Source organism: Pseudomonas sp. MOIL14HWK12:I2 (genome assembly GCF_000510745.1).
GTDB lineage: Bacteria > Pseudomonadota > Gammaproteobacteria > Pseudomonadales > Pseudomonadaceae > Chryseomonas > Chryseomonas oryzihabitans.
Genome location: NZ_KI783313.1, coordinates 990,257 through 1,047,274, shown reverse-complemented (window position 1 = coordinate 1,047,274; position 57,018 = coordinate 990,257). Strand labels below are relative to the sequence as shown.

Here is a 57,018-nt window from a genome sequence, read left to right as displayed (position 1 = left end):
GACCCGTAAGGTGTTTCCCCGGGAACCAGTGATTCAGACCCGTAAGGTGTTTCCCTGGGAACCAGTGAATCGGACCCGCAGGGTGTTTCCCCGGGAACTAGTGAATCGGACCCGTACAGTGTTTCCCCGGGAACCAGTGATTCGGACCCGTAGGGTGTTTCCCCGGGAACCAGTGATTCGGACCCGTAAGGTGTTTCCCCGGGAACCAGTGATTCGAGCCCGTAAGGTGTTTCCCCGGGAACCGCTATTTGGGTCGGTCGGGTGATTGACTCCCGGCAGTCACCGTTAGCCTTAATGGCTGAGATTGGGCAGATGCTGACGGGGTGCGCGGAGATCATTCGCTACCTCCTCGGCCCATCATCTTCCGAAGACTTTTTAATACGTCATTCCCGGTTTGAGCGTCACTGACTGCCTTTGGCTGGACAGTGGCCGGCTCAAATCTCGGAATTGTCGGCACCGAAGGGGCCTGGGTTGGCATGGCTTGAACTGCAGATTGAACTGCGGTTGGCTGCCAATCGGCGTTGAAGTCACCGGTCTGGGCCTTCTGGATAAGTTTCATCAGGTAGCCAAAGGGCTTTGCTACCCTGCCCGAAGCGCAGCGGACACCCCATTGCTTCACCAGGGGTGCCCGAATGTCTGAGGGAACAGCCAGGATCACGAGCTGGGCTCGCTGCTGCTGCTCCGACGTCATCAGCTGATAGGCGCTCGGCCAAACGAGGTCCACGTCTGCCCGCTCGCGCAGTACAGAGCTTTTAGATACATCAGTATTTGTATTCGTATACGTACTAGATGAGTTCGGATTCCGAACTAAGGGTGAAACCCCCAGATTTGCACTGAGTTCGGATTCCGAACTGAGGTTTGGAACCTGATCATCCGGGCTTTCTTGACCGAGTTCGGAATCCGAACTCAGGTGATTCATAGGTGCCAAGGCCGGAGTTCGGAATCCGAACTCAGCGGGTGGCGCCGCCGCACGCGCCGGATCTTCGAGCCCCTGGGCGCGGAAGCGCTCTCTGAACACCTCCACTCGAGTGGGCAGGTCCTGGGTCTCGCTAACCAGCATCTCGTCAAAAGTAAGGCCAGCAATCTCGCGGATTGAGCTGTTCGAGTGCTCGAGGCCATTAGCTACGAGGGGGAGAAAATCTTGATCGAGCTGTATGGCCTCGGAGTAGGCCACAGGCTCGTCGTGCAGAATGTAGATGTTGCCTTGGACCTGGCCCGTAATCGCGTCGCGAACACGGCGGCCGAGGCTCAGCCAGCGTGTCAGCCGCAGTACGGTCAGGGCCTTGGCGACGGTCTCACGCGAAGCAGGACGGCCTGGGTTATTGCCCAGGTAGGGGCGCAGCTGATCGTAGGTCGGGAACGCAGTCACCCCATCACCGTTCATGAGCAGGCGAAACACCTGCCAGGCATTGCGCTCAAGGGGTGAGAGGCGATCATCGAGCAGCAGTCGGCGAGGAACGGTCTCATGAGGGTTACCGCTGAAAACGATTCCGGCGAATTCCTTGGGTAGGTCTTCGCCGGTTTTTTGCTTGTAGTCGCGCTGGGCTTGGACATGGACGTTCAGGTGTGACGCTGCAACGTCCAGGGCGCGACCGAGTAGATGGGAGCCGCGTGGAGCAGTGGTTTTCACCTATTGTCGCCTTCTGCCGAATCCAGCTCGATCAAGCTCATTTGCCCAAGGGCAGCGGACTGATCCTCTTCTTTTACCTGGGGCAGGGCATCGCCAGCGGCTTGCTCATCACCAAGCTGCCGATCACGCCGCTTCCGAGCATCTGAAATCAGCAAGAGCGGTGCCCGGGCAATCTTGGGCGGGTAGAGGCCTTCGTTGAGCCAGGTCTGTACGAGATTCCAAATGAGGCCGAGGGTGATCTGATCGTGCTTTTCCTTGATGGACTCGAACGGGCCGTTGAGCTCCTCGGTGATCATCATGCAGATGTCGAGCAGAGCAATGGCGTCCTTGTGATCCACCTCATGAGCGCTCATCAGGTCCAGAAAGCGATACCAGACCTGATCGGTATCGTTGAGCCCTGCCACCCGGCCGGAGCGACCGGGGACGTTCAGAAGCTGGCGCACTACGCTGATCTCGCTGGGGGCCATGCCGAAGAATTCGCGGATCATGCCGTTGGTGGCACCCAGTTGGATGGCACGATGGACGAGGCGGGTCTCGCGCTCATCGCGTTCGCAGTTCTCCAGGAGCTTCTTGACCATGTCGAGATCGATCTGGATCTTGCACCAGCGCGCTGGGGCATTTTTCAGGATGCTGTGAGCCTGGGGCTGACGCAGCAGGTTCAAAACTTCAACGTCCAGGCCAATATCCAGACAGCGCTGGACCTGGCCGTTGCGCAAGTGATGGAGGATCAGATCCATCAGCGCCTGGTTCATAGGGTTGTACTTCGTGGACATATGCGACTTCCTAATGCAGGTCCAGAAGGTGACCGGGCTACTGCCCGGCCTCGAGTTCGATCAGCCGGCGGGCGAGACGGATCACCCGGAACAGCTTCACGACGGCGGTATCAGTCATGCGGCCTTCGGTGCTGGCTGGCTTGCTGTCGAAAAGAGGATCGCCAAGGAGCAGCTGGCCCAGATTCAGGGCAAAGGTCGCGTTTTCTTCCGCGATGCTTGCCTTGAGCTCCTCGGCAGTCTCTGGGTCGCGAGACACGACGTAGCTGTACATGCCGGTCAACGACTGCAGGAACTGCCAGGAGGTTGTTCCGCGTGCGGTCAGCTCTGACTGAGGGGTAGAAAGCGTGAAGCCGAGTGCGAAGTCGGTGGGCTTGAGCAGCTCACCAGGAACGTCGCACAGCTGGGCAATTTCGAAGACCAGCGCTCGCAGACCCTTACGCAACTCCTCAGGGGTATCGGTGTTGCGCTCGATGTACCAGACGTCCGAGATGGCATGCAGGCCGCCGGCCTGAACAGGGATCGCCCGCAGGGCATCACTGTTGAAGTCAGGCAGGGTCTCACCGTGCTCCGCCGCGATGCGGCGCTGGACGTCCCTCACCTTCTGGCCAATGCCATCGGGCGTGACGATGTGACCGTTCAGTCGAGCAGCACGCTCTTCTTCGGATAGCTGCTCGGGATCCGGCGGGGTGTGTTGCGGCAGAGTGGTGTCGACTGCACCGGAGCCACCGCTACGCTCAGGGAGTGGCGGTGGTGTGGAAGGAGAGGCAACTCCCTGCTTCTGCTTGCTGGGCGTTCCTGGTGGCTGTTCCAGTGTGCCGCCAGGGGCAGGAGGTATGGCACCGACAGCAGAAACCTGCGGAGCTTGGCCATCGGGAACCTGCACCCCCACGAGCTGCGAGCGGCGGCTACTGTCTTGGTGATCAAGGATAGCCTTGAGTACTTCTTCGTAGCTGACGTTCAGCGCTCTGCGTATCTGGCCGATCAGCTCGTCCTGGATGGTCTCGAATACGAAATTGTCGGTCGAGCCATCGAATCCATTGAGCACATCTTGGTACAGCAGCTCAAAATCGCTTTCCTGACCATTGAAGCTCACCCATGCTTTCAAGCTACAGCTGCGCAATGTCAGTAGCTTTTCGACCTGATGTTTGCCCAGTCCTGAGTAGAGCAGACTGGGAATAGCCGGTAACAGCAGTCGCACTGCATCTTGCATCTTCGATAGATGCGAGTGGGAGATCGAATAACCATCCTCTTTGAGCTTCCTTGAGAACTCTCTCAGTGATAGCGATTCGGGGGATTCGTCCAGGTACCGCTGCTTAATGGCATCAAGATGCACCGCTCGCTCGATGAACATAAGGTTGCCGCGTAGATCATTCTCAGCCAGATGGCCTGTCATCGAGATGATCTCGCCGCGGTCACCCCAGGGCCGGAACAGGCAGCTGATGCGGAAAAATCTCTCGTCTTTGGTTTCTTGCCAAAGCTCATTCAAAGCCGCCAAACGAGTATTACCCCCACTTCGAATTATGAACTTCTCCTCTCCTGGGCGGCGAGTAACTGGGGGCGGTTGGTCGAGACCTCTCGCAAAGATGGAGGCCTTGATGTCATCGAACATCGGGTTACGTGTTCTGCGAGGGTTATGGTCGTAGGGCGCTAGTTGGTCCAGCGTCAGGACCATTGGCGTTTCCTTGATCGGATCCGCCAGGCGTGCGACAGGAGGGCTCGATCCGGCAAAGCCGCCGGCAAGCAGACGCTGAGTGATTGCTTCGTTGCTGGGCTTGCTCATGCGTGGATCTCCTGAGCAGCACGAGCTGCGGGCCGGCTGGGCTCATCATTCGCCGCCAGCAGCTGGTCGATGACGCGCTGCAGACGAAACACCTCATCCTCGAGCTCGAGCGTGCGGCCCATGCGGCTGATGATCTCGGCGTTCATCGACCGATGGGCCTGCTTGGCGGCCTCAGCGATTTGAGGGCGGAGGCCCTTGGGAAAGCGGACGACGAATTTCTCATCCTCTGTTGCAGATTTCCGTACGGATGGCTTGCGCTTGGTTGCGGTAGTCATAGGGTCTGGTCCAATTCGTTCATAGGCTGGGCACGGCGCAGCTGGGCGCGGGCATTGAGGCCGGCGCGGCGATCGCTGGGCGTGAAAGACGTGAAAATGGGGCAGTAGCCAACTTTCAAGAACTTGACGTGGCCGCCCTTGGTACGGGCGACGATCCAGCCCTCGTCCAGGGCGAACGCCACCAGGTCCTGCAGGTTCTTGTTGGCACCACGTAGCGCATGAGCGGGCGTCGTCATGTGCGGCTACCCCCTTTCACGTACCCCACTTTGAAAGGCAGGCGATGCGTTCGGGCGAGGGCATGACAGCGATCCAGGGGCTGCTGCAAGCGCTTGGATGCAGTGCGAAGGGTATCCCCGAGCAAGGCGCGGGCTCGAAGGAGCCGCACCAGGTCCTCATCTGAAACTTCGGTTGCCGGCTTGGCCTCGGCGAGCTGGCGCAGCTCCTCGCGCTGCGCGCTGATGACGAAGCTAGGGCCGCCGACAGCGCGCTCGGTCGGCTCCACTTCGACGACTTGGCCACCTTTGGCCAAAAAGTCGTTCAGCGCTGCATCCAGCCTCTGGCGGTCACGTTCGCGATCGGTATGGGAAGGGAGATCCTGTTCAGGGGTGTGATGGGAGAGCATGTCATTGGCCTCCCGCCCGTTGCTGGAGCTGGTTGCCCGATTCGATGGCGACGATCTCGGCCAGACCATCGTCCTTGAACAGCAGGTCCAGGGTCTTGATCAGCCCTGCCGCGTCATTGCGGGAGCCGGCTACGCGGAATACCACTGTGGTTTCGTGGTAAGGGCCAGGCTCGGGATGCTCTACAGGCTCCAGGGGTTCTACATCGAACGAATGGCATACGCTGCAGACGAGGAACTCATCTGGGGTGAGGGAGCGACGGCAGAAGTGATGGCCGCAGTGGCGGCACTGGTGAGTAACCCCAGACAACATAGCTTGCGGGCTCATCGAGCGGCTCCTTGCCGGCTCCCGCCGGCGAACGATCGAGGGGAAGGGCAGGGAAGAGGGGTGTGCCTCATCGGTAGCGGGCACGAGGGCATCGGTCAGGAGATTCATGCATTCATCTCCTGCCAGGCCTGAGCGCTCAGGTTCTCGAAGCGCGTCTGCTTGGCGATGAAGGCGGCGCGAACCGTGCCGACCTCGCCGTTGCGGTGTTTGCCAACGATCAGCTCAGCAATGCCCTTGAACTCGGTTTCCGGGTGGTAGTACTCGTCGCGGTACAGGAACATGATCACGTCCGCGTCTTGCTCGATGGCGCCGGACTCACGCAGATCGGCAAGGCCAGGCCGCTTATTCGGTCGAGACTCCAGTCCCCGGTTGAGCTGGGAGAGCGCGATGACTGGGCACTTCATCTCTTTGGCGAGCGCCTTGAGCGAGCGAGAGATCTCGGCGATCTCGTTGGCACGGTTCTCCTGGCCTTCGCAGCGCATCATCTGCAGGTAGTCGACCAGGATCAGGGCAGGCGGACCGAAACGACGTGCGGCGCGACGGGCTCTGGCGCGCAGCATCGTAGGGGACAGGCCAGCCTCATCGTCGATGACCAGGCGATCGCCAAAGCTGTTGATGGTGTTGACGGCCATGGTCAGCTTCGGCCAGTCCTCATCCTCCAACTGGCCGCTTTTGAGCTTGGTGGCATCGATACGGCCGATGATCGCCACTAGCCTAAGCATCAGCTGCTCCGCCGGCATCTCCAGGCTGTAGACCTGTACCGATTTGTTCTGCGTATGCTGGAGCGCTCTGGTAATGCAGTTGAGCAAGAAGGCGGTCTTGCCCATGGCTGGGCGGGCACCGACGATGATCAGGTCCGTGTCCTGCCATCCCGAGGTGAGGACATCCAGATCGTTCAGACCTGAGGGAACGCCCGTCACCGGCATAGGGTTGTTGAAGCGCTCGTCGATGGTGTCGATCAGCTTGCTCAACGTTGCAGTGACGTTGCAGAACTCGGCACCCTTGCGGTCTTGGCCAAGCGCGAACAGACGCTGCTCTGTCTGCTCCTGCACTTCGGCGGCATTGGCACCTGGTGCTGACGCCTCGCGGCTGCTGGCAAAGCCCAGCAGGATGAGGCGGCGCAGGTGCGCTCGCTGGGCGACGATCTCCGCGTACGCGACGATGTTGGCCACCGAGGGGGTGTCCTTGGCCAAGGTTCCCAGATAGGCCAGGCCGCCCACCTCGTCGACGTCGGGCATCACCTCGGCGAGGGTCACGACATCGAAGGGCCGCGACTGCGAGGCGAGCAGGGCGATTCGCCGGAATATGAGCTGGTGGTGCCGGAAGAAGAAGTCTTCCTCCAGCAACACGTCAGCGATCAGGTCCCAAGTGCTGTTGTCGAGCATCAGTCCGCCCAGGACGGACTGCTCGGCCTCTTGAGAGTGAGGCGGGACCAAGCTGGCTGCTACGCGCTCAGCGTCTGAGACATGCACGGTGTGATCGTGGGCAGGGACTTCTAGGAGCTGAGCGACGCTCATGGCCGACCTCCCAGCGCCAGCTGGTCGCGGCGCTGGCCAACGCCGCGGTGGAGCTGAGCTTGAGTCCCCAACTCGTAGCCTTGGTAGCGCGCCCGCACGTCGTGGCCTTTGGCCTCGAGATGCTCGAGCTCCACGGTGGTCAGGTCAGGATGGTGAACGGCCAGGTAGGCATCGATGACGCGCTGGGTCTCATCTGGTTTGCCCTTGGCGAACTGGTGGACCTTGACGCTGACTGCTTCGATCCAGCCTTCGGCGAAGACCTGGCCACGACGGCGTTTGGTGGCCAGCTTGCAACGAGTCTGACTGCGGACGAACACCTTGCGAGCGGCCAGGAGCTGTTGGTGGAGGGCGGAATAGGCGTAGCTGGCCATCTCAGGCCCAACACCGATACCGACGAACTTGAAGGCCCAGCCCAGGTGCTGATCGCGAAAGGCTAGGGGATCGCAATCGAATGCCTGGGCGCACACCAGTGCGAGCTGGTGAAGCCAATGGGCGGGCGCTTTGCGGGTGCCGGTGGCAACGACTGCTTCGCTGGCCAGCACTGCCTGGACGTCAGCGTCCATGAGGTTGTGCTGCTGCATGAGCTTACGTGCTTGACGCAGCGCGATCTCAGCTTCGTTCGGCGCGGCGCCGGCGTCCTTGGCCAGAGCGAAGCACTTGGCGACGCGCTCCAGGATCTTCTGCTTATTGGCGTCCATCTCACTTGCCCTCTTTCACCAGGGCATGCACGGCCGATTCGTTCATGGCCATGAAGCGGTCAGTCCACTCTGGGAAGAGTTCGATGGCGAGGTCACGTATGACCTGCAGGGCCGCCGGGGCCTTGCGGTCAGAAGGCTGGCGGTACTCAAGCCGATGAGCTGGGATGCCACAGGTCGCGGACTCTCGGTAGACGACCGCCTTAGGAATGATGGTTCTTGTGACCTGAATGTCGGGGTGATCTCTGAAGGTCTGGCGGATCGTCGCATCCAGCTGACGAGCGTCTGAGGTGAGATCAAGGCCGTTCACTACGGCCTTGATGGGCGGTATCGGCAGCCCAAGGCGAGCGTAGGGCCGAAGCCCCTCCAGCATCTGCAATGTGCCGCGGTTAAATTCGCGGGCGGACAGCATTTCAGGGGGAAGGGGGGAGACGGCGAGATCCGAAGCGAGCATCACCATCTCGAGGAGCACGGTACGGGCGCCCTGCGTATCGATCAGCACCAGGTCGAAGTCATCCTGGAAGATGTCCTTGAGATGAGCCAGACGAAGCCGACCATCAGGCGCCTGCAGGAGGAGGTTGATCAGGTGGTTGTGCGGATCGTTGGAATAGATCAGCGACAGGTTCTGGATATTCGTCTTGGAGACAATGCGGTCGAGGCGGGTCTCGTTGCTGGCGATCAGCTCGAAGACGCCGCAGGGGGCGGGCTCGACGAGGTCGTAGTAGGACGAGAGGGAAGGCTGGACGGGGTCCAGATCGATCAGTAGGGTACGGAGCCCGGCATCGGCGCAGAAGGCGCCTAGGTTGGCTACCGACGTGGTTTTTCCGGTGCCGCCCTTGCCCGAAATCTTGGATGTAGTTTTCAAATTTGCAGCCTCTAATGGGTTCATTAGAGGCCGCTTGTTTTCACTGAGAGGCGCGTCGCGCCTGGGTGCAGTGATGGGTCAAAAGCAATTGGCTTTTAACCAATTGGTCGTAGGTTCGAATCCCACACGACCCACCATCTTCACCAGAAACCCTCCGCAAGGAGGGTTTTTGCGTTTCAGGCCTATGGTCAGGAAAATCAAAACGTTCTCCCGGCTGCGAGGAGTCCTTGTCCTGAGGTGTAATCGCCCAGTCAGGCGTGCCGCCGGCCTTGGGTTGTACGCTAGAAGGCCAGGCCTGCTGCCAACGCTGAAACGTATCCCGCACTAGACCCTCAGAGGGTGCCCCCCTCGCCTGGGGTGGAACGGCTACCGGTACGGTAGTCGCCGAAAAGGTGCCCGGCGCCTGAGGGACGGTTGGAGATTGCCGGACAGGCAGCGTCACCTCGGGCGTCTGAACCGGCGCGGATGTCAGCGCCACGCCGGTGGGCACGGATTCGACTGCCACAGGGGAGAGGTGTTCGGTAGGGGAGGCGTCATGCGCCGCGGCGTGGCGAACGGTTGGCTTCATATCGGCAAAAAAAAGCCCCCGCGCAGGGCGGGGGCAGATTCAGTGTGAAGCCTTCAGATAAGCCAACCTGAAAGATGAGCTGGAGCACTCTCTCTAGCTGACTGCACCGCCAGTTGGCGGTTCAGGCCAGGCAGCCAAGGCGTGCGCACCGTCACTGTTGGATCATGGTGGCCGCCCGCTGCGTCGCTTCGGACGTGCGCGTAGCCAGCTTGCGAACTTCGTCGGCTACCACCGCAAAGCCTCGTCCGGCCTCGCCGGCTCGTGCCGCTTCGATCGCGGCATTGAGCGCCAGCAGATTGGTCTGGGCGGCGATGCCCTGGATCGAACTGACGATATCGGTGACGTTCTTCAGGTTTTCTTCCATCTCGCGATGCTGGGCCTGCTGAGAATCGCGAAGGGCATTCTGCTCATGGGTCGCATGGATATCGGTCAGGGCGCCCACCACCCGCATTGGCGTGCCGTCATGGGCGCGTCGGGTCTGACCCCGCGCCCGGAACCAGCGGTAGCTGCCATCCTTCAATTTCAGGCGGTAGGTGATATCGAAGCCCGTCTTGCCACTGCGGTCGTTGAGGTGGGCACCAAAGGCCTCGATGCTGCGTTGCTTGTCCTCGGGATGCAGGCGGGACGCCCAGCTGTCGAGAACATCGGGAAATTCTTCGACCGTCTCGAATCCCAGCAGGCGGCGGAACTGGGGCGACCACCAGAAGGGATTCTGCGGATTGACCGGATCGCCCGCTATCACCTCCATGTCCCAGAGACCATCGTTGAGCATTTCGCGGGCAAGCTCGAAACGCGTCAGGGTCACCTCGAGTTCAGCATCGCGCTGGCGCTGATCATGGATGTCCCTGAGGGAGCCCGCCACACGCAGCGGCGTCCCCTTGGCGTCGCGGAGGGTCTCGCCGCTCGCACGAAACCAGCGATATTCGCCGCTCTTGGTCGCTACCCGGTACTCGATGTCATAGGGGGTGTTGCCGCTGCGATCATTCAGGTGCCGGGCGAATGCGTCCAGAGTCGGTTTGCTGTCCTCCGGGTGTAGCCGATTGGCCCAGCTTCCGAGCTCGTTCGGGAAGTCCTGCTCGTTGCGAAAGCCCAGCAGGGCACGAAACTGATCCGACCACCAGAACGCATTACGCGGGTTGACCGGATCTCCGGCGACCACTTCCATATCCCACAGGCCTTCACTGGTAGCACGATTGACCAGGTCAAAGCGGGTTGCCAAACGGTCAGCCGCGGCTTCGCGCTCGGCGAGGCGAGCGGTCAGCTGTTCGATCTCGCTTTGCATTTCGTGCAACTGGGCGTCGAGTGTCCCCTGGCGAGCCAGCAGTACCTTCAGACCTTCAGCTACCCTGCGCACCGGGGCTGGCCCGGTGAGCGAATCGAGCCTGGCTGCGGCCTCGGGACGCTCGACAGCGGAAGCGATTACGTCGAGACCACGCATGATGGACAGATGCTGAAGGATGGACATAGGGCGGTTCCAGGTAGGTGGTATGGCCGGACATGTGATGTCTGTTTGATATCAAATGTCGGCACGAGCGCAATTATCTTTAACGCGATATTAAAGCTGGGTTGCAGATCGAACGTGCGGTCAATGTGCGGCGACGGCGCAGAGACTCGCGGAGGCCCATCGGTAAAACACAGACGATAGGGCGGTTTCAAACGGCCCAGCGAGTCCATTACGGAATGGGCCAGCTGCACCGGGCCCTGAGCCATCCGCTTCTTGTACTACAGCATTCGCCACAGCTGCGGATCGATGCTGAGCTTCATCAACGGGATCTTGACCGCCGGCGGTGCTGCGTAACGTGGTCGGGCGGCCCACAGCCGTTAGCGGGAAGACGCGAAAGGCCGCGTTGAGGTGAGGGCAGCGCGCAGCCTCCATCTGCCTGACGATGGCCAGCAGATGGATATGGAGGAGGGCGAACGGGTGCTGCTCGAGATGCCATCGATCTGTCGACGCGGCGGCATCGCTTATGCAGTCTTCACGCCGGTGTAATTGGACACAAGGAGGGTCCATACAGCGCAACCACGGCCCCATTGGGGCCCCTCTCTCTCTGAAAGCCGACCTTAACGGAGCGATGAGTGGTCGTCCGCCAGGTCGTCTTTGAAACCAGAGCGAGAGGGGATATCGGCTTATTTCAAGGTGAAGCTGATGTCACTGAAACAAGGGTGATCAGAGGTTTATGGCTGTTACCCGAGCGCTGGTGTCAGCTCTTCAGCATTTCTGAACAGCCAGGGCTGACGGGTACGGTGCTTGACCTCGAACGCCCTGATCGCATCGGCTTCCAGCAAGGTCAGGCCGATATCATCCAGTCCTTCGACCAGGCAGTGTTTGCGGAAGCCGTCGATCTCGAAGCTTAGAATCTTGCCATCGGGGCGGGTCACGGTCTGGGCCTGCAGGTCGATGTGCAGCCGATAGCCCGGATTGGCTTCAACCTGCTTGAAAAGCTCGTCCACCTCGCTATCGCTCAAGACGATCGGCAGCAGGCCGTTCTTGAAGCTGTTGTTGAAGAAGATGTCGGCGAAACTCGGCGCGATGATGCTGCGGAAACCGTATTCCTCCAAGGCCCAGGGCGCATGCTCGCGACTGGAGCCACAGCCGAAGTTCTCCCGGGCGAGCAAGACGCTGCTGCCCTGATAACGCTCGGCGTTAAGGACGAAATCCCGGTTCAGTGGCCGCTTGGAATTGTCTTGGTACGGCTGTCCCTCATCCAGGTAGCGCCATTCATCAAACAGATTGGGGCCGAAACCCGTCCGGTAAATCGACTTCAGGAATTGCTTGGGAATGATCTGGTCGGTGTCGACGTTGGCGCGGTCCAGAGGGGCGACCAGTCCTGTGTGCTGGGTAAAGGCTTTCATGCTTGGCTCCTTCAGATCAGATCGCGGACGTCGACGAAACGACCGTTCACCGCCGCGGCGGCGGCCATGGCCGGGCTGACCAGGTGGGTACGACCACCGGCTCCCTGACGCCCGGCGAAATTGCGGTTGGAGGTGGAGGCGCAATGCTCGCCGGACTCCAGGCGGTCCGGGTTCATTGCCAGGCACATCGAGCAACCTGGCTCGCGCCACTCGAAACCGGCTTCGAGGAAAATCTTGTCCAGGCCCTCCGCTTCGGCCTGGGCTTTCACCAGACCCGAGCCCGGCACGACCAGGGCCTGCTTGATGGTCGAAGCCACTTTGCGGCCCTTGGCGATCACGGCCGCAGCACGCAGGTCTTCGATCCGCGAATTGGTGCATGAGCCAATGAACACGCGATCGAGCTGGATGTTGGTGATGGCCTGGTTAGGGGTCAGGCCCATGTACTTCAAGGCACGGACGATGGAATCGCGCTTGATCGGGTCCAGCTCCTGGGCAGGATCGGGAATGTTCTGGTCCACGGCCAGGACCATTTCCGGCGAAGTGCCCCAGCTGACTTGTGGCTTGATCTGCGCGGCATCCAGCTCGACGACCTTGTCGAAATGGGCGCCGGTGTCAGACACCATATCTTTCCAGGCTTCGACGGCCATCTCCCACTCCACGCCTTTCGGGGCGAACGGGCGACCCTCGACGTAGGCGATGGTCTTTTCGTCCGTCGCTACCAGGCCGACGCGGGCGCCGGCCTCGATGGCCATGTTGCAGATGGTCATGCGGCCTTCCATGGACAGGTCCCGGATGGCGCTGCCCGCGAACTCGATGGCGTGGCCGTTACCCCCGGCGGTACCGATCTTGCCGATTACCGCGAGGATGATGTCCTTGGCGGTGACGCCGAACGGCAATTGGCCATCGACGGAAACCAGCATGTTCTTCATCTTCTTGGCGACCAGGCACTGGGTCGCCAGCACATGCTCGACCTCGGAGGTACCGATACCGTGTGCCAGCGCAGCAAAGGCGCCGTGGGTGGCGGTGTGGGAATCGCCGCAGACCACGGTCATGCCCGGCAGGGTGGCGCCCTGTTCCGGTGCGATGACATGGACGATACCGTGGCGAACGTCGTTCATCTTGAATTCGGTGATGCCGTACTGATCGCAGTTGTCGTCGAGGGTCTGCACTTGCAGACGCGAAACCGGATCGGTAATGGCGGCGATGCCGCCCTTGCGCTCCGGCGTAGTCGGCACGTTGTGGTCCGGGGTCGCAATGTTGGTATCGACTCGCCATGGCGTGCGGCCACTCAGACGCAGGCCTTCGAAGGCTTGCGGGGAAGTCACTTCGTGAATGATGTGACGGTCGATGTAGAGCAGCGCCGAGCCATCGTCGCGCTGTTTCACCAGGTGCGAATCCCAGAGTTTGTCGTAAAGCGTTTTGCTAACCATCGCAATATCCTGCTTTGAGTTTTTGTCTGCCAGGAAACTGGCTCTTAGATCGAGTCGAGCAACGAGTGCGTGTTTTTCATCTACAGGTACTGAACAAAACTGAATCTTTATCAGTGTTTGAGCGCCCGACTTGTAACATCGGGCAGTTGCACGAGAGTCTCGCTCGGTGACGTGGCCGATTTGGCGGTCTCGGATCGTGCAGCATCACGGGGTTCTTCCAGGTCTTCGCCATCAAGGGCTCTATTCATCTTGGCGGTGTCCAAGGCGCCCACCCATTTGGCGATGGCCATGGTTCCTACTCCATTGCCAATCGTGTTGGTGATCCCCCGCGCCTCGGACATGAAACGATCCACGCCCAGCAGCAGCACCATGCCGGCCACCGGGATGGTGTCGAGCGAGGCCAGGGTCGCGGTGAGGATGATGAAGCCTGCGCCGGCCACGCCCGCAGAGCCCTTGGAGGTAAACATCAGAACGGTCAACACGATCAGCTGATCGGTCAGTGTCAGAGGCGTGTTGGTCGCCTGAGCGATAAAGATGGCGGCAATGGTGTAATAGATGGCCTGTCCATCGGGATTGAAGGTCAAGCCCGATGGGATGACGAGCCCTGCCACCGGCTTGGATACACCCGCTCTTTCCATCTTCGAGATCATCTGCGGCAACACCGATTCGGAGGAGCAGGTCCCCAGCACGGTGAACAGTTCTTCCTTGATGTACCTCAGGAACTTCCAGAGGCTGAAGCCGCTGTAGCGGCAGATCGGCCCCAGCACGAAGATCACGAAGAGGGCGCAGGTGAGATAGACGCAGGCCACCAGCTTGCCCAGCGAAAACAGCGAGCCGAATCCGTATTTGCCGATGGTGAAGGCGATCGCGCCGAAGGCACCGATAGGCGCCAGGCGCATCACCATGCTGACGATCCGAAACATGCCTTGCGTCAGGCTGTCGAGCGTGTCCACGAAGAGCTTCGCCCGGGGCCCGGCATTGGCCAGGGCTACCCCCAGCAAGACGGAAAACAGGAGGATCTGCAGCACGTTGCCTTTCGCGAAGGCATCGACGATCGTGTGGGGAATGATGCCCATCAAGAAGTCCATGGCCGACGTATGCTTGGCCGCCGTGGCATAGCCGCTGAGACTTGAGGTATCCAGGGTCGAGACGTCGACATTCATTCCACTGCCGGGGCTCAATACATTGGCCACCACCAGACCGACGACAAGCGCCAGGGTGGAAACCACTTCGAAATAGATCAGGGCGCGAAAACCGACCCGCCCCAGTTCTTTCATGTTTTCCATGCCCGCGATGCCGGTCACGACCGTGAGGAAGATGACCGGCGCCAAGAGCATCTTGATGAGCTTGATGAAGGCGTCACCCAGAGGTTTCAGCGCGGCGCCCGTTTCGGGAAACAGTACACCGACAAGGGAGCCGGCTATTACGGCGAGCAATACCTGTACATATAGCTTTCCGAGCGCTTTTTTCATTATGGAATCCTGCATTGTTATTTTTGTCAGGAGACATCGCGAGAACATTTTTCTGTCCGGCCGCGGGATGTCTGAATCATCACTTGAGGCAATCAAGCCGATCAGCGATCAATCATCTTCAGTAATGCGTTCGTCTAATGCGATTTGGGCTTTCAGGCTTTTTACGGACGAGCGGAATGGCTGCAGCTATCTCCTCGGTTAATATCAAGGGTTTGGATATGGCCTGGTTATAACAGGCACATTTCGACGCTGACTTTCTTCGCCGGAATAGGCGGGCCTATGATCCGGTGGCCTGGTTCTTAGTTCGCTACGCACGCCTGAAAGCTGCTTCGGTCGTAATTGTCCCGATAACAGGATCTGGCTCGCCAGCAGGCTCGTGACCTGGCTGGCCGCAGGCTGTTCAGCAGAAGGTGATAGGAGTATATATAGTGATCGCTACAGTGTGAGTGCTTAGAAATTACTACTTAATTAACTCTGGGTTAACAATGAGTCAGACCCTCGATCTCGCCTTCTTCCATCTGCTCGCGGAGAAGGGCAGCCTGGCGGCGACAGCCCGTGATCTGGGCGTGACGCCGCCGGCGGTGAGCAAGCGTCTGAGCGCGCTGGAGGCACGCCTGGGCATTCGCCTGGTCAACCGCACCACCCGCTCCATGAGCCTGACCGCTGAAGGTGAGATGTATTTCAGCCACGCCGAACGCATCCTCACTCAGATCAATGAGGTGGAGCAGCTGGTCAGCAGTTGTCGCGCCACACCCAAGGGCCTGATACGCGTCAATGCGACCCTGGGTTTTGGCCGGCGCTATATCGGCCCGGCCCTAGCGGCCTTTCATACCCGTTATCCGGAAGTGAAGGTGCAACTCGAGCTCAGCGATCACCCTCTGGATCTTGCGACCCATGGTTTCGATCTGGCCATCCGCATCGGCAACCTCCCGGATGCGGCTTTCCACGCACGCAAGATCGCCGCCAATCGCCGACTGCTATGCGCCTCTTCCCTGTATCTGGAAAAGCATGGCACCCCGACCCGACTCGCGGACCTGCAGAACCATAGCTGTATCTTTCTACGCCAGAATGAGGCGACCTACGGCGTCTGGAACTTCAATCATGGCGGGCGAACCCAGAATGTTAAGGTCCACGGGGTACTGAGCTGTAACGACGGCGAGGTGGCCTTGAATTGGGCGCTGGAAGGGTATGGGATTCTGCAGCGTTCCGAATGGGATCTTGCCCGCTATGTACGCAGCGGTCGCCTCAAAGTCGTGTTGGAAGACTACACCGAGCAGGCGGATATCTATGCGGTGTATCCGCAACAACTGCATCTGTCGGCTCGAGTACGCAGCCTGATTGATTTCCTGGTCGAGCGTTTCTCCAACATCAACGCCATGGGTGAAGATTCAGGCCATCCTGAAGACTGACTACATCCTGCTGAACTCTGGCCAGGTGGCGAAGGATGGCCGCCTTCGCTGAAGCAGGGATTTCCAAGTGGTCAACGCCAGGGCGCCGAATCTCAACCTGGCTGCCGCAGATCTCCCGAAGGATCTCGTCGCGCCTGCTCCAGGCCCGACGGCGAACAACAGGGTGGCATTGCCGCAGGTATTACCCAGGTCATTACTCGATGCCCGAGAGGGTAGCGGTAGCGGAGACACTGACTTCTGCGCGCGCTGCGCTACCGCCACGCTGGCAACGCCCAGCGGCCTTGCCGCTGGGCAGGGATGGGCTGCGGCTGGCCTGTCTCAGACGTCGACGATGCCCAGGACCTTGGCGGTCTCGGCGCGACTCTGCCGGCAGGCCGCCGCATCGGTCTTCAGATCGAGGCCGTAGGTGGGCAGGATGCGGCGCAGCGCCGGCAGCCAGGCGTCTTCGGTGAGGCGCTCCGGGAAGCAGGTTTCCAGCACCTCCAGGGCGATGCCCGCCGCCGTCGAGGCACCGGGCGAGGCGCCCAGCAGCGCGGCGATGGACCGATCCGCAGCGCTCACCAGTTCGGTGCCGAATTCCAGTTCACCCTTCTTGCTCAGCAGGCCGTGCTGACCGGTGGGCTTGATGGTCTGCACCCGCTGCCCGGCCACGGCTTCCTGCCAGTCGCGCTTCAGCGCCAGGGGGAAGAATTGCTGCAGCATGGCGAACTGCTGGTTGGCGCTCTGGAAGATCTGCCCGATCAGGTACTCGGTCAGGTCCAAATTGTCCTTGGCCACGTTCAGCAGCGGCAGGATGTTGTCGTGGCGCAGCGAGGTGAAGAGATCGGTCAGGGCGCCGTGCTTGAGAAAGCGCGTGGAAAAGCCCGCATAGGGTCCGAACAGCAACGAGCGCTGACCACCGACGATGCGGGTATCCAGGTGCGGTACCGACATCGGCGGCGAGCCCGAGGGCGCCTTGCCATAGACCTTGGCCTGGTGCCGTTCGGCCAGCGCCGGGACATCGCAGCGCAGCCAGATGCCGGAGATGGGAAAGCCGCCAAAGCCATGGCCTTCGGGGATGCCGGACTTCTGCAACAGCGGCAGCGAACCGCCACCGGCGCCGATGAAGACGAACCGAGCGGTGACCTCCGTCCGCCCGCCGTGCTCGACGTCCTCCACCGTCACCCGCCAGCGACCGCTGTCGGTACGCGCCAGATCTACCACCCGCTGGTGATAGTGCACGGCGAAGCCCGACTGCTGGCTGAGCTGGCGCACCAGCAGGTGGGTGAGGGCACCGTAATCGACGTCGGTCCCGGTCACCATGCGGGTCGCGGCCACCGGCTCGTCGGCGCTGCGGCCTTCCATGATCAGTGGTGCCCACTGGGCGATCTGCGCGCGGTCTTCGCTGTATTCCATGCCGTGATAGCAGTGATGGGCGCTCATGGTGCGGTAGCGCTCACGCAGGAAGGCGACGTTGTCCGCGCCCCAGACGAAACTCAGGTGCGGGCAGGCGTGGATGAAGGCCTGCGGATCGGGGATGGCGCCCTTGCGGACCAGATGGGCCCACAGCTGGCGCGAGACGTCGAACTGGGTGTTCACCTTGAGCGCCTTGGCGATGTCGACGCTGCCGTCGTCCCGTTGCGGGGTGTAGTTCAGCTCGCAATTGGCGGCATGGCCGGTGCCGGCGTTGTTCCAGCCCTGGGAGCTCTCCTGGGCGCAATCGTGCAGGCTCTCGAACAGGGTCACGCTGAGGGTGGGGTCCAGCTCCTTGAGCAGGGTGCCCAGGGTGGCGCTCATGATGCCGGCGCCGATCAGCACGACGTCGGGTGAATCCGTGGAAGACAGGGACATGATCGGTTGCTCCAGGTCAGGCGGCGGTATGGGGGACGAAGCGCAGGTCGGCGTCGGGTTCGTAGATGACATAGGCACGACGCCAGGGCTCGTCGCCGAGCAGCTTCCAGCGGTGCCCGGAGCCGGTGTCGTCCTGGGCCAGCAACACGTCGCCGGGCCGCAGCACGAAGGTCTGGCCCGACTTCACCTCGAATTCCAGGGTGCCGGTGAGGGTGATGACAAATTGGGGCTGCGGGTCCTGGTGCCAGGCGAAGGAGCCCCCCGCGGTGGTTTCCTGAAAGGACAGTTCGGTGACCGCGATCGGCAGTCCCGACGCCTTGCCGTGCAGGCCTTCGCCCAATTCCAGATGGCCTTCCTCGAACAGCGAATCACCCTCGCTGCCGGTCCAGAGCCGTACACATCGAATAGCCATTTCCGTCTCCTGAAGCCTGGGTGAGTGATCGGAGTGGGCGGATTTGCCGGATGGCACAGGGCATCCGCCAGGCCCTGAATGCGGGTGCGCCGCCTGCTACAGGTGGGCGGCCAGCACGATACCCAACGCTATGCCCGGGATGGCCAGCAGGGTGCTGAACAACACGCTGCGCGCCGCGTCCTCGCTGTAGACGCCATGGGCCATGGCCAGGGTGGGCGCTGCCGTGGCGGCAGGCAGCACGCCGAGCAGGAACACCTGCTGGAGCAGCTCGCCCTGCAGGCCGACGGCTAGGCCCACAGCGAGCATCACCAGCGGTTGCAGCAGATTCTTCAGCCCCAGGTTGAGGACGATGTCGCGATCAAGGCTCGGCCGGATGCCAGACAGGATCAGGCCCAGGGTGAACAGGGCAACGCCGCCGGCTGCCCGGCCGATCTCGTCCGTCGCCGACACCAGCAGCTGCGGCAGCCGGATACCCAGCAGCGCGCAGGCGAGGCCCAGCAGGGGCAGCAGTACCAGGGGCTGACGCAGGGCCTTGCCGAGCGCCTGGCGCGCGCCGCCGCCGCTCAACAGCACCAGCGACAGCGGGAGCACCAGCAGGGTGTAGATCAGGTTGCCGACGATCACCGCCAGCACGGCGGAGGGGCCGACGGCAGCGATCAGGACGGGCGGCCCGCAGTAGGCCATATTGGGAAAGGACACCGTGATGGCGCGCATGGTCGCTTCGCGCCAAGTGTGCCCGCCCCGGTAACGACCGAGCAGCAGACCCAGCAGCCAGATCCCGATCAGGCCGGACGCCAGGGTTGCCACATAGGGCAGGTTGAGAATCTGCTCGGGACGGGTTTTGGCGGCGGCGAGCAGCAGCGCAATAGGCAGGGCGAAGGTGACCACGAAGGTGGCGAGAGGCTTGCTCGCCGTCTGTTGCAGGATGCCCCAGCGGCCGGCGCACCAGCCCAGGGCCGTGACGAAGATGATGGGGGCGAGTGCCTGAGAAATGGTTTCGATCATGGCCGCTGCCTCGCCGTCACGGAGATAGGAAGCGCATTGCCAGAGTGCCTTGGATCAGCAAATGAACGGCTTGACATCCGAAACTCCCAATTCCGCGTAAGGCTGTCGGTAGTGGAGGAGGGCAAGGCGGTGTAGGCACGCACGCAGGTAAGCGATACAACGGGCTCCGCTGCGTTTGAAAGGCTCTACAAAGACCCTCTGCCTTTTCTAGGATGGCAAAGGGACACATTCGTTTACAGGGATAAATGACCGTTCGTCTGAATTAGACCTTGGTCTAATTCCAATGCTAGGCGGATAGGTATTGCACCGTATGACGGCCAGGCCGGGACGACTTAGGGCGTTACGCAGGCCGTCTAGATGGCTCCGGGGTCCTTGACGCTGCGTTCCGCAGAGCTAGAGGTCCAGGAGTCAGGTTGGCGCGCTCTGCCGATCACGGCGACGCCGTCCTCTCACTCGAACGACGTCATCGTTACTCCGTCCTAGCGCTCGCTCGGTACGGCTCGGAGCCCGTCGAGTATCACCCGGATCGGGTCGTACTCGACGGGTCGCAACCCTGCGTCAGACTGCCGGCCGGTTGCCGACAGGACCCGGGAGGGGAGGTGGTATCTTGAGGTTCGGCGACATCTACACGCGGAATCGCCGAATCTGCCCATTCAGCTCAACCGCCAGTTCAGACAGCTGCTGGCTGGCGGCGCGGGTCTGTTCCGCGCCGGTCGCCGTCTGGACCGACAGATCGCGGATCCGTACCAGATTGCGGTCGACCTCGCGGGCCACCTGCGCCTGTTCTTCCGCGGCACTGGCGATCACCAGATTTCGCTCATCGATACCCGACACCGACTGGGCGATGGTCTCCAGGGCGCCACTGGCGGCCTGCGCTTGTTCGCGGGTCTGGCGCGCCTGGTCGGCACTGGTCAGCAAGGCATTCACGGTCTGGCCGGTGCCGTGCTGGATGCTGCCGATCATCTTCTCGATTTCGCGCGTGCTGTCCCCGGTACGCTGGGCCAGGCCCCGGACCTCATCCGCCACCACCGCGAAGCCGCGACCGGCATCGCCTGCCCGCGCGGCCTCGATGGCCGCATTGAGCGCCAGCAGGTTGGTCTGCTCGGCCACCGAGCGGATGACGTCGAGGACCTGGCTGATATTGCGGGTCTGTTCGGCCAGCTCGCGAGCGCGATCGCTGGCGCTCATCACGTTGTCGGTCAGGGTCTCGATCGCAACCAGGGTATTGCCCAGCTGCTGCTGGCCGTCACGCGCGCTGGCCGCGGCCTGGCGCGAATCGGTGGAGGTGGAGGTGGCGTTGCCGGCCACTTCCTCGACCGCCTGGCTCATCTCGGTCACCGCGGTGGCGGCCATCTCGATCTCGCTGTTCTGCTGCTGCAGGCGGTTGGCGCTCTCCTGCATGACGGCGGTCATTTCCTCGGCGGCGGAGGCCAGCTGGGTGGCCGACTGGCCCAGATGGCCCAGGGTGTCGCGCAGATTGGTCTGCATCTGCTGCATGGCCTGCAGCAGTTGGGCAGCCTCATCGTGACCACGGGCGTCCAGGGTCTGGGTCAGGTCGCCGCTGGCAATGACCCTGGCCGCGGCCACCGCGGTGGCTATGGGGTAGGTCAGGCTGACCGTCATGCGCCAGGCCAGCAGGAGGGTCAGGCCCAGCGCGAGGCCGATGGACAGCCAGGTGATCGTCTTGGAGTGGCTATAGGTGATGCCCGCGTCCTCGGTGGCCGCCTTGACGTCCTCCTGGTTCACCTTGCGCAGGGCCTCGGTACTCTCGTTCATCTTGGCGCCCAGTTGGGCCATGGCCGCCTGCACCAGGGCCCGACCTTCTTCCACCTTGCCGGCGGCGACCAGATCGGCCAATTGGTTGACGTTGTTGAGGTAGTCCCGGTGGACCTGGCGCAGGGTCTCGAAGGCCTGGCGCTCACGGTCGGAGCTGACCATGCCGGCATAGCGGCCGAAGGCGTCGGCGACCTCGCCACTGATGCTCTCGATCTTCTTGCGCGTGTTGGCGACGGTAGCGGCATCAGGTATGGCCAGCAGGCGCAGCACCTCGATGCGGGTCCGGGCCAGTTGCAGGGCCAGGTTATCGGCTTCCACGATCCCCGGGATGCTGCTCGTTTCGATCACCAGACTCTGGTCCCTGATCTGCGCCATCTGGGTGATGCCGAAAATACCCAGCCCGGCTACCAGCAAGGCGAGGAGGCCGAAGCACAGCAGGCTGCGGGTGGCGATGTTGAACGCGCGAAGGGTCATATCCATGTACCGGTTGAGGAGTGTGAGAAACGTAACGGCAATAATCACGCTAACTTGAGAGAAACCTGTCTAGGACGCTGGTTTTAGCTGATTTTGGCTTTTTAGGCTTGAGTCGGAGCGGCCGGTACGCGCGCCCCGCCGAAAGCGACAGTCGTCTGCGGGATGAGTGGCCCTGACCGTATTCGCCTCTCCTTGCGCGGTCGTCACCTCGGGCGGCTGGAGCGGGGCTTGAGCGAACAGGCGCTCTACATAGCCCAAGAAAAGGCTGGACTAGGCGGCGGAACGCCAAGGTTGTTAGCCTGAGCTTTCCGTGGCCGTGGGCGCGAAACAATGACAGACCGCCAGTTGATCATCCCTGACAGCATGAGCCGGCTCGTGGAGCGTGCGGGTTATGTCCCCGCCGTGAAGGTCGGCAAGACGCTCTATTGCGCAGGGCAGGTGGGCCGCACGCCGGACCTGGAGGTTATCGAGGACCCCGAGCAGCAATTCCGGGCGGCCTGGGAAAATCTTCGCACTGTACTGGCCGCGGGTGGCTGCACCTTCGAGGACGTGGTCGAGCTGACGACGTTCCACGTCGACCTGCCCAGGCACATGCCGGTGTTCAGGCGCGTGAAGGATGCGCTTTTTCCCAGGGGGACGTGCGCCTGGACCTGCATCGGCGTCGCCGAACTGGCCCATGCCGGACTCCTCGCGGAAATCAAGTGCATCGCCGTGCAGCGCTAGACCTGGCCGACTGCGGCCAAGCATCCCGGTTGCCTTTGTTCTTGCAGCACCTCACTCAGCACGGCAAGGCTGGTGAGGGCGTCGGAAGACCCCGCTGCTCGGCCTGCTGAGCGCGGTCTCCGCGAGCGGAGTTGCTGCGTCCTGGCTGCCTTGAAAGCGCAGCGGTCTCCTCGCGTGAGCGACCCTTCCTGTCGCGCGATCGGCATTGCCGGCAGAATGCCGGTTGCGGCATTCGACTGCGCGGCCCACGAGCGCGATTCTTCAACCGATTCAGGAAGCACTGAGATGCGGGCAGATGGCAGTGAAACGTCAACGAATTACCTCTTGCTGGGCTATGTCGATGCCGAGCTGTTGGCCCTGTACCAGGCCGGGATAGTGCCCACCCTCGAACTGGCGCGCACCCAGGCGGCGTTGACTGCTAAGGGTCAGGGCGAGGGGACAGCGGTAGCTCTATACGTCCAGCAGGACGCTGCGCCCGAGCCCGGGGACAAGCCGGGCCCGAGCGAGTCCGCTCGGCCGAATGAAGCGGGAGAACCTCAGCCCAATCCTTCGCTGGAAACCCTGGCCCGCCATTTCGCTGCAGGCCACGCGGACGCCTGCGAATGGCCGACCCCTGGCGGCTCCGAGCCACAGCTGGAGCTGCCTGACGACGGGGGAGACTACTCGGCACAGGAGCGGCTCGAAGCCATTCACCTGGCGCTGGCCGCGCTCGAGGCCGAAGAAGAAATCAGCGTTCCGCTGCTCAAGCAGGTACCGGCGAAGTCAGCACCCTGAGGTCCTCCTGAGGCGAGTTGTCGGTCTGTCGAAAGGCGCTCAGGCAGATTCGTACCCAGGCCGCCTCTGACTTGCCGGAACCAGGGCCGTTGGGCACTCATTGCGCACCCAGGGCTTGCTGCAGGAAAAGAGGTGGTGGCAATTAGCCATGCACGCGGTTAAGGTTAACAACCCTAACCTCAGTCTGTGTCATTCTAAGCGCCTTCTCCGCCGTTTCTTGCACTATGACCGCCTCACGAAGACCTCCTCGCGGTGCAGGCCGCACGGCCAAGCCCGATTCCCTCCGCGCTGCTCATGAGCAGATCACCCGCAACAGCGGCACCCTCGCCGATATCGCCAACCTGATCGAGATGGAAGGCAAGGCCAGGCCCGGGCGTGAGCAGCCTGCGCCCGCCACGCGCTCCCGTTCCGACGCCGGCAACCCGGCAGCGGCGTCCAAGGCCAAGGCGGCCGGGCAGACCGACCCTGACCACTTTCTGGTGCAGCCCGTGTTCGGGATACCGTTGGTGGCGCTGCTGGTCTGCGCCCTGATCCTGGGCGCCGCCGTGGGGGTGCCGCTCGGCGTGGTCACCTACGGGACCGCGCTCTACACGGCGGTCCTGGATAGCCTGGCGATCTTCTAAACGGGCCGGTGGCCGCTCTGCAGGCTGCCGTCATGGGCGGCCAGCGGCTGGGCCTCAGGCTTCCAGGGACGCCATCAGCTGCAATTGCTGACCGCTCGGCGCGGCCGCCGGCCTGCCCAGCAGATAGCCCTGGGCGAGCCGGACCCCCAGCTGCTGCAGCAGCGCCAGTTGTTCCGGGGTTTCCACGCCTTCGCAGAGCACCTCCAGCTTCATGGCCTTGCCCAGCAGCAACAGGGAGCTCAGCACCTCGCCGCGCTGTTCCTCATCCTGGATCGCCAGGATCCGCCGATCGATCTTGATCAACTGGAAGGGCAGTTCGAGGATGGGGCCCAGGCCGGCGAAGCCGCTGCCGAAGTCGTCCAGGGCCATGCGGATGCCCAGCAGCTGGAGGAGGGCGAAGGACTGGCGGGTCCGGGTATCTATGACCAGTTCCACCCCTTCGGTGACTTCCAGCACCAGACGATTCGGCGCCAGGCGCGAGAGTCTGAGGGCCGCGGACACCCGCTCGTGCAGCATGGGATCGGCGAATTGCAGCGGCGAGAGATTGATGGAGACGCTCAGGTGCGGGGGCCACTGACTGGCCGCGAGACAGGCCTCCTTCACCACCCATTCGCCCAAGGCGATGATGAAGTTGCCCTGTTCGGCCAGCGGGATGAACACCTCGGGCGAGACCAGGCCCAGGGTTGGGTGCTGCCAGCGCAGCAACGCCTCGTAACCCGTCACCTGCCTGGGCTCGACGCGGTAGATGGGCTGGTAGTGCAGCAGGAATTCGTTGCCCACCAGCCCCTTGCGGACATCTTCCGGCGTGAGCAGCTCGGCATGGTCCAGGGGCGCGCCGAGGATGGCATCGATGCCGCCCTCGAAGACCCGGTCACGACCATCGCGCTTGGCGCGGTAGAGGGCGCGATCCGCACAGTCGAGCAGGTCCTCCGCGGTGCTCAGGCCGGCAAGACCGCTGCGGGCGATGCCGATGCTGACGGTGACCTGGGTCTTGTCATCCTGGCGGCCCTGGTGCGGGATCCGCAGGTCGCGAACGCGTTGCAGGATGGTCTTGGCGACGTCCAGCGCGGCGGCCGGACCGATCCGCTCCAGCAGCACGACGAACTCCTCGCCGCCATAGCGACCGACCCGGTCACCCGGGCCCAACCCGACCGCCAGGGCCTTGGCCACGGTGCGCAGGCAATCATCCCCGGCAAGGTGGCCGTAGTAGTCGTTGTAGCGCTTGAAGTGATCCACGTCGATCAGCAGCACGGCCCCCTGTTCGCCGGCCAGGCGCCGCTGCCAGAAGGCCTCCAGCAGCAGATGGAGCTGACGCCGATTGGCGAGGCCGGTGAGGGAATCCGTTTCCGAGAGGATCTGCAGATCCTGGTTGGCCGAATTGAGTGACGCCAGGCGGACTTCTTCACGCAGCTTGTAGAGATAGGAGCGGCGCCCTTCGACGTTCAGCCAGTAGCTGGCCAACAGGGAAAAGAAGGCCATGACGATGGCGTTGGTCATCATCAGCCCACCCACGATCGGTGACACTGGCGCTTCATGGACGGCAAGGGCGATCACCGACAGGGCGAAGCCATTGAACAGCAGGGCCGGCAGCAGCGGACTCTTCATGCAGGTGTTGACGAAGGCCAGCATCAGCGGCCAGGTAAAGATGAACAGCGTCTGGTTCATCTCCCTGCCCGAGGGACCGTTGATCACCAGGTTGTAGACCACCAGCAGGCCGACATAGAACGGCAGCGAGGCCAGGGTTTCGCGCCAGCGCGTCGGTACCCCGCGCAGCAGCACCACGACCAACAGCGCGAAGGGGGTGGCGATCCCCAGCATCTGGGCGGCCGCCCAGGGCAGGGCGTCTTGCAGCAGGAGCCACCACCAGATCAGAAAGCTGTTGTAGCTCAGGGTGCCGATGAGCAGGCAGCGCGTGAGGTGACGCGTGCGCTGCTTATGGATGTCCAGCTGAAACAGGCGCTCCAGCACCGGGGCGAAGGCAAAGGGCCCGACCGGCTGGGCAAGCGTTTGATCGACGAGCCGACCCAGCTCTGGGGAGGTTTTCATGGCAAGCCCGGGCTGACAGGGTGGATAACGACGTCCGAAGATAGACGTGTAATGGCAATATGATGGCATTCTGTGACCGCCTTCTCGTTTGGAGATTCGTCCCAGATGACCAGTGGTTGAGTTGGAGAACCTGACGGTCCGAGCCCCCTGTCACAGGCCGCTGTGGCAGGGGGCTGGGCTTTTTTCAGACCTTGAAGCGGGTGGTCATCTCCTGCAGGCGTACGCCGATGCGGGCCAGCTCCATGCTCGAGGACGCCGTCTCTTCGCTGGCGGCCGCCGTCTGGTCGGAAATGTCGCGGACATTGGTGACGTTGCGACTGATCTCTTCGCCCGCCGCACCCTGCTGCTGTGCGGCGCAGGCGATCTGATCGTTCATCGATTCGATGTCCTTGACCGAGCGGGTGATGCGCTTGAGCATTTCGCCCGCCTCGCGCGACAGGCCGACGCTGCTGTCGGTCAACTGCACGTTGTGGTCGAGCACGGCCGCCATGCGATCGGTGCTCTGATGCAGGCCGGTGATGAGCTGGGCGATCTCGTCGGTCGAGGAGCGGGTGCGCTGGGCCAGGCCGCGGACCTCGTCGGCGACCACCGCGAAGCCGCGGCCCGCCTCGCCGGCCCGAGCGGCTTCGATGGCCGCATTGAGCGCCAGCAGATTGGTCTGCTCGGAGACGGCCTTGATCACGTCGAGCACGCCGCCGATGCTGTCGGCATGGCCACGCAGGGTGGCCATGGCCGTCTTGGTGGATGCCATTTCCTGCGCCAGCAGTTCGATCTGGGCGACGGCCTTGTCGACCGCCTGGTCGCCCTGCTGGGCCTGCTGACTGGCCTCCTGTGCCGAGCGGGCGGCTGCCCCGGCATTGCGCGCCACCTCGTGGGTGGTCGCCGTCATCTCCTGCATCGCGGTGGCGATCTGATCGGTCTCGATCTTTTGCGCCTGCACGCCGGCGCTGGTCTGCTCGGTCACCGCCGACAGCTGCTCGGCGGCACTGGCGACCTGGACGACGCCGTCCTTCATCTCGCCAATGAGTCCACGCAGGTTCGTGGTCATCTGCAGCATGCTGAGCTGCAGCGCGCCCAGTTCATCCTTGCGGGTCACCTCCAGCTGATGGGTGAAGTCGCCGTTGGCGACCGTCTGGGCCAGCAGAACGGTGTCCTTCAGGGGGCGGACGATGGAGCGGGTGATCAGCCAGGCGCCCAGCAGGCCCAGGGCGATCGCGATGGCCAGCCATACCAGCAACAGCTGACGTGCACCGCTCACATCCGCCAGCTGGAATTCCTTCTGGATCGCGGTCAGCTTGTCGGCCACCGACAGCAGCGTGGTGATGGTGGTGGTGATACCGGCCTGGCCCTGATCCACCTGGACCTGGGCGGTGATCAGCTGTTGCAGGCGCTGCTGGTAGCCGGCGAGTTCCTTGCCAAGCGTCTGCAGCGTCTCGGTCGGCAAGGCGCTGGTCGTGGCGAGTCGTTTGACCTTTGCCTGGATACCGTCCAGGGCACCCTGGGCCGCGGCCTCGCTTTCCTTGGTAGGCGTGGTGGCATAGCTGCGCAGGGCAATGCGCATCTGCTGCAGGTCGATGAAGAGGGCCGCCACCTGCTGGCGGTCTTCGACTCGCCCATCCGGGGCGTTGGCCGCCGTGGCCAAGGCCAACACATAGGTGTTGGCCGCTTCCGCCGTGGCGGTCGCCGCCTGCTGGATCGCCGCACGCTCCCGCGTGGCGGTCACGACCTGGGTGTAGAAGTCCCGATAGCGCTTGAGTGCGCCCTGGGCTTCGCTCAGCAGGGCTTCGTTGGCCTTCGAGTTGAAGTTGGGGACGATGCTCTGCAACTGAGCTTCGATCTTGTCCAGTGCGGCCAGCCATTTTGCCGCCTGGGCATCGTCGGCCTTGACGATATAGACGAGGCGCTCGATGCGCATGTCGCGCGCCAGAGTGCTGTAGCCGGAGATGTCGCCGATTCGTTCGCTGCGATCGCGCAGGGCGTCCGTGGCTTGCCAGCCGGTGTAGGCCACCAGCAGGATCATGCCGATGAGCAGGGAGAAGCCAAGCGCCAGCTTGGCCCGGACGCTGATGTTGCTGAGGAAATTCCAGCCATTGTGCTGCATGAGGACTACCTGGATAGAGGCCGGCGAGGACGAGTCTCCGGCGGACATGCGGTAATTGTTATCGCGATAGTTTTTCGCCCGCGGACGGACGCTGAATACCTGCCACCCTGGACGTAGCCTCCAGGGCCGTCGGTTAATCGCCGAGGCGAAGGCAGGTGCGAGTGCCCGCCAGGGGCGACCTGGACATAGCGGGTAAGTCTGACCATAACGGCGAAAAAGTGATCCATGTCACATCTTTCCTGGGGATGGTTGGTGTCAATTTATGGATGGACGGCGCCTGGCCTGCCGAGGGGAGCTCGGGTATCCGCCTGGTCAGCCGGATACAAGCCGGGTAGGGTCCGGGACAAGGGCGTGGACTGTTCGCTGGTGGACCGGAGCGGACAGCAACTTGCCAGTTACCCGAATCAGGAAATACTGTATAAAAAAACAGGTATGGAGGCTGCGCCCATGGCATACAGCCAGTCGTCTCAGCTGACTTCCTATGACCGTCTGACGATGAGGGTCTCGCGGCTGGTCAACAACGCCCGCGGGGTCCTCGACAGGCACGTCCATGTGGAGCGCCTGGAGGCCAGCAGCGAAGACTGGGCGCTGTTGCTCGAGGCCTTCGAGGAGACCGAGGGGCTGATCGTGGCCCACCGTGACGACGGCAGCATCGACCTGTTCTGGAAGGTCTGCTACGACGATTTCTGAGCGGACGCGACAGGCTCGTCCAGTGCATCCGCCCTGGCTTCGGTAAGCGGATTGTCGATTGAAAGGGAGGTTGGCAATGAACATCCAGCGTCTGGGCCCGACCTGGGCTCCCGCCTATCGCCAATTGATGCTGGACGCCTATGCCAGGCATCCGGAAGCCTTCACCTCCAGTCCTGCAGAGCGGGCCGGGCTGCCGCTCGGGTGGTGGGAGCGTCGTCTGCAGGAGGGTGACGGAGCAGGGGAGCGGGTCTGGGGCGCGACCCAGGGCGCGGAGCTGCTGGGCGTGGTGGGGCTGAGCCGCGAGACGCGGGAAAAGGCTCGGCACAAGGCCACCCTGTTCGGCCTGTACGTGCCCGATCGGCACCGGCGGCTGGGCCTGGCGAAAGGTCTGCTCGGCGAATTGCTGGCCCAGGCAGCGACCTGGCCCGACCTGAGGGTCGTCCAGCTCACGGTCACCGAGGGCAATCAGGCCGCTCTGGCGCTGTACGAGCAGGCAGGCTTCAGCGTCTTCGGCAGAGAGCCGCTGGCGGTCGCCGTGGGAGATACCTGGTTCACCAAGCTGCACCTCTGGTGCGATCTGGACAGGTTGCGCCTCGGTTAGGACCCGCTCACCACATACGAGGCACCGTTGCCGCTGCGGCCTGCGAGTCGTGGTGCTGGGCTTCATAAGATGTCGTAAAACTGCCTTCGAACCGCCGCCACACCGTCACATCACCGCTCTAGGCTCGCCGCCCCAAGACAGCTTGTAACAAGTTGTATCCACAGGCCCAAGGGGAAGCGCTGGTGAAACGTTCAGGTAACAAACCCGCGGTGTTGACGATCGCATTCGCGGCGTCGCTGTTGGCACTTTCGGTGCAGGCAGCCAGCCGTTCGGGCAACAACGCCATCAATGGCGTCGATCTGCTATCCGGCTACAACAAGCTCTGGACGCCCGGCGCCAGCTGGAACACCGGCACGCCCACCGCCTTCGGGGCGCCCATTCTGCAGCGCAATATCCAGTACGTGGTCGACCTCGCGAAGACCCGCACCCAGGCCCAGGAGATAGCGGCCTACTACGATGACCGCCGCGACCAGAGCTACAGCCTGATCAGCGGCCTGGGTTCCCTGGCCAATGGCTACCTGGCCGGCTCCGGCGCCTTCACCACCATCCCGGTGTTCGACGCCTCCACCCAGACCACCAAGTACAGCGACAACGGCAACGGTGCCGGCGACGCCAATTCGCAGCTGGGCAAGGTGGTGCAACTGGTCCAGGCGATCCGCAACGATGCCTCCACCACCCCGGCCAAGAATGCCTACCAGTATCCGCGGCCCTGGCGCCAGGCGGGCGTGGACATCGTGCCGCTGTCGTTGCGCCCTGCCCTCAGCACCACACCGCAGAGCGACGGCGGCTTTCCCAGCGGCCACACCAACGCCGCCTATCTCGCCGGGATCGGCTTCGGCTATGCCGTGCCCCAGCGCCTGGGCGAGGAACTGTTCCGCGCCTCGGAGCTGGGCAACAACCGCATCGTCGCCGGCATGCACTCGCCGCTGGACGTGATCGGCGGGCGCATCACCGCCACCTATTTCGCCATCGACAACCTGGTCAATAACGCCCAGCTGCGCAGCGATGCCTTCGCCCAGGCCCAGGCCTACTTCGCCCAGCAATGTGGCGGCGACATCAACAACTGCGTGGACAGGATCGATCCAGCCACCGATCGGCAATCCCAGCATGCCCAGGACAAGGCGCTGTACACCGCCCGCCTGACCTACGGCTTCGCCCCCGTCGGCCCGACCAACCTGGCGCCGGTGGTGCCGGTCAACGCCGAGGTCTTGCTGGAAACGCGCTTTCCCTATCTCACCGCCAGTCAGCGCCGCGACATCCTGGCCAGCACCGAGCTGTCTTCGGGCTATGCGGTCATCGACGAATCCAACGGCTACGGCCGGCTCAATCTGATGGCCGCGGCCGACGGCTACGGCGCCTTCAATGGCAATGTCAGCGTCAACCTGGACGCCAGCCAGGGTGGCTTCAACGCCCGCGACGCCTGGCGCAACGACATCGGCGGCCCTGGCAGCCTGACCAAGAACGGCAGCGGCGAACTCACCCTCAGCGGCTTCAACACCTACAGCGGCGGCACGCTGATCAATGGCGGTACCCTGCGCGGTCATGCCCGGGCCTTTGGCAGCGGCGACATCACCGACAACGCCACCCTGGTGCTGGATCAGTCGGTCAACGACAGCCTGGCCAACAACCTGCACGGCAACGGCAGCCTGGTAAAGACCGGGGTCGGCTCCCTGAGCCTGACCGGCAACAGCGACTTCGCCGGCACCACCCGCGTCGACCAGGGCCGCCTGGCCATCAACGGCAACCTCGGCAATTCGGCGGTCACCATCAACTCGGGCGCCACCCTCGGTGGCAATGGCAGTCTCGGCAGCCTGCGCGTGGCCCAGGGCGGTATCCTCGCGCCCGGCAACTCCGTGGGGCAACTCAACGTTAAAGGCAACGCCACCCTCGACCAGGGCTCCGTCTACCAGGTCGAGACCGATGCCAGCGGCCGCGCCGATCGCCTGGTGGCCACGGGCGGTATCACCGTCAATGGCGCCACGCTGGCGCTGGTTTCCAGCCCCTACTGGCAGCCGCTGGGCAGCTATCAGCTGCTGAGCGCGGGCAACGGGCTGAGCGGCCGCTTCGGTCCCATCCAGTCCGACTTCGCCTTCCTGACCCCGACCCTGAGCTATGGCGCCAACCAGGCGACCCTGAGTCTGGCGCGCAATGGCGTGGCCTTCGCCGACCTGGCCGAGGGCCGTAACGCCCGGGCCGCCGCTGCGGGTCTGGATCGCGCCGGCGCCGGCAATGCACTCTGGAATCAGGTCGCCGCGACCAATGCCGCGGGTGCAGGCTCGACGTTCCAGAGCCTGGGCAACGAACTGCACGCCTCGACCAAGACCGTGCTGGTGGAAAACAGCCGGCTGGTGCGCACTGCCATGAGCGATCGCCTGAGCGATGCCCAGAGCGAGCTCCCGTCCAGCTCCGGCATCCAGGGTCTGGCCGGCAGTCGCGAGCGCGGACTGGTCTGGACCCAGGCCCTCGGCGCCTGGGGCCACAACGACGGCAGTCACGACGCCAGCAGCCTGGACAGCCACAGCCGCGGCCTGCTGATCGGCAGCGACGTACCCCTGGACGGCGGCTGGCGCGTCGGCGGGCTGGTGGGCTTCGGCCACACCGATCTCGACCTGCGCGGCAAATCCGGCTCGGCGGACAGCACCGACTACCACCTGGGCCTCTATGCAGGCCAACAGTGGGATGCCCTCAGCCTCAAGCTGGGCCTGGCCCATAGCTGGCACCAGGTGGAGGCACGGCGCAACCTGGCGATCCTCGGCACCGACCAGCGCCTGGCGCCGGACTACGACGCCGGCACCACCCAGGCCTTCGGCGAGCTGGCCTATCGGATCGAGGCGGGGAGCCTGAATCTTTCGCCCTTCGCCAGTCTGGCCCATGTGCACCTGCAGACCGACGGCTTCCACGAGCGTAGCGGGGCGCTGGACCTGGACAATCCGCGGCAGAACACCGACGTGACCTTCAGCACCCTCGGCCTGCGCCTGGCGAGCAAACCGCTGGGTGACTGGAAGCTGGTGCCGAGTGCCACCCTGGGCTGGCGCCACGCCTTTGGCGACACCACCCCCGAGCATGAGGCGGCCTTCGCTGGCGGCCCGGCGTTCAAGGTGGTGGGGGCGCCCATCGCGCGTGACGCGGCGGTGGTGCGCGGGGCGCTGGACCTGGCGTTGAGCGAGACGGTCTCGCTGGGCCTGGGTTATGACGGACAACTGAGCGGTCGGACCAGGGACCAGGACCTCGACGCGCGACTCAGCTGGCGCTTCTGAAAATAGGCGTCCCGAGTGCCCGAGCGAATCGGGCATCTGGTACTGGGTACTGAAGACGGGCCAGGCCACCGGAGACGGATGGCCTCGCCTGCTTTCCGGGCTAGAAGGACGCCAGGTTGTCCGGCGTGATCAGCTGGAAGGGGACCCGGGTGAGATTGCTGCTGGTGGAGCCATTGGCCAGGCGCAAGGCCATGTCCACCGCGCCCTGACCCTGGCCCTTGGCATCCTGCAGCACGCTGACCGCCAACTTGCCCTCGCGCATCTCTTGCAAGCCGTCGGGCGTACCGTCGATGCCGCCCACCAGATACTTCGTCAGCGGCTTGCCAGCCTTTTCCAGGCCACGGATGGCACCGATGGCCATCTCATCGTTGTTGGCGGCGACGATGTCGAAGGCCACGCCCTTGTCGACCCACTGCAGGACGCGTTCGGTCGCCTCGCTGCGCTGCCAGTTGGCCGAGGCCTTCACCACGACCTGCATGTCGGGATACTTGGCCACTACCTTCTCGACGCTCTCGGTGCGCAGCTTGGTCGCCGGGTGGCCCGGTTCGCCCATGAGGATCGCCACCTTGCCCTTGTAACCGGCGCGGCGGGCCAGCTCCTCCATCTGCATCGTCGCGGCTTCCACCTCGTCGGAGCCGACGAAGCCGGCATAGGCGGGCAGGGGAGAGACGCTGGGGCGGTAGTTGATGAACACCAGCGGCACCTTGCTACTCATCGCCAGCGCCAGCATCTCCTGGGTGTTGCTGTCGTCGATGAGATTGACGATGACCGCATCGACGTGGGCGGCGATCAGGTTGCGGTACTGGCGCAGCTGCAGGGCGCTGTCACTGTTGGCGTTTTCCAGGAAGAGGTCCGCGTCCAGGGTATGGGCGCGCTCCTCGACGTTGTTGATCAGCAGGGTGCGGAAGTTGTCGCGTTTGGAGGTCAGGACGCCGATGAGCGGCGCGCTGGCCTGGGCCAGGTTGACCCAGGTGGCGGCCAGGACGAGACCGGCGAGAAGACGAAGCTTGGGCTTGAACATGAGTCGGTCCCCGATCAGACACTGAAGCGTTGCAGCAGCTCGCGCTGCCGGCTGGCCATGAGCGAAAGGTCCTCGCTGCTGCGGGCGGCGCTGTCGGCGCCCTCCGCGGCGCGGAGCGCGGCGTCGTTGATCTGCACCATCATGCGACTGGTCTCCTGGACGGTGGCGCTCTGTTCTTCGGTGGCGGCGGCGATCTGGGTGTTCATCTCGCGGATGGTGCCGACCGCCTGGCTCATGCTCTGCAGGGCTTCCCGGGCGGAGGAGGCCAGTTGCACGCACTCGCCGGACTGGGCACGACTCACCCCCATGATTTCCACCACCGAATGGATCTTCTGCTGCATCTGTTCGATCTGCTGCTGGATCTCGGTGGTGGAGGCCTGGGTACGACTGGCGAGGGAGCGTACCTCGTCGGCGACCACGGCGAAGCCGCGTCCCTGTTCACCGGCGCGAGCCGCCTCGATGGCGGCGTTGAGGGCGAGCAGGTTGGTCTGCTCGGCGATGTTGCGGATGGCATCGACGATGCCGTCGATGCTCTGGCCATAGCCCTGCAGCTCATCGGTGGCCTGGGCGGCGACCTGGATCTGCCGCGCCTGGCGCTGGATGCTGTCGATGGTCTCGGCGACGGTGGTGCCGGTCGTGGTGCTCAGTTCGAAGGTGTGGTCGACGGCATCCTTGGTGTCGAGGGCGCGCTGGGCCACCTCGGCCACGGTGCTTTCCATCTGGGTCATCGCCGAGGCGGCGGAACCGAGGCGCTCGGTCTGCTCCTCCACGGCGCGGGTGGTGCTGGCACTGATGTCGGCATTGGCCTGGGCGGTACCCCGGGGGTCGTCGGCCGACTGGGTGAGGGTCTGCACCGTGGTCTGCAGCGAGCGGATCAGTTCGTTGAGATAGCCGCCCAGTTCGCTGAATTCGTCCTTGCGGCGCACATCGAACTGGACCCGCAGATCGCCGGCCGTGACCTGGCGCAGCGACTCGCGAAAGGCCAGCAGCGGACGCCGCAGGCCACGTGCGACCCAGACGCCGATGATCAGGGCCGCGCCAATCGCCAGCAGGGCGACGATGGCGAGCACCTGGCGGCTAGTGGCCACGGTGGCGTCGGTATCGCTCTTGGCCTGCTGGGCCACGGCCACGGCGCCGGCGCTGAGGGTGCGCAGGGCGTCCAGGGTAGCCTGCAGGGCGGTGCCGGTGCGCTGGCGCTGGGCGTCGAACTGACCTTCGGCCAAGGCCTGTCGCTGATAGGCCTGGCGCAGGCCATCGGGCGCGGTCATCTCGTGCAGGAGGCGGATGACCATCACCCCGACGATGCGCGCGCTGCGCTCGTCGATGGCGGCCAGGGCGCGCAGGCGATCGGTGATGACATCCTGCTGCTGGTTGAGCACCACATCCAGCCCTGGCAGATCCAGGCGTGCCGCCTGGGCGGCGAAGGCGGCGTAGGTCTTGTCCGTTTCGATCAGCAGCATCTGGGCGGCGCGGACGGCTGCGGTGGCGCCTTCGGCCTTCTGTTGCGCGCTGTAGGCCTGCAGATAGCTGGACAGCCGATTGGCCTCCGGCGTGGCATAGCCCTGCAGGGTGCGGGTTTCGCGGCGGATGGCGACCAGCTGGCGGTAGCTGTCGATGAGGGTCTTCGCCTGGTCGCCATAGGCATTGCCCAGCTTCTGCTCCTGATCGAGCGCCTGGGTCAGCTGGTCATGGGCGCGCAACAGCGCCGGCAGGCGCTGGTGCAGCTGCAGGTAGTCGGCGAACTGCTGCTGGAATTGCTGTTCGCGGGTGGCGATCACCGCGGCATCGGTCTCGGCCAGCAGGCCGAGCAGGGTCTGGTTGGCCCCCAACAACTGCACATTGATCTCGCCAACGGCCTGGCCGAGCGGCGCGGATTGCTCGGTGATGACCGTCAGCCGCTCATGGATGGATTGGGTACTGTTGAAGCTCACGGCGACGATGCCCAGCAGCAAGAGCACCAGAAGTGCGATGCCGCCGACCACGCGTTGAAGAATCGTCATGCTGGTTCCCTGCTTTTGTTATCGGTGTCGAGGCAGGAGGCCATCAGCGCCGGGACCCGATCGAGCGTCCCGCTACCGTCCATGGCCAACGTGCTGTCAGCCTAGTCGCATCACCGGACCTGGCCGCATCGTCCGCGGACGTGCGGCCTTGGCCAGGCGATCAGCTGTCGTGGGCGGCGTCCGCCACCCGTGCCAGGGGCTGGCGGGCCGGTTCGCTCTTTGGGCAAGGCGCGAGGGGCGCTACCTGGCGATCCCAGATCCGCCACCTCCAGGCATGCGGCGCGCGTTCCTCCGTGGTCGCCATGCGACGGACACCTCAGGTCGCAAAGCCGGCGCGGCGGGGCAGAAACCAACCCGTGCTTCTCCAGGTCCCTGAAAGGTCTCTTTTTTCAGGAATATCCGATGTCCAAAGCTCTGCTGTGCTCCCTCGTACTGGCTACCGCCGCAACCCTGACCGCGTGCGACAAGACCTCCGAAGACCATGCCCAGGATGCCCAGGCCCATAGCCAGAAGGCCCAGGAGAAGGCGGCCGAGGGCAAGGTCGAGCGGGCCTCCAAGGAGCAGGCCAAGGCGCAGGAAGACCGGGCCCAGGCCAATGAAGCCGCGGCCACCGAAGGGCGCAATACGCCCCCCGATTCCGCCGTGCCCGGCTATATCAAGACGCCCAGCAAGGAAAATCCCTGACCTAAGCTCCGCCTCCCTTGCCGGCCGGCAGGAGGCGAACTGCCGCGCTGCTCTTGGCCGCTGGGCGCAGGGTAGGGCGGCCACGGTTACCGGTGGCTCAGGCGGATGACGAAGCCCGCCGGCTAGCGTGCTCCGGGATCCCGGGGCGGAAGGTCACGGTGGCGTACTAACGGGCCTCAAACCGGCGGCCGTTGACGAGCCGACGACAGCTGTCGTCCAGGCGAGCAACGGCTGTTTACATCCGGGCCAGGACGATTAGAGTAGGAGCCACTTCGCCATCATTCGTCCACCCTCCGGAGCCGCCATGAGCCCTTCGCGACCGATCCACTGGTATCGTGCCCGCAGCACGTTCGAAATCGTCGCCCTGGGCCTGGGGGTCATCGCCCTGGTGGTGGCGCTCGATCAGGGCCTGCGCAACTCACCCTCCGAGCACCTCGCCGATTACCACGCCTGCAAGGGTGACGGTGGTCTGGCGCGGATGAACGCCATCGGCGAAATCGTCTGCCGGCTGCCCAGTCCAGTGATTGGCCAGGTAGCGGCCAAGACGCCGGCGGTTTCCGGTCTCTAACGACCGCCGGGCTTCTCCCTCCGGCCTGCTCACACCTGGCCTGCTCCTGTGACTGGACCCTCCCGGTCCGGTCGATACCGCTTTTCCGCACCTTTTCCTGATGCCGTCCTGGCCCCTGGGCGTGGATCACGGCTGCCTGGCGTTGGCAATGCGAACAGCTATTGCTTAACGTAACATTTGATAATGAGAGTTTTTATCATTTAAAGTGCTGGCCCTCGCGCGACGACGCGAACAGCAGCCTTCCAGTGCACGGCGTCGGCTGCAACGCCACGGTCACAAGGATCACCATGAACACCCAAGGAACCCTCTGCCAGCCCGTCCGCCTTCGCCGCGGGGCTCTCCGTCAGCTGCTTCTGATCGGCGCGCTGATTCCCTTTCCGCTGACGGCCCTGGCCGCCACGGTGGCCGAGCAGAACGCCACGGAACTGGACACCCTGACCATCGAAGGCAATCGCCTCTACGACATGGCACCCTCGGAACAGACCGGCGGCTATACCGTGGATTCGGCGACCGTGGGCACCAAGACGCCGGCCGCCCTGCGTGACATTCCCCAGTCGATCACCTCCTACACCAGCGACTACATCAAGGATCGCAACTTCAACACCCTGGACGAGCTGGCCAAGTCCACCGCCGGCCTGCGGGTGCTGACCAACGACAGCGGGCGCTCCTCCATCTATTCGCGCGGCTACGAATACGACGAATACAACATCGACGGCCTGCCGGCGCCCATGACCAGCATCTTTGGCACCGTGCCCATTCTCTCGCCCTTCGACCGGGTCGAGATCATGCGCGGGCCCTCGGGGCTGTTCAACAGCACCAGCGAACTGGGCGGCATCGTCAACATGGTGCGCAAGCGCGGCACCGAGGACTTCCAAGGGCATATCACCGGGCGCTACGGCTCCTGGGACACCAACTACCAGGAGATCGACCTGGCCGGTCCGCTCACCGAAAGCAAGAATGTCCGGGGTCGCTTCGTCGCCTCCCGCGCCGACACCAATGGCGAGGTGGATTACAACGCCAACACCGACCAGAGCTATTACGGCGACCTGGACATCGACCTGTCCGACGCCACCCAGATCTCCTTTGGCCTGATCCATCAGGTCAAGAACCTCACCCCGCACAATGGCTATCCCACCGATGCCCAGGGCAATCTGCTGGACTTCAGCCAGTCGCGTTTCCTGGGGGCGGACTGGAACTACTTCGACGGCAAGACCACCGACGGCATCTTCGAGCTGACCCACAGATTCGATAACGGTGGCTATGGGCGCCTCGCCGCCCGGGCCTCGCACCGGGAGGCGGACTACCTCTATGCCTTCACCGGCGGGGCGGTACAGGCCAACGGCAACACCAGCATCCGCGCCAGCACCCGGGACTTCGAGCAGGACGCTTATTCCCTCGACGCTAGCTACAGCCAGCCGTTCGAGACCCTGGGTCAGGTCAGCGAATTCGTCGTGGGGACCGACTACAAGCACTACGACACCGACTACCAGAACGGCAACAGCGTCCTGGGTACGGTCAATGTGAACAGCTATTCGCCGACCCGCTTCGCCAAGCCGGCGCGCGTCTACCAGACCGACTACAGCGGCGAGGATCGCGAATTCGGCCTCTATTCCAAGGTCACCTTCCGCCCCATCGAGCGCCTGGCGCTGATCGGCGGTGCCCGCGTTTCCTGGTACAGGGGCGAGGCCTATACCACCACCCTGGCCAGTGGTGCCGAGGCGGGGGAGAGCCAGAAGCACAGCGGCTTCGTCACCCCCTATCTGGGTACCGTCTACGACCTGGACGACTACCATTCCCTCTATGCCAGCTATTCCAAGGTGTACAAGCCGCAGAGCGAGCTGGACGCCCAGGGCAAGGCCGTCGATCCGCGCGAGGGTGACCAGTACGAGGTCGGTATCAAGGGCAGCTATTTCAACGGCGACATGAATGCGCGGCTGTCGATCTTCCAGCTGACGGATGAGAACCGGGCTACCCGACCTTTCGACGCCAACGGTGTGGCCATCACCACCTATTCCGAAGCGTCCGGCAAGACGCGGGTGAAGGGCGCCGAGATCGAGGTCAGCGGCAAGCTCACCGAGCAGTGGGAAATGCTCGCCGGCTACACCTACATGGATACCCAGAACCTCAGTGGCGATGGCAACACCCTGTTCGAAGCCATGCCCAAGCACATGGCCTCGCTGTGGACCAAGTACACCCTGGCGGGCGGTCCGCTCACCGGCCTGAGCATCGGTGGCGGGGTGACCGCCATGAGCGATTTCTCCCAGACCAACCAGACCTCCGGCGTCACCGTCTCCGCGCCGGGCTATGCCACGGTGGATGCCAAGTTCTCCTATCCGGTCACCAAGCAGCTGACCGCGACCCTGGACGTGAACAACCTCCTCGACAAGGAATACTGGTCGCGCGTAGGTTCGGTTTCCACCTTCAACTTCCAGGGCCCCTCGCGCAGCGTGATGGTCGGGGCGCGCTACGACTTCTGAGTCCCAGGCCGACCCGGGCAGGGCCCAGGTCGGCCGGCGCGATGCAGGCCATGACGATCCTTGCGACGATGTACCTTGATGCGATGAAAGATTCACTTTTCCAGCGAGACGACGTGGGCAGCGAGCCCTGGTGGCAGGCCGTGGCCTGTCGTGGCACGCCGCTGATCGAGCCCACTGCAGACGGACGCTATCGCCTGACCTTTGTCTGGCGCGATCCCGAAGGGCTGGCCGGGCGCTCCGGCACCCAGCGGGTCTGGCTCAACATCACCGGGGTCACCGACCATCATCAACCGGGCCTGCCGCAGAGTCTGCGGCGCCTGCCAGGCACCGATGTCTGGGCCTGGGAAACCGAACTGGATGGCCGCTGGCGCGGCAGCTACTGCCTGATCCCCAGCGGGGAGCCGGCGCCCTTCGAGGGCGAGGCCCAACCCGACCTCCAGGGCATCCGCCTCTGGTGGCGCAGCGTCTTTCCCCTGGCCCAGGCCGATCGGCTCAATCCGCGACGCGCCTGGCAGGGTGGGCGAGGGCTGGCGGTGTCGGGCGTGCACCTGCCGGAGGCGCCTGCCCAGCCGGCCTGGGCGGCCTTCGATGCCGACCGCAGCCTGGCGCCAACGGCCTGGCCGAGTCTGCAACAGTACGAGTGGCAGAGTGCACGGCTGGGCAACAGCCGTCCGGTGTGGGTCTTCGCCACCGGTAATACCACCCCTCTGGAGCGGCCGCTGGCCATCCTGCTGGATGGGCAGTTCTGGGCGCAGACGATGCCCGTGGGCGCGCCACTGCAGCAGCTCACCGCAGCCGGGCAACTGCCGGAGGCGGTCTATCTGCTGATCGACAACAGCGACCGCGCCCTGCGCAGCAGCGAGTTGCCCTGCAATCCACAATTCTGGTTGGCGTTGCAGGAAGAACTGCTGCCCCAGGTGCGCGACTGGGCGCCCCATGCGCAGTCGTCGTCCACGACCGTGGTGGCCGGGCAGAGCTTTGGCGGGCTGGCGGCGCTCTATGCCGCGCTGCATTGGCCGGAGCGCTTCGGCTGCGCCCTGAGTCAGTCCGGGTCCTTCTGGTGGCCGCAGCGTGGCGCGCCGGGACGGCTGTTCGAGGCACTGGCGAGCGGGCAGGGGAGCACTCACCCCCTGCGGCTGTTCATCGAGGCCGGGTTGCGCGAGCCGGCCATCCTCGAAGCCTCCCGGGCCCTGGTCCCGCGCCTGCGCGAGCAGGGCCACGTGCTCGACTATCGCGAGATCGATGGGGGGCACGACGCCCTCTGGTGGCGCGGCGGGCTGCTCGATGGCCTGGTCCAGCTCTGGCGACCCCGGGTCGCCGCCGACGCCCAGCGTTAACCCCTATTTGCCAGGAGGTCCGATGGACGCTCTCAATCCCTTCGACGATCCCGCCCAGGTGCTGCTGATCCTGCGCAATGACCGGGGGCAGTGCAGCCTCTGGCCCGAGGCCATGACCGTTCCCGCCGGCTGGGAGCCGGTATTCGGACCGGCGCCGCGCGCGGCCTGCGACGACTGGCTAGCCAGCCACTGGCGCGATATCCGCCCGGTCGCCTCCCTGCTTTCCTGACTGGAGTTCCTGTGTCCTCTACGCCGCTTTCTCTTTCGCGCGAACTGCCTCTGGTCGCCGCCCAGCCCGGTATCTGGATGGCCGATCAGCTGTCGCCCCACGCCAATGCCTTCGCCGTGGCCCATCTGGTCGAGTTGCGCGGGTCGATCGATGCCCAGGCGCTGCAGGCGGCCATCGTCCAGGGCCTGGGCGAGCTGGACAGCCTGCAACTGAAGTTCGCCGAGCGCGAGGGCGAGCTGGTGCAGTGGATCGACGATGAGGCGGCCACGCCTGCCCCCGAGTGGCTGGACCTGCGCGGGGCCGCCGATCCGGAAGGCGCGGCGCGCGCGGCCATCCGCGCCGACCTCGACGGCGACCTGAGAGCCACCAGTGGCGGGCCGCTGTGGCTCAACCGGATCTACCAGCTGGGTGACGACCACCTGTTCTGGTACCAGCGCTATCACCACCTGCTGATCGATGGCTATGGCTTCGCCGCCCTGGCCAAGCGGGTAGCGGCCCTGTACAGCGCCGCGGTGCGCGGCGAGACGCCCGAGGCTTCGCCCTTCGTCTCTTTTGCCGAGGTGGTGCGCGAATACCAGGATTATCGGCAGTCGGCCGTGCGCGAGCGTGACGAAGCCTTCTGGCGTGAGCGCGGCGCGGCCTTGCCGCCGGCCGCCTCCCTGGCACCCGGTGGCCTGGCGGGGCAGGTGCCGACGCCGCAGGTGGTAGAGGCTCGCGCCCGGGTGCCCGCCGCGGTCTTCGCCGGGCTGGCCGAGCAGGGCAAGGCCCAGGGCGTGACGCCGGCCGATCTGGCCGTGGCCCTGGCCGCCGCCTGGTTCGCCCGTCTCAGCGGTCAGCCGGCCTTCAGCGCCGGCTTCATCTTCATGAGGCGCATGGGGTCGGTGGCGCTGAAATCCGGCGGCGCGACGCTCAACGTCCTGCCCCTGGGCGTGCGCACCGACTCGACCCAGACGCTGCCGCAACTCGCCGCCGTGTTGGCCGCCGAGCTCAAGAAGGTGCGCCGGCACCAGCGCTACGACGCCGAGCAGATCGCCCGCGATCTCGGCCGGCCAGGCGATGCCGAGCCCCTGACCGGACCGGTCATCAACCTCAAGCTGTTCGATTTCGCCCTGGATTTCGCCGGGGTGCCCGGTATCACCCACGAATTGGCCTCGGGGCCGGTGCGCGATCTGGAAATCGCTCTTTATCTAGAAGCGAGCGGCGCCCTGGACATCAAGCTGCTGGGCAACGCCGAGCGCTATACCGCCGACCTGCTACAGGGCCACGCCGAGCGCTTCGGCCTGCTGGCGCAGCAGTTTGCCACTCAACCTGGGCTCATCCTGGGCGAAGCCGATCTGCTGGCGCCCACGGACCAGCACTGGCTGGCCGCCATCAATGCCACCGAGCGCCCGCTGCCCGCCACCACCCTGGCGACCTTGCTCGCCGACCAGGCAGCGCGCACCCCGGATGCGCCGGCGCTGGCCGATCTGCAGCACGCCTTTACCTATGAGGAAACACGCAAGCAGGTCCTGGCCCTGGCACAGCGCCTGAGCGCAGCAGGGGTCGGTCGCGGCGACATCGTCGCGGTGGCCCTGCCACGCTCGGTGTTCCTGTCCCTGGCCTTGCTGGCGACGCTCGAGCTGGGCGCGGCCTACCTGCCGCTGGACAGCGGCTATCCCGACGAGCGCCTGCAACTGATGCTCGACGATGCCCGGCCCCGGGTGCTGGTGACCGATGCCAGTCAACGTGGACGTTTCCCGGGGCTGCGCGAGGAGCAGGTGCTGATTCTCGATGCGCCGCTGGAGGGGCTAGACCAGGCTCCCGTGTTCGAAGGACCGCGCCCCGGTGATCCGGCCTATCTGCTCTATACCTCCGGCTCGACCGGCCGGCCCAAGGGCGTGGTGGTCGGGCATGCGGCCATCGTCAATCGCCTGCTGTGGATGCAGGACAGCTACCCCCTCGGCGCCGGTGACACCGTCCTGCAGAAGACGCCGAGCAGCTTCGATGTCTCGGTCTGGGAATTCTTCTGGCCGCTGCTGGTGGGCGCCCGGCTGTACCTGGCGCCACCCGAGGCCCATCGCGATCCCCTGGCGCTGCAGGAGCTGTTCGCCCGCGAGCGGGTGACCACCGTACACTTCGTACCCTCGATGCTGGCGGCCTTCGTCGCCAGTCTGGACGAGCCGGCCGCGGTGGCCCGCTGCGCCAGCCTGCGCCAGGTGTTCTGCAGTGGCGAGGCGCTCCCCACCGAACTGGCTCGCACCTGGGAGCGCCGGGTCGGCGCGCCCCTGCACAATCTCTATGGCCCCACCGAGGCTGCGGTCGACGTCTCCTATCATCCGGCCCATGGCGCCGCCCTGGCGGCTGTCAGCGGCAGCAGCGTGCCCATCGGCAAGCCGGTGTGGAACACCGGGCTGCACATCCTCGACGAGCGTCTGCGCCCGGTACCGCCGGGTGTGGCGGGCGAGCTCTATCTGAGCGGGGTGCAACTCGCCGATGGCTACCTGGGCCGTCCCGAGCTGACCGCCGCACGCTTCATCGCCGCGCCGGACGGGCAGGGCGAGCGCCTCTATCGCACCGGTGACGTGGCGCGCTGGCTGCCCGAGGGCGTCGTCGAATACCTCGGCCGCAGCGACGACCAGGTCAAGTTGCGCGGGCAGCGCATCGAACTGGCGGAAATCGACCACGCCCTGCTGGCGCTGCCTGGCGTGGCCCAGGCGGTCACCCATGCCCGGGTGCTGGGCGAGGCGGCCACCGCCACCGGCGGCGATGCCCGCCAACTGGTGGGCTATCTAGTCGCCCAGCCCGGCGCCGCGCTGGACCTGGAGCGCCTGCGCGCGCGCCTGGGCGAAAGCCTGCCGCCGCACCTGGTGCCGGTGGCCCTGGTGGAGCTGGACGCCTTGCCCCTGGGCGCTACCGGCAAGCTCGATCGCAAGGCCCTGCCGGCGCCCCAGGGCGTGGCCAGGGCCGCCAGCCGCCTCCTGGCGCCGGGGCTGGAAAGCGATCTGGCCGCGGCGTTTTCCGAGGTGCTCGGCTGCGCCATCGTCGGTGCGGACGACGACTTCTTTGCCCTGGGCGGTCATTCGCTGCTGGCCATGACCCTGGCCGCCACGCTGCGTCGGCGCCTGGGGCGGCCGGTGTCCATCGGCCAGATCATGGTGGCCTCCAGTGTCGCCCGCCTGGCCCGGCAGCTGGAGCAGGATGCGGCCAGCGCGACCCGCGCCGGCTTCGAGACCCTGCTGCCGCTACGCCCGGGCGATGGTCCGACGCTGTTCTGCTTCCATCCGGCCTCGGGCTTCGCCTGGCAATTCAGCGTGCTGGCGCGCCACCTGGATCCGCGCTGGTCGCTGCTCGGCATCCAGTCGCCGCGTCCGGACGGCCCCCTGGCCCAGGGCGCCGACCTGGAAGCCGTCATCCAGCGCCATCTGCGCACCCTGCGCGAGGTGCAGCCGCAGGGGCCCTATCATCTGCTCGGCTATTCCCTGGGTGGCACCCTGGCCCAGGGCCTGGCGGCGCGGCTGCAGGCGGCGGGGGAACAGGTCGCCTTCCTCGGCCTGCTCGACACCTATCCGCCGGAAACCCAGAACTGGCAGGAACGCGAAGGGCAGCGCGAGCTGGACCCGGAGGTGCTGGCCGAGGTCAACCGCGAGCGCGAGGCCTTCCTGGAGGCCCAGCAGGGCCTGGCCGATCCCGCGCTGGGGGAGGGGGCGGAGCTGTTCGCCACCATCGAAGGCAACTACGCCGACTCGGTGCGGCTGCTGGCCACGGCGCGCAGCGCGCGTTTCGACGGCGAGGCGCTGATGTTCATCGCCCGGCGCACCCTGCCGGCGGGAATGGACGTCAAGGCCACCTGGGCGCCCTGGATCACCCGCCTGCAGGCCCACGAGGTGGATTGCGCCCACGTCGACATCATCGCCCCGGCCCAGCTGACGCAGATCGGTCCGGTGCTGAATCGGGCGTTGAAGGCGCTGTGACGGCTCGCGGGTTCGGCTCGACGGCGACTCCCCGCTCAGGCAAGGTGTGAAGCCTGGGCGGGGCAGGAGAGATGATCGGCCAGGCCGCTCCTTCTCTCGTTGCAGGTGGACCCATGGCGAAAAGCGTGACCATTCAGGATGTCGCCCGGCAGGCAGGCTTGTCCAAGTCTGCCGTTTCGCGCTACCTGAATCACAGTCTGAGCCTGCCACCTGCCACGGCGCAGCGTATCGAAGGGGCCATCGAGGCCCTGGGCTTTCGGCGCAACAGCCTGGCCCAACGCCTGAGCAAGGGCGGCAGCGAGACCATTGGGCTGGTGCTGCCGGACATCGCCAATCCCTTTTTCGCCGAGCTGGCCGACGCCGCCGAGGCCACGGCCTTCGCCCATGGCTACAACCTGGTGCTCTGCCTGACGCGCAACGATCCGGCGCGGGAAATCCAGTACGTCCACTGGAAGGGATCGCGCCGCGTGGATGGTCTGCTGTTCATCACCAACCGCGCGGATGACGGGACGCTGGCGGCGCAACTGGGCGCCTATCGGGAGATCGTGTTGCTGGACGAGGATGTCCCGGGTACCTCGATGCCCAAGGTCTTCGCCGACAATGTCGCCGGCGGCCGACTGGCCACCGAGCATCTGATCCGCCAGGGGCATCGGCGCATCGCCCATGTCTCCGGACCGGCAGCGGTGATGAGCGTGAGGGAGCGGCGCGAGGGCTATGAGCAAGCCCTGGCCGCGGCCGGAATACCCTTGCGTCCCGATTATCTGCTGCTGGGGGAGTACAGCCGCGACTTCGGGCGTCAGGCGGCCGCGACCCTGCTGGATCTACCGGAGCCGCCTCAGGCGATCTTCGCCGCTAGCGACTTCATCGCGGTAGGGGTGCTCGATACCCTGCGCGAACGCGGCCTGGCGGTTCCCGATGCCCTGGCCCTGGTCGGCTTCGACGACGCGCCCTACGCGGAATTTCTCACGCCGCCGCTCAGTACCGTGCGCCAGTCGGCGCGGGACCTGGGTCGCCAGGGAATCGAAGCCCTGCTGGCGGTGCTTGCCGGGCAGCCGGTAGTCGGGGAGCAGCGGGTCGCCGTGACCCTGGTGGAACGCGGCTCGGTCGCCCCAGCGCCTGCCCCAAGGTAGCACTTGGCGTTTCCATTCTGCCCAGTCGTGGAGCACTCCGGTGGCTGTCCGGCCAGAGGCTCTGCGCAGGGGGTTTGAGTAACCATTTGAATTGGCAGTGGAAGAGGGTCCTCCAGTCGCTGCTGGCACGCCTTGTGCTGTTTCCTTTCCAACAGAACCTTCCCGGTTCTATTTTTTGGCCCACTTAGTAAACCGGTTTACTAACCGCTGCCACATCCGTTGGCAGGGTAGAGGAGAATGGAGATGCTTCGATTCGGCAAGACGTTCGCTTCCATGCTGATGGTGTTCGGATTGGGCCTGGTCGGTAGTGCCCAGGCGGCGCCGGCCAAGCGGCTGGCACTGGTCCAGGTGAATCAGCAGGCGCTCTATTTCACCCAGATCACCCAGGGTGCCCAGGCCGCCGCCAAGGCGGCGGGCGCCGAGTTGGTGGTGTTCAACGCCAACGACAACCCCTCCGCCCAGAACGACGCCATCGAGGCCTACATCCAGGACAAGGTGGACGCCATCCTGGTCTGTGCCATCGACGTCAACGGCATCAAGCCGGCGGTCTCGGCGGCGGTCCAGGCCGGTATCCCGGTGGTGGCCATCGACGCCGTGCTCAATGGCGACAACCAGGTGCAGGTCGGCGTCGACAACCGCGCCGCGGCTCGCCAGCTGGGGGAATACACCGGCAACTACATCACCCGAGAGCTGGGTGGCGAGGCCAAGGTCGGGGTGGTGGGAGCCCTGGGTTCCTACGTGCAGAACCTGCGTCTGGACGGCTTCCGCGAGGGGCTGGCCCAGCGCGCGCCCAAGGCGAAGATCGTCGGTACCGTGGATGGCAACAACGTGCAGGACACCGCGCAGAGCGCCGCGGAAAATCTGCTCACCGCCAATCCGGATCTGCAGATCGTCTATGCCACCGGCGAGCCGGCGTTGATTGGCACCGTGGCGGCCAGCGTCGCCCAGGGCAGCGGCGAGCGCACCCGGATCTTTGGCTGGGACCTGTCGCCCCAGGCCGTCCAGGGCCTGGATGACGGCTCCGTGGCAGTGGTGGTGCAGCAGAACACCCGCGGCATGGGCAAGGCGGCGGTGGAGGCGGCGCTGGCGCTGCTCGCCGGCCAGCAGGTCACCAAGCAGCAGGATATCCCGGTGACCCTGGTCACCCGGGAAAACCTGGATGCCTATCGCGCCGACTTCAAGTAGCGGAGACCGAGCATGGACACTGCGACGACGGTTCCCCGGGTCAGCATGACCGGCATCACCAAGAGCTATGGCTCCATCCAGTCCCTGCGCGGCGTCGACCTCGCCCTGCAGCCCGGCGAGGTCCTGGGGCTGGTCGGCGACAACGGCGCCGGCAAATCGACCCTGACCAAGATTCTTTCCGGCGCGGTGCTGCCCACCAGTGGCTGCATCCGCATCGACGGCCGCGAAGAGGTGTTCCAGGGCCCGGCGGATGCCCAGCGCTGTCGGATCCAGATGGTCTATCAGGATCTCTCCCTGTGCGACACCGTGGACGTGGCCGGCAACCTCTTCATGGGGCGGGAGCCCCGCCGCCGGCTGCTCGGGCTGCCGCTGCTGGACGAGCGCAAGATGCACGCCGATGCGCGCCGCATCCTCGAGGGGCTGGGCATCAGCCTGCCTGATACCCGCGCCCAGGTACGCCACCTCTCCGGCGGCCAGCGCCAGGCCGTGGCCATAGCCCGCGCCGCGGCCTTCGAACCCCGGGTACTGATCATGGACGAGCCGACCGCCGCCCTGGCGGTGGCCGAGGTCGAGGCCGTGCTGGAGCTGATCCGCACCATCAGCCGCCAGGGGGTGAGCGTCATCCTCATCACCCACCGGCTGCAGGATCTCTTCCTGGTCTGCGATCGCATCATGGTGATGTACGAGGGCCAGAACCTGGCCGAGCGCCGGGTGGCCGACACCAGTCTGGGCGAGATCGTCGAGCTGATCGTCGGCCACAAGTTCACCGCCCGTTCCGCCTGCGCCTGAATCGGAGGATTTCATGAATACCCTCGACCTGACCCGACAGCGCGTGGTGGTGCAGTCACCGCTGCGCCGCCTGCTGCACGACTATCCCGGCGTCGCCAGCATCGCGCTGTTCTTCGCCCTCTGCTGCCTGCTGTTCGCGCTGGTGACCGACAACTTCCTCAGCAGCGGCAACCTGCTCAACGTCATTCGCCAGAACGCACCCTTGCTGATCGTGGCCGTGGCCATGACCCTGGTGGTGACCACCGGTGGCATCGACCTGTCGGTCGGTTCCACCCTGGCCCTGGTGGGCGCCCTGGCCGCCCTCGGCCTCAACACCTGGCAGCTGCCCTGGCCGGTGGTGCTGGCCGGCGGCCTGCTGGTGGGGGCGCTGATCGGTGCGCTGAACGGCTACTTCATCGCCTACGCGGGAATCCCGGCGTTCATCGTGACCCTGGCGACCCTGACCATCATTCGCGGCCTGGCGCTGCTCATCACCCAGGGCTATTCCATTCCGGTTCCCCGTGAATTCAGCGCCTTTCTCGCGCTCGGTCGCGGCTGGGTGCTCGGACTGCCGCTGGCGGTATGGCTCGCGCTCTTCGCGGTGCTGGGCGGCATGCTGCTGCTGGGCAGGATGCGCTTCGGGCGCTATCTCACGGGGATTGGCGCCAATGCCGAAAGCGTCCGCCGGGCAGGGGTGAATACCCGCGGCGTGCTGCTGCGCGTCTACGTCCTGAGCGGCATGGCGGCGGCGCTGGCCGGGATGATCGTAACGGCACGGCTGGGCAGTGGCTCCTCCAACCAGGGGGAGGGCTTCGAACTGGAGGTCATCGCAGCGGTGGTGCTGGGCAGCACCAGTCTGTTCGGCGGCTTCGGCACCATCCTTGGCACCCTGCTGGGCGTGCTGACCATGGCGGTGATCAAGAACGGCCTGATCCTCGCCCATGTGTCGCCCTTCTATACCCAGATCGCCACGGGGGCCATCGTGCTGCTGGCCATCTGGCTCAACACCCGCATCCTCAAGACCGGCCGCCCGCTGGGGAGGGTAGGCGGATGAGTCTGTTTCGCCATCCCGAGCCGCTTCCGGTCGGGGTCGACAGCGGCCATGCCATGACGGTGCTTGGCCCGCTGCCGGTGGACCGGTTGGGCGTGACCCTGATGCACGAGCACATCCTGCTCGACGCCTCCGGCAAATGGGTGCCACCCCGTTGCTGCGGCGAGCGACACCTGGCCGAGCAGCCGGTGAGCATCGAACTGCTCGGCGAGCTGCATATGAATCCGCTGGTCAGCCGCGACAACTGCCAGCTGTTCGACGTGGAGCTGGCCTGCGCCGAGTTGCTGAAATATCGCGCCCTGGGCGGGGAGACGGTGGTCGATCCCACCAACCTCGGCATCGGTCGCGATCCCCAGGCGCTGCAGCGCATCGCGCGGCTCACGGGTCTCAACATCATCATGGGTGCCGGTTTCTACCTGGAGCCCTCGCACCCGGCCTATGTCAGGGAGCGCTCGGTGGAGGAACTGACCGCCCAGATCGTCCACGACGTGGGCGGAGCGGCGGAAAAGCCGGAGGTCATCGCCGGCCTGATCGGCGAGATCGGGGTGTCGGCCGCCTTTACCGACAGCGAGGAAAAATCCCTGCGCGCCGCCGCCCGGGCCAGCGGCCTTACCGGGGTGCCCCTGGCGGTCCATCTGCCCGGCTGGGAACGTTTGGGCCACCGGGTGCTGGACATCGCCGCCGCCGAGGGCGCCGACCTGCACCACGTGGTGCTCTGCCACATGAATCCCAGTCATCGCGACCTCGATTACCAGCACGGACTCGCGGAGCGGGGTGCCTTCCTCGAATACGACATGATCGGCATGGGCTACTACTTCGCCGACGAGGCCGCCCAGTCGCCGTCCGACGAAGACAACGCCCGCGCCCTCGTCGGTCTGCTGGAGGCCGGCTACGGCGAGCGCCTGCTGCTGTCCCAGGACGTCTTTCTCAAGACCATGCTCACCCGCTACGGCGGCCACGGCTATGGCTACCTGCTCAAGCACTTCGTCCCGCGTCTGCGCCGCCATGGCGTCACGGGGGCGCAACTGGAAACCCTGCTGATCGACAACCCGCGCCGCGTCTTCCAGCGCGTTCGATCGGCCTAAAGTCCCGCAACCGGAGAACCTATGAAACAGTCCGTTCTGCTCGCTGGCGAATCCTGGGTCAGCACCGCGACCCATATCAAAGGCTTTGACCAGTTCGCCTCCGTCACCGCCCACAATGGCGCCCAGCGCCTGCTGACCGCACTGGCCGACAGCGACTATGCCGTCACCCAGATGTGCGCCGACCAGGCGCAAACCGATTTTCCGGCGACGCTGGAAGCCCTGCGCGACTACCAGGTGATCATCCTGTCGGATATCGGTGCAAACAGCCTGTTGCTGCATCCGGATACCTGGCTGCGTAGCCGCCGCACACCGAATCGCCTGGCGGCGCTGCGCGAGTATGTGCTGCAGGGTGGCGCGCTCATGATGGTCGGTGGCTACTACAGCTTCCAGGGCATCAACGGGGGGGCCCGTTATCGCGGTACGGCGGTAGAAGAGGTGCTGCCGGTGCGTTGCCTGCCCTATGACGACCGCATCGAGGTGCCCGAGGGCTTCACGCCAGAGGTGCACGGCGAGCATGAGTTGCTGCGTGGCCTGCCCCAGGACTGGTCCTATCTGCTGGGCTACAACGAGGTGGAATTGCATCCGGACGCCCAGCTCGTGGCGAGCGTCGCGGGTAGCGGTCATCCACTGCTGGCGACCCGGGAAGTCGGCCAGGGGCGTACCCTGGTCTGGACCAGCGACATGTCGATGCACTGGATGCCCGACGACTTCCTGGCCGGCGATGCCTATCGGCGCTTCTGGCTCAACTGCCTGGACTGGCTCTCGCGGCGCGCCTGATCACCCGTAGTCCGACTGGAGATCCCCAATGCTCGACGATCCTTTGGCCCTGACCCGAGCGCTGCTGGGGTTTCCCACGCTCAATCCGCCGGGCGATGAAGAAGCCTGTGCGCAGTTCCTGGTCAAGACGCTCCGCGGGGCGGGCTTCCACTGCGAGTTGCAGCATTTCGGCGAACGACGTTGCAACCTGGTGGCCTGGCTACCGGGGCGCGGGGCCGGCAAGCCGCTGGGCTTTACCGGGCACCTGGACGTGGTGCCCCTGGGCAATGGCACCTGGCGCCACGGGCCCTTCGCCGGTGAGGTGGCCGAAGGGCGCCTCTATGGCCGCGGCGCCAGCGACATGAAGGCGGGCATCGCCGCCTTCATCGTCGCCTGCCAGCGCAATCGCGAGGTCATCGCCCAGGGGCCTGGCGTCCGGCTGCTGCTCACCGGCGGTGAGGAAACCGGCTGTGACGGCGCCCGGGCGCTGTGCCGGGATGCGCCGCACCTGCTCGGCGAGCTGGGCGCGCTGCTGGTGGGCGAACCCACCGCCAATCGGCCGGTACTGGGGCACAAGGGCGCCTTCTGGCTCCGCTGCACCGCCCATGGCCGCACGGCCCACGGCGCCATGCCCGAGGAGGGGGAAAACGCCATCTACCGCCTGGCCGAGGCCATTGGCCAGGCGCGCACCTTCGCCGTCGGCCCGCCGCATCCGCTCATGCGCCAACCCACGCTCAACGTGGGGACCGTCACGGGTGGGCTGAACATCAACTCGGTGCCGGATCGTGCCGCCTTCACCCTCGATCTGCGGACCGCACCGAACCTGGAGCATGCCGACATCCAGCGGCGTCTGGCCGAGCACCTGGGCAGCGATCTGGAGCTGGAGGTCCTGGTGGATCTGCCCGGGGTCTGTGCCGACAGGAGCGACGCCTGGGTGCGGCAGGTCTTCGACCGTTGCGCCACCCTGCACGGCGAGGCGCTGCCCGCCAGCGTGGTGCCTTATTTCACCGATGCCGCCGTGCTGCTGCCCGCGCTGAACGATCCGCCCACCCTGATCCTGGGGCCGGGAGAACCGAGCATGGCGCACAAGGTGGACGAATACTGCGAGGTGCAACGCCTGGAGGAGGGCACCGAGCTCTACGGGCAGTTGCTCCGGGACTGGATGCTCGCCGGACGCTAGCGCCGCGCCAGGGGTACCACCATGGGGGTGCCGGCCACGGGGTCGTCGATGATCAGGCAGTCCAGGTCGTAGACCGCCTTGATCAGCGCGGGGGTGATGACGTCGCGCGGGCGGCCGGTGGCCAGCACCTTGCCGTCGCGCATGGCCACCAGGTGGGTGGCGTAGCGACAGGCGTGGTTGAGGTCGTGCAGCACCATCACCAGGGTGTGGCCCTGCTGGCGATTGAGGTCTTCCAGCAATTCCAGCAGGTCGATCTGGTGGGTGATGTCGAGCCAGGTGGTGGGCTCGTCGAGCAGCAGCAGCGGGGTTTCCTGGGCCAGGGCCATGGCGATCCAGACCCGCTGGCGCTGGCCACCGGAAAGGGTGTCCACCGCCCGATCGGCCAGTTCGAAGACACCGGTGGCCTGCATGGCGTGGGTCACCGCGCGCTCGTCGTCGGCGCGCACGCCGCCGAACAGCGTCTGGTGCGGATAGCGTCCGCGGGCCACCAGGTCGCGCACCGAGATGTCGCCCGGGGCCTGGGAGCTCTGTGGCAGCAGGCCCAGGCGGCGGGCCACCTCCTTGGTGCGATAGCTCTGGATCGCCTGGCCGTCCAGCCAGACCTGACCCTGGCTGGGCGCCAGCAGCCGGCTCAGGGTGCGCAGCAGGGTCGACTTGCCGCAGCCGTTGGGACCGATGATGACCGTCAGCTCGCCATCGGGGATGGTCAGCGACAGGTCTTCGGCGATCAGCTTGCGGCCGTAGCCCAGGGTCAGGCGCTCGGCGTGCAGGCGCGAAGCGGGGGCGTCGTTCATGAGCGGCGGGACTCCCAGATGAGCAGGCCGATCAGGTAGAGCCCACCCAGGCTCACCGTGACCAGGCCGACCGGCAGGACATAGGGCAGGAACAGGCGCTGGGCGATGAGATCCGCGCCCAGCAACAGGACCGCGCCGGTGAGGGCGGCGGCGGGCAGCGCCAGGCGCTGGGTGCCGGTCAGGCGGCGGGCGATCTGCGGAGCGGCCAGGGCGATGAAGGAGATGGGGCCGGCTACCGCGGTGCCGGCGGCGGTGAGCACCACGCCCAGGCCCAGCAGCGACAGCCGCGTGCGCTCCACCGGCACGCCCAGGGCGCAGGCGGTGTCATCGCCCATCTCCAGCAGGAACAGCCGGCGACTCAGCGCCAGGCTGGCCGCACCCGCCAGCAGGATGAAGACCACCGCCGGCCAGGCCTTGGCCCAGGTGATACCGTTGAGGGAACCAGCGCTCCACAGGCCGGCGCTGAAGGCGGCCTCCAGGGAGGCGTGGACGATCAGCCAGGTGTTGAGCGCCATCAGCAGGGCGCGCACGCCGATGCCGACGATGATGAGTCTAAGGGTATCCACACCGCTGCCGCGCCAGGTCAGGGCATAGACCAGCGCCGCGCTGAGCAGGCCGCCGATCAGGGCGGCGGTGGTGCTCCAGAGGATGCTGGCCTGGAACAGCACCAAGGCGACCAGCACGCCGCTGTAGGCACCGGTGTTGAAACCCATGATGTCCGGGCTGCCGAGGGGATTGCGCAGCAGTGACTGGAACAGCGCCCCGCTCAGGCCCAGGGCGGCGCCGATCAGCAGGGCCAGGGCCACCCGCGGCAGGCGCCACTGGGTGACCACCAGTTCGATGCCGCGCGGCGCCTCGCCGAGCAGGGCGGCCAGCACCTGGGCGGGACTCAGGGACAGGCTGCCGCTGCCCAGGGCGAACAGGGCGAGCAACAGGGCGCCGCCGAGCAGGGTGAGCAGCACGCCGGGCAGGCGCAGGCGACCGGGACGGTTCATGCCCGGCCTCCCTGGCGCTGACGGCGCGCCAGCCAGATCAGCAGCGGCGCGCCGAGGAAGGCGGTCACCACCGAGACGCGCAACTCGTTGGTCACCAGCAGGCGGCCGACGATGTCGGCGGTCAGCAGCAGGCTGGGGGTGAACAGCAGGACGAAGGGCAGCAGCCAGCGATGGTCTTCGCCGATGGCCCAGCGACCCAGGTGCGGCACCATCAGGCCGACGAAGGCGATGGGGCCGACCGCCGCGGCAGCGGCGCCACAGAGCAGGGTGATGGCCAGCAGGCCGAGCAACTGGGTCTGGCGGACCCGGGTGCCGAGGGCGACGGCCAGGTCGGTGCCCAGGCTCAGGGCGTTCAAGGCTGGCGCCAGCAGCAGGGCGATGAACACCCCGCCCAGCACCGGCAGGCTGGCGCTGCTCAGCAGGTCGAGCTGGCGCACGTCCAGGGAGCCGAATTGCCAGAATCTCAGCTGATCGTAGACCTGGGGATCGAGCAGGGCGATGCCCGAGCTGACGCCTTCGAGCATGGCGCCCAGGGCCACCCCGACCAGCACCAGGCGCATCGGGTTGAAGCCGCCGCCACCGGCGATGCCGGCCAGCAGCACCACCAGGCTGGCCAGCAGGGCGCCGCCGAAGGCGAAGCCCAGGTATTGCTCCGGACCGCTGGCGCCGAACAGGGCGATGCCCAGCACCACGGCGAAACTGGCTCCGGCATTGACGCCGAGGATGCCCGGGTCGGCGAGGGGATTGCGCGTCAGCGCCTGCATCAGGGTGCCGGCCACGCCCAGCGCCGCCCCGGCGAGCAGCCCGGCGAGGGTGCGTGGCAGCCGCGCCTCGCGCACGATCAGGCAGGCCGGCTCGCTGCAGCCCTGGCCCAGCGCCTGCCAGACATCGGCCAGCGGGATGGCAGTGGCGCCGAGCGCCAGGCTGGCAGCCATCACCAGGAGCAGCAGGACAGCGGCGCAGCCGAGGATGAGGAGGCGGCGCGGGGTCATCCGCGACGACCGACGGGGAGGGGAGTGGATGAGAACAAGGCGTATTAACACATGATAGTCTGTATTACATGCTAACAGCCTTGCCCCGGCGGCTCGATAGCGTCCCCTGTGTTTTTCCGGTGATTCATGTCCAAGACGTCCTTCCTGCTCGACTTCGGCCTGCTCAGGTCCCACGCCGCCTTTCGCACCCTGTTCATCGCCCGCCTGGTCTCCGTTCTGTCCCTCGGCCTCCTGGCCGTGGCCATCCCCATCCAGGTCCAGGCGCTGACCGACTCGCCGCTCAAGGTGGGCCTGGCGCTGAGCATGGCCGGCATCGGCATGTTCGTCGGCCTGCTCACCGGTGGGGTGCTGGCCGACCGCCTGGAGCGGCGCCGACTGATCCTGACCGCGCGTTCCATCTGCGGCCTGGGCTTCATCGGCCTGGCGGTCAACGCCAGCCTGCCCGAGCCGTCGCTGACCGCCATCTACCTGCTGGCGCTGTGGGACGGCTTCTTTGGCGCCCTGGGCGTCACCGCGCTGCTGGCGGTCACGCCGATCCTGGTCGGGCGCGAATCCATGGTGCAGGCCGGTGCCCTGAACATGCTCAGCGTGCGGGTGGCGGCCATCGTCGCCCCGCCGCTGGGCACCCTGCTGATCGCCCAGAGTGGCGTGGCCTGGAACTACGGCCTGACCGCCGGCGGTACCCTGATCACCCTGCTGGTGCTCTTGCGCCTGCCGCCGCTGCCCCCGCCGGAACAGCCACGCGAGACGCCCTGGCAGGCGCTGGGCGGCGGCATCGCCTTCCTCTTCGAGAATCGCCTGCTGGGCGCAGTCGCCCTGGTCGGCGCCCTGGTCACCATGGCCAATGCGGTGCGGGTGCTCTATCCGTCGCTGGGGGAGGACTGGGGGCTGGATACCGGACACCTGGGCTGGCTCTATGCCGCCGCGCCCCTGGGCGCGGCCATCGGCGCCCTCACCAGTGGTCGACTGAACCAGGCGCCACGCCCGGGGCGTACCCTGCTGATGACCGCGGTGGCGACCTTTCTGGCGGTGGCGGTCTTTGCGCTGCTGCCCGGCTTCTGGCTGTCGGCGCTGTGCCTGGTGCTGTTCGGCTATCTGGGTGCGCTCAATTCCCTGGTGCAGTACGCGCTGATCCAGCGCCTGACGCCGGATCGCCTGCTGGGGCGGATCAATGCGTTGTGGACGGCGCAGAACATCGGCGGCGAGGCCATCGGCGCAGCGCTGTTCGGCGGTCTGGCCAGCCTGATGCTGCCGGCGCAGGCAGCCTGCGTCTTCGGTCTGGTCGCGACGCTGGTGGCAGCCCTCTGCTGGGCGCTGGCCCGCGGCCTGCGCCGGGCGGAAAGCCTGGGCGCCTAGCGTGTAAAACCGCCACGGCGTTTCTAACGGGTGCATACGGCGATCAGCAGTGGACAAGACCGATCGCGGCCATGGGCCGCTCCTACAGGCTAGCCGGCACCTGTAGGAGCGGCCTATGGCCGCGATCACCAAAACACCGATGTCTTTTAGGATCGGCCGCATCGGCGGACCGCCATGGCCGCTATCAGACTGCTCGCCTAGAAAACCCCACAGTAACTGTTCTGCTCAGGGCTTGGCGTAGCGCTGCTCCAGACGATCCAGCAGCAGGTTGGCGCTGTAGGGGTCGAGACGGAAGGTCTCGGCGCCCAGGGCTTCCACGCGGTTGTCCTTGACCGCCGGCAGGTGCGCCAGCAGCGGATTGCTGCGTACCGCCTCGGCTTCCTTGGCGTCCGCGGCGAACAGCAAAAAGGTCTGGCCCGTGAGACCGGTGGCGACGTTCTCGCCGGCCAGCTGGAGGATGTCGTGGCGCTGCCCCTGGCTATGGCCGGTCTCCAGCCCCGCTGGCAGTTTCGCCAGGGTGAAGCCCAGGCTTTCCAGCAACTGGCCCTGGGAAGAGGCGGCGGTCCAGAGATTGGCCTGGCGCGTCGCCGGGTTGTAGACGAAGGCGGATACCGGTTGCGGCGGCAGCTGCAGGCGCGCCTTGAGATCGGCGACCCGCCGGTCGAAATCGCCGACCACCTTGCGGGCGGCGTCCTCGCGGCCGGTGGCCTGGCCGAGCAGTTCCACCACCTGTTGCCAGCTGCGATTGTCGTAACCCACCACCAGCACCGGGGCGATGGCCTTGAGTTGCTCGACCAGGCGCAGCGCCGAGTCGTTGCCGGCGGCGCTGACCAGGATCAGGTCCGGCGCCTCGGCGGCCACGGCTTCGGCATTGGCCTCGCCGATGTACAGCCGCTTCACGTCGCGCTGCCTGGCGACCGCGCCCCACTGGCGC

General features: G+C 65.3%; 47 protein-coding genes and 2 pseudogenes (1 of these 49 running past the window's edge). 21 read left to right on the top strand and 28 right to left on the bottom strand.

Annotated elements, in window-relative coordinates:
* Positions 1 to 334: 334 nt before the first annotated feature.
* The 14 genes from PSK12I2_RS24245 to PSK12I2_RS0121035 form a co-directional block, all read right to left on the bottom strand.
* Positions 335 to 1,630 carry an STY4528 family pathogenicity island replication protein gene (locus tag PSK12I2_RS24245; protein WP_051398769.1) on the bottom strand — a complete coding sequence of 432 codons (1,296 nt, stop codon included), beginning with the start codon at positions 1,628 to 1,630 and terminating at the stop codon, positions 335 to 337.
* Positions 1,627 to 2,403: an STY4526/YPO1902 family pathogenicity island replication protein gene (locus PSK12I2_RS24240; protein WP_084222127.1), complete on the bottom strand. Its 777-nt coding sequence runs from the start codon at positions 2,401 to 2,403 to the stop codon at positions 1,627 to 1,629. The genes PSK12I2_RS24245 and PSK12I2_RS24240 overlap by 4 nt, the downstream gene beginning before the upstream one ends.
* Before the next feature lie 37 nt (positions 2,404 to 2,440).
* Positions 2,441 to 4,183, bottom strand: a complete 1,743-nt coding sequence (locus tag PSK12I2_RS0121095) for a ParB family protein (protein ID WP_027599951.1) — start codon at positions 4,181 to 4,183, stop codon at positions 2,441 to 2,443.
* A complete protein-coding gene (locus tag PSK12I2_RS24235; RefSeq protein ID WP_051398766.1) occupies positions 4,180 to 4,458 on the bottom strand; it encodes an Arc family DNA-binding protein in 279 nt (92 codons plus the stop codon). Before PSK12I2_RS24235 ends, PSK12I2_RS0121095 begins: the two co-directional genes overlap by 4 nt.
* Positions 4,455 to 4,694 (bottom strand): hypothetical protein, encoded by a 240-nt coding sequence (locus tag PSK12I2_RS0121085; RefSeq protein ID WP_007160909.1) that lies wholly within the window; start codon positions 4,692 to 4,694, stop codon positions 4,455 to 4,457. The genes PSK12I2_RS24235 and PSK12I2_RS0121085 overlap by 4 nt, the downstream gene beginning before the upstream one ends.
* On the bottom strand, positions 4,691 to 5,080 hold the full coding sequence (locus tag PSK12I2_RS0121080) for a hypothetical protein (protein WP_027599950.1): 390 nt from the start codon (positions 5,078 to 5,080) through the stop codon (positions 4,691 to 4,693). The genes PSK12I2_RS0121085 and PSK12I2_RS0121080 overlap by 4 nt, the downstream gene beginning before the upstream one ends.
* Position 5,081: 1 nt before the next feature.
* Entirely contained in the window at positions 5,082 to 5,513 is a 432-nt protein-coding gene (locus PSK12I2_RS24970; RefSeq protein WP_156930168.1) for a hypothetical protein, read from the bottom strand.
* On the bottom strand, positions 5,510 to 6,922 hold the full coding sequence (dnaB, locus tag PSK12I2_RS0121070) for a replicative DNA helicase (RefSeq protein ID WP_084222126.1): 1,413 nt from the start codon (positions 6,920 to 6,922) through the stop codon (positions 5,510 to 5,512). Before dnaB ends, PSK12I2_RS24970 begins: the two co-directional genes overlap by 4 nt.
* Positions 6,919 to 7,620, bottom strand: a complete 702-nt coding sequence (locus tag PSK12I2_RS0121065) for a DUF2786 domain-containing protein (RefSeq protein WP_027599948.1) — start codon at positions 7,618 to 7,620, stop codon at positions 6,919 to 6,921. Before PSK12I2_RS0121065 ends, dnaB begins: the two co-directional genes overlap by 4 nt.
* A 1-nt stretch (position 7,621) precedes the next feature.
* A complete protein-coding gene (locus PSK12I2_RS0121060; RefSeq protein ID WP_027599947.1) occupies positions 7,622 to 8,482 on the bottom strand; it encodes a ParA family protein in 861 nt (286 codons plus the stop codon).
* 719 nt (positions 8,483 to 9,201) lie between these two features.
* Positions 9,202 to 10,515 (bottom strand): PAS domain-containing methyl-accepting chemotaxis protein, encoded by a 1,314-nt coding sequence (locus PSK12I2_RS25365; RefSeq protein WP_051398765.1) that lies wholly within the window; start codon positions 10,513 to 10,515, stop codon positions 9,202 to 9,204.
* Positions 10,516 to 11,234: 719 nt separating this feature from the next.
* Entirely contained in the window at positions 11,235 to 11,903 is a 669-nt protein-coding gene (leuD, locus tag PSK12I2_RS0121045; protein WP_027599945.1) for a 3-isopropylmalate dehydratase small subunit, read from the bottom strand.
* A gap of 11 nt (positions 11,904 to 11,914) precedes the next feature.
* Positions 11,915 to 13,333, bottom strand: coding sequence for a 3-isopropylmalate dehydratase large subunit (gene leuC, locus PSK12I2_RS0121040; protein ID WP_027599944.1), 1,419 nt, complete (start codon positions 13,331 to 13,333; stop codon positions 11,915 to 11,917).
* Between the two features lie 110 nt (positions 13,334 to 13,443).
* Positions 13,444 to 14,805: a dicarboxylate/amino acid:cation symporter gene (locus PSK12I2_RS0121035; RefSeq protein WP_027599943.1), complete on the bottom strand. Its 1,362-nt coding sequence runs from the start codon at positions 14,803 to 14,805 to the stop codon at positions 13,444 to 13,446.
* 485 nt (positions 14,806 to 15,290) lie between these two features.
* On the opposite strand from PSK12I2_RS0121035, the gene PSK12I2_RS0121030 reads away from it, so the two are divergent.
* Positions 15,291 to 16,214 (top strand): LysR family transcriptional regulator, encoded by a 924-nt coding sequence (locus PSK12I2_RS0121030; protein WP_027599942.1) that lies wholly within the window; start codon positions 15,291 to 15,293, stop codon positions 16,212 to 16,214.
* Positions 16,215 to 16,532: 318 nt separating this feature from the next.
* Here PSK12I2_RS0121030 and mqo read toward each other — a convergent pair whose 3' ends face one another.
* From mqo to PSK12I2_RS0121010, 4 genes are all read right to left on the bottom strand, one after another.
* Positions 16,533 to 18,044: a malate dehydrogenase (quinone) gene (gene mqo / locus PSK12I2_RS0121025; RefSeq protein ID WP_027599941.1), complete on the bottom strand. Its 1,512-nt coding sequence runs from the start codon at positions 18,042 to 18,044 to the stop codon at positions 16,533 to 16,535.
* A gap of 16 nt (positions 18,045 to 18,060) precedes the next feature.
* Positions 18,061 to 18,456 carry a cupin domain-containing protein gene (locus PSK12I2_RS0121020; protein ID WP_027599940.1) on the bottom strand — a complete coding sequence of 132 codons (396 nt, stop codon included), beginning with the start codon at positions 18,454 to 18,456 and terminating at the stop codon, positions 18,061 to 18,063.
* 96 nt (positions 18,457 to 18,552) lie between these two features.
* A complete protein-coding gene (locus tag PSK12I2_RS0121015; protein WP_027599939.1) occupies positions 18,553 to 19,461 on the bottom strand; it encodes an AEC family transporter in 909 nt (302 codons plus the stop codon).
* Between the two features lie 624 nt (positions 19,462 to 20,085).
* Positions 20,086 to 21,711: a methyl-accepting chemotaxis protein gene (locus PSK12I2_RS0121010; protein ID WP_027599938.1), complete on the bottom strand. Its 1,626-nt coding sequence runs from the start codon at positions 21,709 to 21,711 to the stop codon at positions 20,086 to 20,088.
* A gap of 330 nt (positions 21,712 to 22,041) precedes the next feature.
* Between PSK12I2_RS0121010 and PSK12I2_RS0121005 the strand changes: the two genes are divergently transcribed.
* The 3 genes from PSK12I2_RS0121005 (at position 22,042) to PSK12I2_RS0120995 (ending at position 23,831) form a co-directional block, all read left to right on the top strand.
* The gene (locus PSK12I2_RS0121005) at positions 22,042 to 22,434 is read left to right on the top strand and encodes a RidA family protein (protein WP_027599937.1); all 393 of its coding nucleotides are present in this window, start codon (positions 22,042 to 22,044) and stop codon (positions 22,432 to 22,434) included.
* A 174-nt stretch (positions 22,435 to 22,608) separates the two neighbouring features.
* Entirely contained in the window at positions 22,609 to 23,208 is a 600-nt protein-coding gene (locus PSK12I2_RS0121000; protein WP_156930167.1) for a hypothetical protein, read from the top strand.
* 224 nt (positions 23,209 to 23,432) lie between these two features.
* A complete protein-coding gene (locus PSK12I2_RS0120995; RefSeq protein WP_027599935.1) occupies positions 23,433 to 23,831 on the top strand; it encodes a hypothetical protein in 399 nt (132 codons plus the stop codon).
* A gap of 54 nt (positions 23,832 to 23,885) precedes the next feature.
* Here PSK12I2_RS0120995 and PSK12I2_RS0120990 read toward each other — a convergent pair whose 3' ends face one another.
* The 3 genes and pseudogenes from PSK12I2_RS0120990 to PSK12I2_RS25645 form a co-directional block, all read right to left on the bottom strand.
* Positions 23,886 to 25,877 (bottom strand): bifunctional diguanylate cyclase/phosphodiesterase, encoded by a 1,992-nt coding sequence (locus tag PSK12I2_RS0120990; RefSeq protein ID WP_027599934.1) that lies wholly within the window; start codon positions 25,875 to 25,877, stop codon positions 23,886 to 23,888.
* A gap of 184 nt (positions 25,878 to 26,061) precedes the next feature.
* Positions 26,062 to 26,892 (bottom strand): methyl-accepting chemotaxis protein, encoded by an 831-nt coding sequence (locus PSK12I2_RS25650; RefSeq protein ID WP_371100817.1) that lies wholly within the window; start codon positions 26,890 to 26,892, stop codon positions 26,062 to 26,064.
* Positions 26,893 to 26,919: 27 nt separating this feature from the next.
* Positions 26,920 to 27,897, bottom strand: a pseudogene (locus tag PSK12I2_RS25645) (methyl-accepting chemotaxis protein); the annotation flags it as partial.
* A gap of 528 nt (positions 27,898 to 28,425) precedes the next feature.
* Between PSK12I2_RS25645 and PSK12I2_RS0120980 the strand changes: the two are divergent.
* The 3 genes from PSK12I2_RS0120980 to PSK12I2_RS0120970 all read left to right on the top strand — a co-directional run bounded on the left by PSK12I2_RS0120980 (position 28,426) and on the right by PSK12I2_RS0120970 (position 32,526).
* Complete coding sequence (locus tag PSK12I2_RS0120980; protein WP_100168972.1) at positions 28,426 to 28,668, top strand: DUF1654 domain-containing protein; 243 nt, start codon at positions 28,426 to 28,428, stop codon at positions 28,666 to 28,668.
* 76 nt (positions 28,669 to 28,744) lie between these two features.
* On the top strand, positions 28,745 to 29,269 hold the full coding sequence (locus PSK12I2_RS0120975; RefSeq protein WP_037007895.1) for a GNAT family N-acetyltransferase: 525 nt from the start codon (positions 28,745 to 28,747) through the stop codon (positions 29,267 to 29,269).
* A 212-nt stretch (positions 29,270 to 29,481) separates the two neighbouring features.
* Entirely contained in the window at positions 29,482 to 32,526 is a 3,045-nt protein-coding gene (locus PSK12I2_RS0120970) for an autotransporter domain-containing protein (RefSeq protein ID WP_371100816.1), read from the top strand.
* Between the two features lie 100 nt (positions 32,527 to 32,626).
* Here PSK12I2_RS0120970 and PSK12I2_RS0120965 read toward each other — a convergent pair whose 3' ends face one another.
* The 3 genes and pseudogenes from PSK12I2_RS0120965 to PSK12I2_RS25635 all read right to left on the bottom strand — a co-directional run.
* Entirely contained in the window at positions 32,627 to 33,547 is a 921-nt protein-coding gene (locus tag PSK12I2_RS0120965; protein ID WP_037007893.1) for a substrate-binding domain-containing protein, read from the bottom strand.
* 14 nt (positions 33,548 to 33,561) lie between these two features.
* Positions 33,562 to 34,317 (bottom strand): methyl-accepting chemotaxis protein, encoded by a 756-nt coding sequence (locus PSK12I2_RS25640; protein WP_371100814.1) that lies wholly within the window; start codon positions 34,315 to 34,317, stop codon positions 33,562 to 33,564.
* Positions 34,318 to 34,419: 102 nt separating this feature from the next.
* Positions 34,420 to 34,815: pseudogene (locus tag PSK12I2_RS25635) on the bottom strand (HAMP domain-containing protein); the annotation flags it as partial.
* A 1,134-nt stretch (positions 34,816 to 35,949) separates the two neighbouring features.
* Here PSK12I2_RS25635 and PSK12I2_RS0120955 point away from each other — a divergent pair.
* From PSK12I2_RS0120955 to PSK12I2_RS0120895, 13 genes are all read left to right on the top strand, one after another.
* Positions 35,950 to 36,231 (top strand): hypothetical protein, encoded by a 282-nt coding sequence (locus tag PSK12I2_RS0120955; protein ID WP_027599928.1) that lies wholly within the window; start codon positions 35,950 to 35,952, stop codon positions 36,229 to 36,231.
* 304 nt (positions 36,232 to 36,535) lie between these two features.
* A complete protein-coding gene (locus tag PSK12I2_RS0120950; protein WP_007160310.1) occupies positions 36,536 to 36,799 on the top strand; it encodes a hypothetical protein in 264 nt (87 codons plus the stop codon).
* A gap of 287 nt (positions 36,800 to 37,086) precedes the next feature.
* Positions 37,087 to 39,276 (top strand): TonB-dependent siderophore receptor, encoded by a 2,190-nt coding sequence (locus tag PSK12I2_RS0120945; protein WP_027599927.1) that lies wholly within the window; start codon positions 37,087 to 37,089, stop codon positions 39,274 to 39,276.
* Between the two features lie 83 nt (positions 39,277 to 39,359).
* Positions 39,360 to 40,613: an enterochelin esterase gene (fes, locus tag PSK12I2_RS0120940; protein ID WP_027599926.1), complete on the top strand. Its 1,254-nt coding sequence runs from the start codon at positions 39,360 to 39,362 to the stop codon at positions 40,611 to 40,613.
* A 22-nt stretch (positions 40,614 to 40,635) separates the two neighbouring features.
* The gene (locus tag PSK12I2_RS0120935) at positions 40,636 to 40,842 is read left to right on the top strand and encodes an MbtH family protein (RefSeq protein WP_027599925.1); all 207 of its coding nucleotides are present in this window, start codon (positions 40,636 to 40,638) and stop codon (positions 40,840 to 40,842) included.
* An 11-nt stretch (positions 40,843 to 40,853) separates the two neighbouring features.
* Positions 40,854 to 44,792 carry an enterobactin synthase subunit F gene (locus PSK12I2_RS0120930; RefSeq protein WP_027599924.1) on the top strand — a complete coding sequence of 1,313 codons (3,939 nt, stop codon included), beginning with the start codon at positions 40,854 to 40,856 and terminating at the stop codon, positions 44,790 to 44,792.
* Positions 44,793 to 44,905: 113 nt separating this feature from the next.
* On the top strand, positions 44,906 to 45,922 hold the full coding sequence (locus tag PSK12I2_RS0120925; RefSeq protein WP_027599923.1) for a LacI family DNA-binding transcriptional regulator: 1,017 nt from the start codon (positions 44,906 to 44,908) through the stop codon (positions 45,920 to 45,922).
* 243 nt (positions 45,923 to 46,165) lie between these two features.
* Positions 46,166 to 47,107 (top strand): substrate-binding domain-containing protein, encoded by a 942-nt coding sequence (locus PSK12I2_RS0120920; RefSeq protein WP_027599922.1) that lies wholly within the window; start codon positions 46,166 to 46,168, stop codon positions 47,105 to 47,107.
* 12 nt (positions 47,108 to 47,119) lie between these two features.
* Positions 47,120 to 47,896, top strand: a complete 777-nt coding sequence (locus PSK12I2_RS0120915) for an ATP-binding cassette domain-containing protein (protein WP_027599921.1) — start codon at positions 47,120 to 47,122, stop codon at positions 47,894 to 47,896.
* A gap of 13 nt (positions 47,897 to 47,909) precedes the next feature.
* Positions 47,910 to 48,929, top strand: coding sequence for an ABC transporter permease (locus tag PSK12I2_RS0120910; RefSeq protein ID WP_027599920.1), 1,020 nt, complete (start codon positions 47,910 to 47,912; stop codon positions 48,927 to 48,929).
* Positions 48,926 to 50,011 carry a phosphotriesterase gene (locus PSK12I2_RS0120905; protein WP_027599919.1) on the top strand — a complete coding sequence of 362 codons (1,086 nt, stop codon included), beginning with the start codon at positions 48,926 to 48,928 and terminating at the stop codon, positions 50,009 to 50,011. The genes PSK12I2_RS0120910 and PSK12I2_RS0120905 overlap by 4 nt, the downstream gene beginning before the upstream one ends.
* Before the next feature lie 21 nt (positions 50,012 to 50,032).
* A complete protein-coding gene (locus tag PSK12I2_RS0120900; RefSeq protein ID WP_027599918.1) occupies positions 50,033 to 50,788 on the top strand; it encodes a glutamine amidotransferase in 756 nt (251 codons plus the stop codon).
* A gap of 28 nt (positions 50,789 to 50,816) precedes the next feature.
* Positions 50,817 to 51,947 carry a M20 family metallopeptidase gene (locus PSK12I2_RS0120895; RefSeq protein ID WP_027599917.1) on the top strand — a complete coding sequence of 377 codons (1,131 nt, stop codon included), beginning with the start codon at positions 50,817 to 50,819 and terminating at the stop codon, positions 51,945 to 51,947.
* Here the strand turns inward: PSK12I2_RS0120895 and PSK12I2_RS0120890 are convergent.
* Genes PSK12I2_RS0120890 through fepD form a run of 3 tightly spaced genes read right to left on the bottom strand, consistent with a single transcriptional unit; the run spans position 51,944 to position 54,728 of the window.
* On the bottom strand, positions 51,944 to 52,741 hold the full coding sequence (locus PSK12I2_RS0120890; RefSeq protein WP_027599916.1) for an ATP-binding cassette domain-containing protein: 798 nt from the start codon (positions 52,739 to 52,741) through the stop codon (positions 51,944 to 51,946). The genes PSK12I2_RS0120895 and PSK12I2_RS0120890 overlap by 4 nt on opposite strands.
* Entirely contained in the window at positions 52,738 to 53,736 is a 999-nt protein-coding gene (gene fepG / locus PSK12I2_RS0120885) for an iron-enterobactin ABC transporter permease (protein ID WP_027599915.1), read from the bottom strand. Before fepG ends, PSK12I2_RS0120890 begins: the two co-directional genes overlap by 4 nt.
* The gene (fepD, locus tag PSK12I2_RS0120880) at positions 53,733 to 54,728 is read right to left on the bottom strand and encodes a Fe(3+)-siderophore ABC transporter permease (protein WP_027599914.1); all 996 of its coding nucleotides are present in this window, start codon (positions 54,726 to 54,728) and stop codon (positions 53,733 to 53,735) included. The genes fepG and fepD overlap by 4 nt, the downstream gene beginning before the upstream one ends.
* A gap of 126 nt (positions 54,729 to 54,854) precedes the next feature.
* Between fepD and entS the strand changes: the two genes are divergently transcribed.
* Positions 54,855 to 56,084, top strand: a complete 1,230-nt coding sequence (gene entS / locus PSK12I2_RS0120875; RefSeq protein WP_027599913.1) for an enterobactin transporter EntS — start codon at positions 54,855 to 54,857, stop codon at positions 56,082 to 56,084.
* A 225-nt stretch (positions 56,085 to 56,309) separates the two neighbouring features.
* Here entS and fepB read toward each other — a convergent pair whose 3' ends face one another.
* On the bottom strand, positions 56,310 to 57,018 hold the 3' portion of the coding sequence (fepB, locus tag PSK12I2_RS0120870) for a Fe2+-enterobactin ABC transporter substrate-binding protein (RefSeq protein WP_007160301.1). It continues 260 nt past the right edge of the window; only the last 709 of its 969 coding nucleotides appear in the window; the start codon falls outside the window, past its right edge; its stop codon occupies positions 56,310 to 56,312.

Bases quoted from the DNA above. Each gene is read 5' to 3' on its own strand.
- fepG (WP_027599915.1), bottom strand. From the start codon at position 53,736: ATGAACCGTCCCGGTCGCCTGCGCCTGCCCGGCGTGCTGCTCACCCTG.
- leuD (WP_027599945.1), bottom strand. From the start codon at position 11,903: ATGAAAGCCTTTACCCAGCACACAGGACTGGTCGCCCCTCTGGACCGC.
- fes (WP_027599926.1), top strand. From the start codon at position 39,360: ATGAAAGATTCACTTTTCCAGCGAGACGACGTGGGCAGCGAGCCCTGG.
- PSK12I2_RS0121010 (WP_027599938.1), bottom strand. From the start codon at position 21,711: ATGACCCTTCGCGCGTTCAACATCGCCACCCGCAGCCTGCTGTGCTTC.
- PSK12I2_RS0120900 (WP_027599918.1), top strand. From the start codon at position 50,033: ATGAAACAGTCCGTTCTGCTCGCTGGCGAATCCTGGGTCAGCACCGCG.
- PSK12I2_RS0121030 (WP_027599942.1), top strand. From the start codon at position 15,291: ATGAGTCAGACCCTCGATCTCGCCTTCTTCCATCTGCTCGCGGAGAAG.
- leuC (WP_027599944.1), bottom strand. From the start codon at position 13,333: ATGGTTAGCAAAACGCTTTACGACAAACTCTGGGATTCGCACCTGGTG.
- mqo (WP_027599941.1), bottom strand. From the start codon at position 18,044: ATGTCCCTGTCTTCCACGGATTCACCCGACGTCGTGCTGATCGGCGCC.
- PSK12I2_RS0120915 (WP_027599921.1), top strand. From the start codon at position 47,120: ATGGACACTGCGACGACGGTTCCCCGGGTCAGCATGACCGGCATCACC.
- PSK12I2_RS0120905 (WP_027599919.1), top strand. From the start codon at position 48,926: ATGAGTCTGTTTCGCCATCCCGAGCCGCTTCCGGTCGGGGTCGACAGC.
- entS (WP_027599913.1), top strand. From the start codon at position 54,855: ATGTCCAAGACGTCCTTCCTGCTCGACTTCGGCCTGCTCAGGTCCCAC.
- PSK12I2_RS0120895 (WP_027599917.1), top strand. From the start codon at position 50,817: ATGCTCGACGATCCTTTGGCCCTGACCCGAGCGCTGCTGGGGTTTCCC.
- PSK12I2_RS25650 (WP_371100817.1), bottom strand. From the start codon at position 26,892: ATGAAGGACGGCGTCGTCCAGGTCGCCAGTGCCGCCGAGCAGCTGTCG.
- PSK12I2_RS24970 (WP_156930168.1), bottom strand. From the start codon at position 5,513: ATGAATCTCCTGACCGATGCCCTCGTGCCCGCTACCGATGAGGCACAC.
- PSK12I2_RS24240 (WP_084222127.1), bottom strand. From the start codon at position 2,403: ATGTCCACGAAGTACAACCCTATGAACCAGGCGCTGATGGATCTGATC.
- dnaB (WP_084222126.1), bottom strand. From the start codon at position 6,922: ATGAGCGTCGCTCAGCTCCTAGAAGTCCCTGCCCACGATCACACCGTG.
- PSK12I2_RS0121085 (WP_007160909.1), bottom strand. From the start codon at position 4,694: ATGACGACGCCCGCTCATGCGCTACGTGGTGCCAACAAGAACCTGCAG.
- PSK12I2_RS0120980 (WP_100168972.1), top strand. From the start codon at position 28,426: ATGGCATACAGCCAGTCGTCTCAGCTGACTTCCTATGACCGTCTGACG.
- PSK12I2_RS0120925 (WP_027599923.1), top strand. From the start codon at position 44,906: ATGGCGAAAAGCGTGACCATTCAGGATGTCGCCCGGCAGGCAGGCTTG.
- PSK12I2_RS0121015 (WP_027599939.1), bottom strand. From the start codon at position 19,461: ATGATCGAAACCATTTCTCAGGCACTCGCCCCCATCATCTTCGTCACG.
- PSK12I2_RS0120965 (WP_037007893.1), bottom strand. From the start codon at position 33,547: ATGTTCAAGCCCAAGCTTCGTCTTCTCGCCGGTCTCGTCCTGGCCGCC.
- PSK12I2_RS0120950 (WP_007160310.1), top strand. From the start codon at position 36,536: ATGAGCCCTTCGCGACCGATCCACTGGTATCGTGCCCGCAGCACGTTC.
- PSK12I2_RS0120990 (WP_027599934.1), bottom strand. From the start codon at position 25,877: ATGAAAACCTCCCCAGAGCTGGGTCGGCTCGTCGATCAAACGCTTGCC.
- PSK12I2_RS0120945 (WP_027599927.1), top strand. From the start codon at position 37,087: ATGAACACCCAAGGAACCCTCTGCCAGCCCGTCCGCCTTCGCCGCGGG.
- PSK12I2_RS0120890 (WP_027599916.1), bottom strand. From the start codon at position 52,741: ATGAACGACGCCCCCGCTTCGCGCCTGCACGCCGAGCGCCTGACCCTG.
- PSK12I2_RS0120920 (WP_027599922.1), top strand. From the start codon at position 46,166: ATGCTTCGATTCGGCAAGACGTTCGCTTCCATGCTGATGGTGTTCGGA.
- PSK12I2_RS0121095 (WP_027599951.1), bottom strand. From the start codon at position 4,183: ATGAGCAAGCCCAGCAACGAAGCAATCACTCAGCGTCTGCTTGCCGGC.
- PSK12I2_RS0121065 (WP_027599948.1), bottom strand. From the start codon at position 7,620: ATGGACGCCAATAAGCAGAAGATCCTGGAGCGCGTCGCCAAGTGCTTC.
- PSK12I2_RS0121005 (WP_027599937.1), top strand. From the start codon at position 22,042: ATGACAGACCGCCAGTTGATCATCCCTGACAGCATGAGCCGGCTCGTG.
- PSK12I2_RS0120995 (WP_027599935.1), top strand. From the start codon at position 23,433: ATGACCGCCTCACGAAGACCTCCTCGCGGTGCAGGCCGCACGGCCAAG.
- PSK12I2_RS24235 (WP_051398766.1), bottom strand. From the start codon at position 4,458: ATGACTACCGCAACCAAGCGCAAGCCATCCGTACGGAAATCTGCAACA.
- fepD (WP_027599914.1), bottom strand. From the start codon at position 54,728: ATGACCCCGCGCCGCCTCCTCATCCTCGGCTGCGCCGCTGTCCTGCTG.
- PSK12I2_RS0121020 (WP_027599940.1), bottom strand. From the start codon at position 18,456: ATGGCTATTCGATGTGTACGGCTCTGGACCGGCAGCGAGGGTGATTCG.
- PSK12I2_RS0121080 (WP_027599950.1), bottom strand. From the start codon at position 5,080: ATGCTCTCCCATCACACCCCTGAACAGGATCTCCCTTCCCATACCGAT.
- PSK12I2_RS0120975 (WP_037007895.1), top strand. From the start codon at position 28,745: ATGAACATCCAGCGTCTGGGCCCGACCTGGGCTCCCGCCTATCGCCAA.
- PSK12I2_RS25365 (WP_051398765.1), bottom strand. From the start codon at position 10,515: ATGTCCATCCTTCAGCATCTGTCCATCATGCGTGGTCTCGACGTAATC.
- PSK12I2_RS0121035 (WP_027599943.1), bottom strand. From the start codon at position 14,805: ATGAAAAAAGCGCTCGGAAAGCTATATGTACAGGTATTGCTCGCCGTA.
- PSK12I2_RS0120910 (WP_027599920.1), top strand. From the start codon at position 47,910: ATGAATACCCTCGACCTGACCCGACAGCGCGTGGTGGTGCAGTCACCG.
- PSK12I2_RS0120935 (WP_027599925.1), top strand. From the start codon at position 40,636: ATGGACGCTCTCAATCCCTTCGACGATCCCGCCCAGGTGCTGCTGATC.
- PSK12I2_RS0120955 (WP_027599928.1), top strand. From the start codon at position 35,950: ATGTCCAAAGCTCTGCTGTGCTCCCTCGTACTGGCTACCGCCGCAACC.